This window comes from Xanthomarina gelatinilytica (assembly GCF_000348685.1).
In the GTDB taxonomy this organism is placed as follows: domain Bacteria; phylum Bacteroidota; class Bacteroidia; order Flavobacteriales; family Flavobacteriaceae; genus Xanthomarina; species Xanthomarina gelatinilytica.
This window is the reverse complement of sequence record NZ_ANLA01000008.1, coordinates 1-57,671: the sequence shown is the minus strand read 5'-3', so window position 1 is coordinate 57,671 and position 57,671 is coordinate 1. Positions and strand designations below refer to the sequence as shown.

General features: G+C 35.0%; 48 protein-coding genes (1 of these 48 running past the window's edge). 13 read left to right on the top strand and 35 right to left on the bottom strand.

Features of this window, described 5'->3' with window-relative positions:
• Together D778_RS06245 and D778_RS06240 are read right to left on the bottom strand one after the other, a co-directional pair.
• Window positions 1–542 carry the start of an acyltransferase family protein gene (locus D778_RS06245; RefSeq protein ID WP_007648800.1) on the bottom strand. Its footprint begins 544 nt before the window's first position, so only the first 542 of its 1,086 coding nucleotides appear in the window; it begins with the start codon at window positions 540–542; its stop codon lies off the left edge, out of view.
• 23 nt (window positions 543–565) lie between these two features.
• Complete coding sequence (locus D778_RS06240) at window positions 566–1,150, bottom strand: ankyrin repeat domain-containing protein (protein WP_040491676.1); 585 nt, start codon at window positions 1,148–1,150, stop codon at window positions 566–568.
• A 227-nt stretch (window positions 1,151–1,377) separates the two neighbouring features.
• On the opposite strand from D778_RS06240, the gene D778_RS06235 reads away from it, so the two are divergent.
• Window positions 1,378–3,459: a helix-turn-helix domain-containing protein gene (locus D778_RS06235; protein WP_007648797.1), complete on the top strand. Its 2,082-nt coding sequence runs from the start codon at window positions 1,378–1,380 to the stop codon at window positions 3,457–3,459.
• Window positions 3,460–3,787: 328 nt separating this feature from the next.
• Here D778_RS06235 and D778_RS14360 read toward each other — a convergent pair whose 3' ends face one another.
• From D778_RS14360 to D778_RS06195, 7 genes are all read right to left on the bottom strand, one after another.
• On the bottom strand, window positions 3,788–5,743 hold the full coding sequence (locus tag D778_RS14360) for a serine hydrolase domain-containing protein (RefSeq protein ID WP_007648796.1): 1,956 nt from the start codon (window positions 5,741–5,743) through the stop codon (window positions 3,788–3,790).
• A 255-nt stretch (window positions 5,744–5,998) separates the two neighbouring features.
• Window positions 5,999–7,783: a helix-turn-helix domain-containing protein gene (locus tag D778_RS06220; RefSeq protein ID WP_007648794.1), complete on the bottom strand. Its 1,785-nt coding sequence runs from the start codon at window positions 7,781–7,783 to the stop codon at window positions 5,999–6,001.
• 100 nt (window positions 7,784–7,883) lie between these two features.
• Complete coding sequence (locus D778_RS06215; RefSeq protein WP_007648792.1) at window positions 7,884–9,134, bottom strand: S41 family peptidase; 1,251 nt, start codon at window positions 9,132–9,134, stop codon at window positions 7,884–7,886.
• Window positions 9,135–9,145: 11 nt separating this feature from the next.
• The gene (locus D778_RS06210; RefSeq protein ID WP_040491674.1) at window positions 9,146–10,285 is read right to left on the bottom strand and encodes a serine hydrolase domain-containing protein; all 1,140 of its coding nucleotides are present in this window, start codon (window positions 10,283–10,285) and stop codon (window positions 9,146–9,148) included.
• 4 nt (window positions 10,286–10,289) lie between these two features.
• Window positions 10,290–11,165, bottom strand: coding sequence for an alpha/beta fold hydrolase (locus D778_RS06205; RefSeq protein WP_007648789.1), 876 nt, complete (start codon window positions 11,163–11,165; stop codon window positions 10,290–10,292).
• A gap of 13 nt (window positions 11,166–11,178) precedes the next feature.
• A complete protein-coding gene (locus tag D778_RS06200) occupies window positions 11,179–11,784 on the bottom strand; it encodes a hypothetical protein (RefSeq protein ID WP_007648787.1) in 606 nt (201 codons plus the stop codon).
• A 133-nt stretch (window positions 11,785–11,917) separates the two neighbouring features.
• Window positions 11,918–13,693 carry a helix-turn-helix domain-containing protein gene (locus tag D778_RS06195; protein WP_007648785.1) on the bottom strand — a complete coding sequence of 592 codons (1,776 nt, stop codon included), beginning with the start codon at window positions 13,691–13,693 and terminating at the stop codon, window positions 11,918–11,920.
• A 373-nt stretch (window positions 13,694–14,066) separates the two neighbouring features.
• Between D778_RS06195 and D778_RS06190 the strand changes: the two genes are divergently transcribed.
• Both D778_RS06190 and D778_RS06185 read left to right on the top strand, forming a co-directional pair.
• A complete protein-coding gene (locus D778_RS06190; protein ID WP_007648783.1) occupies window positions 14,067–15,236 on the top strand; it encodes an alpha/beta hydrolase-fold protein in 1,170 nt (389 codons plus the stop codon).
• A gap of 371 nt (window positions 15,237–15,607) precedes the next feature.
• The gene (locus D778_RS06185; RefSeq protein WP_007648776.1) at window positions 15,608–16,753 is read left to right on the top strand and encodes a saccharopine dehydrogenase family protein; all 1,146 of its coding nucleotides are present in this window, start codon (window positions 15,608–15,610) and stop codon (window positions 16,751–16,753) included.
• Window positions 16,754–16,933: 180 nt separating this feature from the next.
• Here the strand turns inward: D778_RS06185 and D778_RS06180 are convergent, their stop codons facing one another.
• From D778_RS06180 to D778_RS14670, 15 genes are all read right to left on the bottom strand, one after another.
• Complete coding sequence (locus tag D778_RS06180; RefSeq protein ID WP_007648775.1) at window positions 16,934–18,406, bottom strand: T9SS type A sorting domain-containing protein; 1,473 nt, start codon at window positions 18,404–18,406, stop codon at window positions 16,934–16,936.
• A gap of 291 nt (window positions 18,407–18,697) precedes the next feature.
• The gene (gene tnpA, locus D778_RS06175; protein ID WP_007648774.1) at window positions 18,698–19,156 is read right to left on the bottom strand and encodes an IS200/IS605 family transposase; all 459 of its coding nucleotides are present in this window, start codon (window positions 19,154–19,156) and stop codon (window positions 18,698–18,700) included.
• Between the two features lie 320 nt (window positions 19,157–19,476).
• On the bottom strand, window positions 19,477–20,196 hold the full coding sequence (locus tag D778_RS06170) for a hypothetical protein (protein ID WP_040491680.1): 720 nt from the start codon (window positions 20,194–20,196) through the stop codon (window positions 19,477–19,479).
• Window positions 20,197–20,317: 121 nt separating this feature from the next.
• Complete coding sequence (locus D778_RS14770) at window positions 20,318–20,611, bottom strand: DUF6804 family protein (protein ID WP_040491671.1); 294 nt, start codon at window positions 20,609–20,611, stop codon at window positions 20,318–20,320.
• A gap of 68 nt (window positions 20,612–20,679) precedes the next feature.
• Window positions 20,680–20,937 carry a hypothetical protein gene (locus D778_RS06160; protein WP_007648771.1) on the bottom strand — a complete coding sequence of 86 codons (258 nt, stop codon included), beginning with the start codon at window positions 20,935–20,937 and terminating at the stop codon, window positions 20,680–20,682.
• A 174-nt stretch (window positions 20,938–21,111) separates the two neighbouring features.
• Entirely contained in the window at window positions 21,112–22,047 is a 936-nt protein-coding gene (locus D778_RS06155) for an endonuclease/exonuclease/phosphatase family protein (RefSeq protein ID WP_007648770.1), read from the bottom strand.
• Window positions 22,048–22,053: 6 nt separating this feature from the next.
• Window positions 22,054–22,800, bottom strand: a complete 747-nt coding sequence (locus D778_RS06150; RefSeq protein ID WP_040491666.1) for a transglutaminase-like domain-containing protein — start codon at window positions 22,798–22,800, stop codon at window positions 22,054–22,056.
• Window positions 22,793–23,446 carry a flagellar motor protein MotB gene (locus D778_RS06145; protein ID WP_007648767.1) on the bottom strand — a complete coding sequence of 218 codons (654 nt, stop codon included), beginning with the start codon at window positions 23,444–23,446 and terminating at the stop codon, window positions 22,793–22,795. Before D778_RS06145 ends, D778_RS06150 begins: the two co-directional genes overlap by 8 nt.
• Window position 23,447: 1 nt before the next feature.
• Window positions 23,448–25,052: a hypothetical protein gene (locus D778_RS06140; protein ID WP_007648765.1), complete on the bottom strand. Its 1,605-nt coding sequence runs from the start codon at window positions 25,050–25,052 to the stop codon at window positions 23,448–23,450.
• A gap of 2 nt (window positions 25,053–25,054) precedes the next feature.
• Window positions 25,055–25,825, bottom strand: a complete 771-nt coding sequence (locus D778_RS06135; RefSeq protein WP_007648760.1) for a hypothetical protein — start codon at window positions 25,823–25,825, stop codon at window positions 25,055–25,057.
• Window positions 25,826–25,839: 14 nt separating this feature from the next.
• Window positions 25,840–29,211 carry a cell division protein FtsA gene (locus tag D778_RS06130; RefSeq protein ID WP_007648758.1) on the bottom strand — a complete coding sequence of 1,124 codons (3,372 nt, stop codon included), beginning with the start codon at window positions 29,209–29,211 and terminating at the stop codon, window positions 25,840–25,842.
• A 6-nt stretch (window positions 29,212–29,217) separates the two neighbouring features.
• The gene (locus tag D778_RS06125; protein WP_007648757.1) at window positions 29,218–30,696 is read right to left on the bottom strand and encodes a hypothetical protein; all 1,479 of its coding nucleotides are present in this window, start codon (window positions 30,694–30,696) and stop codon (window positions 29,218–29,220) included.
• Between the two features lie 3 nt (window positions 30,697–30,699).
• Window positions 30,700–31,128 carry a hypothetical protein gene (locus D778_RS06120; protein WP_040491664.1) on the bottom strand — a complete coding sequence of 143 codons (429 nt, stop codon included), beginning with the start codon at window positions 31,126–31,128 and terminating at the stop codon, window positions 30,700–30,702.
• Window positions 31,129–31,130: 2 nt separating this feature from the next.
• Entirely contained in the window at window positions 31,131–32,597 is a 1,467-nt protein-coding gene (locus D778_RS06115; protein ID WP_007648751.1) for a hypothetical protein, read from the bottom strand.
• A gap of 171 nt (window positions 32,598–32,768) precedes the next feature.
• Window positions 32,769–32,924 carry a hypothetical protein gene (locus tag D778_RS14670; RefSeq protein WP_007648749.1) on the bottom strand — a complete coding sequence of 52 codons (156 nt, stop codon included), beginning with the start codon at window positions 32,922–32,924 and terminating at the stop codon, window positions 32,769–32,771.
• A 318-nt stretch (window positions 32,925–33,242) separates the two neighbouring features.
• Between D778_RS14670 and D778_RS06110 the strand changes: the two genes are divergently transcribed.
• Window positions 33,243–33,953, top strand: coding sequence for a hypothetical protein (locus tag D778_RS06110; protein WP_007648747.1), 711 nt, complete (start codon window positions 33,243–33,245; stop codon window positions 33,951–33,953).
• Between the two features lie 172 nt (window positions 33,954–34,125).
• On the opposite strand, the gene D778_RS06105 is transcribed toward D778_RS06110, so the two are convergent.
• From D778_RS06105 to D778_RS06075, 7 genes are all read right to left on the bottom strand, one after another.
• A complete protein-coding gene (locus tag D778_RS06105) occupies window positions 34,126–34,875 on the bottom strand; it encodes a hypothetical protein (protein WP_040491663.1) in 750 nt (249 codons plus the stop codon).
• A gap of 350 nt (window positions 34,876–35,225) precedes the next feature.
• Window positions 35,226–35,891: a DNA-binding response regulator gene (locus tag D778_RS06100; protein WP_007648743.1), complete on the bottom strand. Its 666-nt coding sequence runs from the start codon at window positions 35,889–35,891 to the stop codon at window positions 35,226–35,228.
• A 1-nt stretch (window position 35,892) separates the two neighbouring features.
• Window positions 35,893–37,551, bottom strand: coding sequence for a tetratricopeptide repeat-containing sensor histidine kinase (locus D778_RS06095; RefSeq protein ID WP_007648741.1), 1,659 nt, complete (start codon window positions 37,549–37,551; stop codon window positions 35,893–35,895).
• 39 nt (window positions 37,552–37,590) lie between these two features.
• Window positions 37,591–37,980 (bottom strand): hypothetical protein, encoded by a 390-nt coding sequence (locus tag D778_RS06090; protein WP_007648730.1) that lies wholly within the window; start codon window positions 37,978–37,980, stop codon window positions 37,591–37,593.
• 266 nt (window positions 37,981–38,246) lie between these two features.
• Complete coding sequence (locus D778_RS06085) at window positions 38,247–38,834, bottom strand: hypothetical protein (protein WP_007648727.1); 588 nt, start codon at window positions 38,832–38,834, stop codon at window positions 38,247–38,249.
• Between the two features lie 84 nt (window positions 38,835–38,918).
• The gene (locus tag D778_RS06080; protein ID WP_155949897.1) at window positions 38,919–39,461 is read right to left on the bottom strand and encodes a DUF6252 domain-containing protein; all 543 of its coding nucleotides are present in this window, start codon (window positions 39,459–39,461) and stop codon (window positions 38,919–38,921) included.
• A 67-nt stretch (window positions 39,462–39,528) separates the two neighbouring features.
• Window positions 39,529–41,292 carry an outer membrane protein assembly factor BamB family protein gene (locus D778_RS06075; protein ID WP_007648723.1) on the bottom strand — a complete coding sequence of 588 codons (1,764 nt, stop codon included), beginning with the start codon at window positions 41,290–41,292 and terminating at the stop codon, window positions 39,529–39,531.
• A 743-nt stretch (window positions 41,293–42,035) separates the two neighbouring features.
• Between D778_RS06075 and D778_RS06070 the strand changes: the two genes are divergently transcribed.
• Together D778_RS06070 and D778_RS06065 are read left to right on the top strand one after the other, a co-directional pair.
• Entirely contained in the window at window positions 42,036–42,581 is a 546-nt protein-coding gene (locus D778_RS06070) for an RNA polymerase sigma factor (RefSeq protein ID WP_007648717.1), read from the top strand.
• Window positions 42,574–43,284: a tetratricopeptide repeat protein gene (locus D778_RS06065; protein ID WP_040491660.1), complete on the top strand. Its 711-nt coding sequence runs from the start codon at window positions 42,574–42,576 to the stop codon at window positions 43,282–43,284. Before D778_RS06070 ends, D778_RS06065 begins: the two co-directional genes overlap by 8 nt.
• Here the strand turns inward: D778_RS06065 and D778_RS06060 are convergent.
• Window positions 43,276–46,257 carry a CHAT domain-containing protein gene (locus D778_RS06060; protein WP_040491658.1) on the bottom strand — a complete coding sequence of 994 codons (2,982 nt, stop codon included), beginning with the start codon at window positions 46,255–46,257 and terminating at the stop codon, window positions 43,276–43,278. The genes D778_RS06065 and D778_RS06060 overlap by 9 nt on opposite strands.
• A 258-nt stretch (window positions 46,258–46,515) precedes the next feature.
• Between D778_RS06060 and D778_RS06055 the strand changes: the two genes are divergently transcribed.
• The 3 genes from D778_RS06055 to D778_RS06045 all read left to right on the top strand — a co-directional run bounded on the left by D778_RS06055 (window position 46,516) and on the right by D778_RS06045 (window position 49,982).
• Complete coding sequence (locus D778_RS06055) at window positions 46,516–47,520, top strand: lipoate--protein ligase (protein ID WP_007648713.1); 1,005 nt, start codon at window positions 46,516–46,518, stop codon at window positions 47,518–47,520.
• A 274-nt stretch (window positions 47,521–47,794) separates the two neighbouring features.
• The gene (nhaA, locus tag D778_RS06050; protein WP_007648712.1) at window positions 47,795–49,114 is read left to right on the top strand and encodes a Na+/H+ antiporter NhaA; all 1,320 of its coding nucleotides are present in this window, start codon (window positions 47,795–47,797) and stop codon (window positions 49,112–49,114) included.
• A gap of 1 nt (window position 49,115) precedes the next feature.
• Window positions 49,116–49,982 carry a DUF5694 domain-containing protein gene (locus D778_RS06045; protein ID WP_007648711.1) on the top strand — a complete coding sequence of 289 codons (867 nt, stop codon included), beginning with the start codon at window positions 49,116–49,118 and terminating at the stop codon, window positions 49,980–49,982.
• Window positions 49,983–50,056: 74 nt separating this feature from the next.
• Here D778_RS06045 and D778_RS06040 read toward each other — a convergent pair whose 3' ends face one another.
• The 3 genes from D778_RS06040 to recQ form a co-directional block, all read right to left on the bottom strand.
• Window positions 50,057–50,758 carry a tetratricopeptide repeat protein gene (locus tag D778_RS06040; protein WP_040491656.1) on the bottom strand — a complete coding sequence of 234 codons (702 nt, stop codon included), beginning with the start codon at window positions 50,756–50,758 and terminating at the stop codon, window positions 50,057–50,059.
• A 97-nt stretch (window positions 50,759–50,855) separates the two neighbouring features.
• Window positions 50,856–51,788, bottom strand: coding sequence for a peptidylprolyl isomerase (locus tag D778_RS06035; RefSeq protein WP_007648709.1), 933 nt, complete (start codon window positions 51,786–51,788; stop codon window positions 50,856–50,858).
• A gap of 229 nt (window positions 51,789–52,017) precedes the next feature.
• Window positions 52,018–54,219, bottom strand: a complete 2,202-nt coding sequence (gene recQ / locus D778_RS06030; protein WP_007648708.1) for a DNA helicase RecQ — start codon at window positions 54,217–54,219, stop codon at window positions 52,018–52,020.
• A 251-nt stretch (window positions 54,220–54,470) separates the two neighbouring features.
• Between recQ and D778_RS06025 the strand changes: the two genes are divergently transcribed.
• The 4 genes from D778_RS06025 to lptB all read left to right on the top strand — a co-directional run bounded on the left by D778_RS06025 (window position 54,471) and on the right by lptB (window position 57,528).
• A complete protein-coding gene (locus D778_RS06025) occupies window positions 54,471–55,388 on the top strand; it encodes a KpsF/GutQ family sugar-phosphate isomerase (protein WP_007648707.1) in 918 nt (305 codons plus the stop codon).
• Window positions 55,388–56,212 carry a twin-arginine translocase subunit TatC gene (gene tatC / locus D778_RS06020; protein WP_040491653.1) on the top strand — a complete coding sequence of 275 codons (825 nt, stop codon included), beginning with the start codon at window positions 55,388–55,390 and terminating at the stop codon, window positions 56,210–56,212. Before D778_RS06025 ends, tatC begins: the two co-directional genes overlap by 1 nt.
• Complete coding sequence (locus D778_RS06015) at window positions 56,205–56,558, top strand: carboxymuconolactone decarboxylase family protein (RefSeq protein ID WP_007648702.1); 354 nt, start codon at window positions 56,205–56,207, stop codon at window positions 56,556–56,558. The genes tatC and D778_RS06015 overlap by 8 nt, the downstream gene beginning before the upstream one ends.
• A gap of 229 nt (window positions 56,559–56,787) precedes the next feature.
• Window positions 56,788–57,528: an LPS export ABC transporter ATP-binding protein gene (lptB, locus tag D778_RS06010; protein ID WP_007648699.1), complete on the top strand. Its 741-nt coding sequence runs from the start codon at window positions 56,788–56,790 to the stop codon at window positions 57,526–57,528.
• Window positions 57,529–57,671: the final 143 nt, after the last annotated feature.

Here is a 57,671-nt window from a genome sequence, read left to right as displayed (position 1 = left end):
CCTATTTCTATCATAAAAAATACTGATATAGATAATGGTCCTAAAGCATAGGACATCACTTTTGAAATGGCTTTCCTAAATTTTCCATTTTCGTTATTCTTCAAGTAGAAAAAAATAGGTGACAACACTACGACATAGACAACAATATTTCCTAAAAACCATAGATGTCCCATGTGCGGAAAATAACTCAATGGCATATTGTAGTAGTTCTGAAAAATTAAAAAATGTAGTGGTGTGATAGCCAAAAATCCGAACACAAAGGGCAACAGAATTCGTTTACCGCGTTCTAAGAACAATTGCTTCCAGTTTCTTTTTCTCATTGCAAAATATAAGCCCATTCCAGAGACAAAGAACAACAGAGGAATACGCCAAACGTTCAGCATTGTCATAGGTATCCATATACTTTCCAATGATTTTTCACTTTTAATAAAACCAATGAACAGGGCCCACGGTTGGAAAACTATAGCTATATGATATATTAGTAATAAACCAATAGCAATTACCCTCAACCAATCAATATCGTATCTTCTTTCTGTTGTCATTTTAAGTTTCGTTTATTTTTAAATTACTGTAGCATCATTGCAACAACAGGACGTGATTTTTGCAATTCATTAAGGTCTAATGTAAAACCCATTGGTTGTAACTGCTGAATTAGCATTTCATAGATTGGTTTCATTTGGTCAAAATCTACCATAACGGTTTCCCTTGCTGTGGCGCCATAATTATTACGAATGGTTTTATCAGCTTTTGCATCAATAAGCAATTGTACAATTTCGATACGCCCAAAGAAGGCTGCCGTATGTAAAGCCGTTCCGCCATCATTGTTTTTTACAGATAAATCTGCATTTGCATTTATTAGTACCTTAGCTATTTCAGGTTTATTGAAAGTGGCTGCAGACATTAAAGGTGTAGATCCAGACATGGCCTCTTTTTGATTGATATCAGTCCCAGCTTCAATATGCTGCTTAACCGCTTCCAAATTCCCAGTTAATACAGCACTATGAATGTCCATACTTGGTTTAGCTATTTCGTTTTTTGAAATGGCTGTTGTTTCCTTGCTTTCACTTTTTTCTAAACAAGAGGTTAGTGAAATTGCCATTACACCTATAATAGCCAAACATCTTACTTGAATTTTCATTACGTTTTTCATAATTTTAGATTTTAAGAATTGTTGTTTTAATTTGATGACACAAAGATGCGATGAACGTTGATGCAACAGTAAACAGCTATGAATCAAGAGTTATGAAGTTTAACGCAGGACTATAAATTATGCGGCAAGGCTATAAATTATGACGTATTTTATCGTATTGTCACAAAATACCTACAGATAAAGGCCGTTGTTAAATTTTACTTATATTCGTTTCAGTTAATAAAAAAATGACTTCAAATTATTCTTCAAATTCATTTTTGTCAGAAGCTAAATCCATAGTTTTAGATCATATTTCTAATGAGCAATTTGGTGTTTCTGAATTGGCCGATGCCATGCATATGAGCCGTTCTAGTTTGCTTAGAAAAATAAAAAAGCAAACCCATTTATCGGCCAGTCAGTTTATACGGGAAATACGTTTACAGAAAGCAGCAGAGTTACTGCTAGAAACGGAACATACCGCTTCGGAAATTGCATTTGAAGTTGGCTTTAGCAATCCGTCTTATTTTACAAAATGCTATCGCGAATATTATGGCTATCCTCCTGGTGAAACAAAATCCAAAAAAGAAGAAGAACGCATTGCAGAACAAAATAATGAACAAGAAACGACCAAAGCAGTCATAAAAAACAAGAAGGTTAATAAATATATTGTAGCGATCACGGCCATCTCAATCGTAGCTATTATTTACTTTTTTAAGGACCAATTCGCGTCTGTTGAATCTAAAACAGATAAAGAAAAGTCCGTTGCATTTTTACCTTTCAAAAACCTAAGTGAAGACAATTCTAATTTATACTTCATTAATGGCGTTATGGAATCGTCACTTAATAATCTTCAAAAAATTAAAGATTTACGGGTAATCAGTAGGACTTCCACAGAAAAATACAGGGACAACCCTAAAACCGTAACAAAAATTGCCGAGGAATTACAAGTCAATTATTTGATTGAAGGAAGTGGACAAAAAATAGGAAATGAAGTCCTTTTAAATATTCAATTGATAGACGTCCATAAGGACAGCCCTATTTGGTCTGAACAGTACAAATACCAACTCGATAATGTGTTTGAGCTTCAAAATACCATTGCAAAGAAGATCGCCTACGCCATAGAAGCGAATGTAACACCAAGGGAATTGGCGCTTATTGAAAAAAAACCTACAGAAAATATCTTGGCATACGATTTTTATCTAAAAGGTTTAGAACATCAAAACGAACAAAATGAAGCCGGATTACATAAGGCCATCTTGAATTTTGAAAAAGCTATAGAACAAGATTCAAAATATGCGTATGCTTATGCCCAAATTGCCATTTGTTACTACTATTTAGATTCAAATAAAATCGAAAAGAAATATCTAGACAGGTTAAATGAGTATGCCGACAATGCCTTGTTGTATGATTCCACTTCTGAATTACCCCTTATTGCCAAAGCCCTATATTATATAAATATTAACGATTTTAAGTTAGCCATACCATACTTGGAAAAAGCGCTGGATTACAATCCAAATGCTTCCTCAGCTGTATTGATTTTATCTGATTTATATGCTCGGGTGGTTCCGAATACAAGTAAATATCTCACATATGCATTAAAAGGCATTAAATTGAATATTGAAGCTAATGATTCTGTGTCCAAAAGCTATATCTATTTGCACTTGAGCAATGCTTTAGTCCAAAACGGTTTTGCTAAAGAAGCTTCAAAATACATTGAAGCATCTTTAAATTACAATCCTACTAATCCTTACGCGCCTTATTTAAAAAACTTTATAGATTATGCCAATAATAAGGATTTAAAAGCCTTAACACATAAAATGTTGGTAGAGTGGAAAAAAGATACCACTCGTGTCGATATAACCCAAGAGTTGGCTAAGATGTATTATTTTCAAGAAGATTATGATACGGCGTTATTATATTACGAAAAATATATGGACATATTGGCTACCAACAAAATAGACCTGTATCCAGCAGAGCATATAAAAATTGCTTATACGTATAAAAAATTGGGTTTTTCTAAGAAAGCTGAACATTACTTAGAAAAATATAAAGACTACTTAAAAAAAGATGAGTCAATATACAAAGAGGCTAGTTTAGCTATGCTTTATCTTTATGAAAATACGCCAGAAAAAGCTATAGAAGCTTATAAAAAATTTGGTTTACAGGATGGTTTCCAATATTGGGTAATTTTATTTATAAAGAAAGATCCGCTAATGAAGCAATTGCTAAACCATCCAGAATACGAGGAAACTATTAAGAAAATAGAAACACAATTTTGGGAAAACCATAAAAAACTTAAAGGAACTTTAGAAAAGGAAAAATTACTCTAGGTTATTAATTTTTTCATCAAATACAATGGTTTAAACTCATTCAATAAAGTTCTAGCTCTTTTTCTTAATACCACACTTCTAAACCACATCATTAACTAATACAAAACATACTAAAATTGGAAATTAGAAGTAATTTTAATCGTCAATCTGCACTTGAATTAATGGACTATTGTCATAGCAAATAAATGTTTTTACATTAACATGAAAACTTCCAGCAGATGATTCTGTGAACTGCTTAATTATGCCGGTTTTTCACTATCATAAAATACATCTTTAAAATTACTTGACTAATACTGTTTGAGTTTTTAATATAAACTTTAAGCTTATATTACAGTTTAATTGCGGTGTCACCGTAAAGTCGGAAAGATTGATAATCGTTTGTGGCTGTAAAAGAAACCTCAACTCCATTATTAGAATTGATAAAACTCAATTCTTCACCTTTAATTGGAATGAGTTCATAAGCATCACCATTTGGAAAGTGCAAGGAAATTTGGTTTGTTTCATCATTAAAACTTATAGAAAGCTCTACCTGATTACTCCATTTGTATGTGCCTGTAAGTTGTTTTAATAATTCTGAATCTAATTGATTGCGTTTAACCGATACACGTTTAAAATGATTCCAATGGTATAATTGTGAAGCTGATAACAGCAATTCATTGCCAAGAGCTCCTCCATTATCTGAATTAATTAAATAGACCAATCCTTTTCCGGTGTTAAGGTCTATGGTCATACCTGTACGATATCCAGCATTACCACCATAGTGTGTAATTGCAAAACCTGTGTCTGATTTATCCACGATTAATCCATAAATATGTCCACCACGTTCATGATTGAGTATCGATTGAATTTCAGACTTTGAAAAAATGGAACTTTGACCTTGATAACCTCTATAGATTTCAATTAAAAAGTAGGCCATATCAACAGCGTTGCTCCAAAGTCCAGCTGCAGCCTGTTCAGGATGATTTCTCCAACCTCCATCGATAATAACTCCTTTTGACGTATATCCTTTTGCAACTTTGCTTGAGTCTAATGGTTGCAATGGTTGTGTGAATTCAGAATTCTTCATACCAATAGGTTGAAGTATCCATTTGCTCATAATATTTGAAAAATCGTCATTAAAAATATCTTGAAGTGCTACCTCAGCTAAGGTGTATCCACCACCAGAATACGCTAACATTTCATTTGGTGCTGTGATGACTTCTATCGCTGGTGAATTTACGCCTTCACTGCCTTTTAAAATAGCAACATCAGTTGGTATTACAAGATCTTTAGCATAGCCTTGATATCCTCCGGAAGTAATACCGGAAGTATGTGCAAAAATATTACGAAAGGTTACTGGATTATCGGCAGTTTGTTTGCCCTGTGGCAATTGGTAACTTTCTAAGTATATATCTATATGCTCATCCAAGTCTATTTCTCCAGCAGTATGCATACGTAAGGCAGCAAAAAAAGTTACGGGTTTAGATAAAGATGCTGCTTGAAAAATACTAGAATAGTTTAAGTTTTGCGCTGAAAAACTTGGATTTTGATAGATATCCGCCCATTCTATTTTACCATCATTGATGACTGCAAGCGATAAGGCAGGTATTTTATAGTCGACCATTTTATTTGCTATAGTGCTAAAGTCCTCAGGCTCTTCCAAAAATTTCACGTTTCCAATAATTTGATTCTCTAATTGGACTTTATTTTTTGATGGCTTATCAGAATACTCTATTAGCTCTTCGTTATAAATATAATTATCTTGATTTTGCGTTAGCTTAATGAAATTTTTAACTTCAGGTGCATACAACCAAACCTCATCTACAACCGCATTATAGCCTCTAGAATTTGTGATGTTACCATTATAGTGAATGGTGTATGCCATAAAAGTTCCAGCTTCAACCGTTTCTTCTTTATAAGATAGCACTTCAGCGTTCATTTGCTGTTTCCCTGTGGTACCATCCTGACTTGTCCAGTTTTCTTCATAAATCCATTTTTTACCTACTTTAAGTGGCCAAGCGTACTTTGGCGTGTTACTTGTTTCGGGTTTTACAATGTTTGAGACAGGAATCGTATCCTTTCCAATAGTTATTCGTAGTTCACCATTAACATCTATTATTTCTCGAGCATCTGTCCCTTCAGATCTTACTTCCCCTTGGGTAGTTACGCCTTTATACTTCCAAACCCATGTTTCTCCTACTTTATAGTCCGATAAGGTTGGTTGTATGGCTACATCAGAATTTATCTGACCTTTACATGCGCTAAACATAAGTAACGCAAAACATAATTGGATACATTTTTTCATGGTTTTAAATTTTTGTAATTACAGTGTTAATTTGATGATACAAAGATGGGTTTAACTTTAAAGTAACAGTAAACAGCTATGAAGCAAGAGATATAAAGTTTAACGCAGTATTATAAATTATGACGCAAATCATTTAATTATGACTCCATTTTAATATGAACAAAGAATATATCAACCAATCTAAAACTATAAAGATTTGATGAAGTAAAATTAAATGTAAATTGCAAAGAAAAAGTTCTAATTATAAAATCAAAACTAACTATTACTTTTCAGGTAAGCATTGGGTGTTATCCCTTCTATTTTTTTGAAGAAGGTGTTAAACACTGTTTTAGAGTTAAAACCGCTATCGTAAGCTACAGCCATTATTGTTAAACCTTTATTTTCTTTTTGAAGAACGCGTTCTTTAAATTCATTCACTCTAAATGTATTCACATATTCAGAGAAGTTTTTTTGAAATCCTAGGTTTAATAATTGAGAGACGTAATTGGCAGGAAGTTCCAAGTAAGACGCCAAATCTTTTAAGGATAGATCTGGATTTAAGTACAGTTTATAGTCTATCATAATTTGTTCTAGTTCTTTACTGTACTTTTTAATTTCATTAGTATCCAATAATGCTTGTTTATACTTTTTCTTCTGCTTGTAATTGACATTATCTGGAATGGCTTTTAGCATAATGCTTTTAAAGCGTTTGTTGTTTTTTATAGGCTTTATTATTGGTTCTGTATTTAACAATAAAATTAAAGGCAGATGGTTTTCAAAAGCTTGTTCCACTAAATCTATAGCTTTATCATAATTACCTAATAATACATTTACTAAAATCAAGAAGTTAAAAGCCTTATCAATGTTTTTAGATTCCAAATAGGTTTCAAGCTCAATGACCTTTTCTTCACATTTTTTATAATCATTCATTTTAGCATAACATAATGCCAAACCACCCAATTGGGTTAGATCAGTAACTGGAATACCTTTTAAATTATTATAATAAGTAACGGCTTCCTCCTGTTTGCCTGTAAACAATAAACATTCTCCAATATATAAAGGTGGAAAAACCAAATCAGTATTTAACTCTAAAGCTTTTTGTAAGTACGGCAATGCGTCGTTGTACTTTTCTTGAAGGTATAGTAAGAACCCTTTATAATGATGATTCATTGCAGAAAAAGGATCCAATTGCAAAGCTTTGTCTAAAAAGTTGTGTGCTGAGTCTAATTTACCTTCAACTGTTAAGTAGTTAGAAATGGTTAGATAAATATCATCTGAGGGTTGAATTTCCAAAGCTTTGTTGGCATGTTCGTAAGCCTTTTCCAAATTCCAGTTATGCCAACACTCAATCCAAGATAAATTTAATTGTACTCTAGATGAATTTGGATTCAATTCAATAGCTTTTTGAAAAAAGGGCTGTGCATTTTGAAAAGCTTCATCAGCTGGCAACAAACCTAAAGTGCCCATATAGGTATAACTCAAGTTTATGTCTAAATATGGTTGAATAAAATTTGGCTCCTTTTTTATAACATCTTTTAGAATATTGATCCCTTTAATAGAGTTTTTAACATCTAACTTCATGATATAATATCTCCCTTTAAGGTACTCTCTATAAATAGCTACAGGCACATTAATAGGTTCAACCAACTTATCCTCTATTTCGAGGTGGCCTATATGTTCACGTAACTTTTCAGCAATAAAAAGACTAACTTCGTCTTGTATCTGAAAAACATTATCAGGATTTCTGTCAAAAGTTTCTGACCAGAAATGAAGGTCATTACCCGTATCTATCATTTGCACTGTAATGCGAATTTTGTTTTTTGATGCTCTCACGCTACCTTCAATAAAAGTAGCAACATTTAATCTCTCTCTTATCTCTTTAGCTGTTACTGTTTTGTTTTTAAAATAAAATGAAGAGGTACGGGAAGTAACTGAAAGGTCTTTTATTTTAGCTAAAGCGTTAATGATTTCTTCTGTTAATCCATCGCAGAAATATTCGTTTTCAATATTATTACTCATATTGACAAAAGGAAGTACTGCTATGGATTTTTTATCGATCAAACTCTTATTTTGTTAATCACAAATGTAAAAAATAAAGTTTGTTATAATCTTTAAGCGGTAAAAACTAATCTTGCATCGGGAGTTTTCATCTGTATCTGATTTAATGTTTTATATCTTTAATGACCCATTGAAGCATGTTATCGTTTCCTTGTGAGAAATTTTTCCAATTATAGTTTAAAAACTCATCTGGTTGAATACCTTGTGTTACTGTTTCAGATAATTCAAACCTTCTTTTGGAATAGGTAATGACCAATTTTGAATTGGGTAACTCAAACTGGTCCATATCTTGATAGCCTGTTGGATTGGAACCAGTTGGCTGTCCCACAATTTTAGCATTCAATAATTGTTTAAAAAGTGCCGAATTACTTGTGGCTGCCGAAAATGTAACTGCATCAGTCATAACATACACACCTTGCTTCCAGTCTATAGTATCAGCCAAATTAAGCGCATAGGCTAAAACTACGCCTACATACAAATCGCCTCCTCCATTATTACGCATATCTATTACCACCTGTTTAATTTCATTTTCAGTAATATAACCTACCAATTCTTCTCCAAAAACCTGCATGTCTTCAAAAGTTGGATAACTATTAAATTGTATATAAACAGCTTTTGTGCTTTTTATTGGCGCATACCATAAATAATCGAACATAGGGCTGTTTGGTTTTGTTATTTCGGGAACACTAATGGATAAAGCAACAAAATTTGCTGTCTTTTCTGCTGCAACTTTATCTAATGCTTCAAGCGTTACTGTAATTTTTTTATTATCTAAGTCTATAAATGTAAATTCAGCTGAGTTTGTATTTTTAGTTATTTGTAAGGCCTGCAATAATTCGCTTATGGTTAAATAACTTCCTGTTCTAACAACTTGCGAATGTTTATTTTCAACAAATTGTGCCACTTCTGAAACTTTTGCTGCTACCTCATCAATAGGAACACCATCAATAGCTACCAACGACGCCTTTAATAAATTTTTATGCTCATGACTTATTTTTACGACTCGCCATTCATTTTCTATAAACTTGACTTCAAATGGAAAAGTATGTGTATCTAAATGACGTAATGATACTGCCGTATGACCATCTCCAATGCGTCTGGTGAGTTTCATCAACTCTAAAACAACCTCGAAATCACTTGCCGAATCTGACAGCACTTTTATGCGTGATAATTCTTTATCAAATGTTTGCTTATTTATGGAATGGTATAAGTCGATGTGTCTGCTTTCTAACTGTGATTTATAAATTTCCAAATCCGTAGTCCAATCTATTTTGTTTCCGTTTTGAGTATAACCAAATGAGGCAACTAATAAAGTAAAAAGTAATGCCACCTTGAATTTTAAAATTGTTTTCATACCTGTTGTTTTTATTGTTTTTCAGAAATAAGTGACATAATGTTGCTTAACAAAAGGATGGTCTGTCTTACTTCATCAGTTTGATTTAATGTTCCCGAGACATATGTATCTAAACTAGGACAGTAAAATAAATAAGAACCTGTACTACCTGAATGTCCAATAACTTCAAGTTCAGGCAAACTTGGATGAAGTTCGTTAAATACTATTTTCCTAAGCCCAAAACCATAGTACATACCTTGAGTTTCTGGAGTCCATTGTTGCATGGTTTGTAACGTGTCATTTTTAACCAACTCGCCATGAAATAAAGCATCTTGAAACCTTATTAAATCTTGTGTGGTAGAAACCAAACCTCCTCCAGCCCAATCAGCTGTTAAGCTATTAAAACTAGAGATGTTGTATACACTTGCATAAATCTCAGCCATTTTTGCCGTTTCCTGAATGGGATTTGATCTTAAGTTCATGTACGTATGATTCATGTTTAGTGGTTGAAAAATATACTGTTTAAAAAACTCATGAAGTTTTAAACCACTCACACGCTCAATAATCAACCCTAATAACACATATTCCGTATCAGTATAATGATAACTAGTGCCTGGAGCAAATAAGGGCTTCATATTCTTTTTATAAAATTGAATCAGTTCCAAGGGTGTCCAAATCTTTGTTGGATCATTAAAGAGTTGTTCCATCATATTTGGAGTGCCATTAACAGTTTTATCTTCAAAATAGTCTGACAATCCTGAGGTATGCTGTAACAACTGAGCTATGGTAATCTCATTGGAATAATCTACGCCTTCTAAAACATGTAGTTCCTTTAAAATGTCTTCAGACAAGTAGTTACTTATGGCATCTTCAAACGCCAATTGTTTGTTATCTTTCAACAAGCCTATGGCTGTTGCTGTAAATGTTTTTCCAATGCTTGCCACATAAAAAGGAGTATCAATAGCTACTGAATCTCCTGTGCTAAATACGCCTTCAGCTAGTTTAACATCAATGGCTTTCGCCTTTGAATATACGTGTAAAAATGCATTATTAACCGTCTCTTTCTCCATTTCAGCTTTTAATAGTTGTTTAAATTCATCATTCATAGTTTGTTGACCAAAGCATGAAAATGAAACAAAAAGTGCCAAACTAAAAGGTATTATCTTTTTCATATGGTTATTTTTTGGATGTTATTAGTGTTTCTAAAATCAATTCTTTTATTCTGTCGTAATCGTCTTTACTGGGAAAATGTTTAGAGTTTTCCAGCAAAATAGTTTTTTTTAATGATGGAAAAAGTTTTTGGGCACGATTCAAAAGCTTTTCACCTGGAAATAAATAATCATCTTTTGCTGCAATAATGTTTAATGGTATGGTTATTATTTGAGCTTCTTGTGTTGTCATTAAGGGTATTGATAACCTTTTTGTTCGATAAGTTAAAAAAAGTTTTGATAAAAACTTTAAAGTAAAAGCATCTTCATTGGTGTATGTGTTTTTCATGAATTGCTTAAGACAGATTGTTTTTTTTTGAATTTTAAACGATGTAAATGGCAAATATGCTTTAACAAAAACTTCAAACCGATTACCGTTTACAATGCCAGCAGGATGAATTAAAAAAGCTTGAAATATTCTATTTTGATTATAGATTAATGATTTTAGACCAATAAAACCACCTAGTGATATTCCCACAAAATAAGCCTTATATATTTGAAGTCGCGATAAAATCTCATACATCCATTTTCCATAATCATCCGTTTTTGGGTTAAGTATGACTTCTTCACTCAAATTGGGCTGTCCTAAGATATCAATAGCGTAAATTCTAAACTTTTCCTCAAGTTCTTTTAACTTTTCAATTGCAATTGGTGCACAGCTATTCTCGCCATGCACCAAGACTAATGGTGGATTGTTAGCATTTCCAGTTATTATAATATTTGCGTCACCAAAACTTGTTTCAACAGTTAAGAATTCGAAGTCTAGATTTAAACTCTGAAGCTTTTTATAGTATAAATCTATAATTGCTTTTTTAGATTCTTGATTGATAAAAAAAGATTGCATGAGTACCTGTTTATTACAACCAACTAAATCCTAATCCTACGTTAAATAAAGCGGCATCTCTATGCGCATCACCTTCCAGAAACGCTCTCCCTAGAACTATTTTTGATTGTATATTTAATGCAAAGTTCTTCTTCTTGTAAAATTCATAACCTGAGCTTGCCATAACTGCACACCCAAAATTCCAATCATCATTTTCATCATTAATATCGTATAAAGCAGGACCATCTATGGCTAAACCAATACCTCCATGAATCCACCAACGGTCTTTAACCCAATACTGTACAGATGGAATAAAACTACCAAAGTGCCTGTCGTTGTCTTGAAATTCATAGATGTTTCCTGGCATGGAAGCTGTTATAGCCAACTTATCATTCAGCATAAAACCAAATTTCAATTCAGGAAAGCTAAAAGCTCCTTGTGATGTATCAAAGGTTTGAATGCCTTCACTATCTTCTATACTTATAACGCCTCCTCCAAGACCAATCTCAAAGATAAAACCGTTGCGTTGAAATGTGGTTTCGTTAGTGGAATCGTTCTGTGCAAATGACATTGCAGACATTAATAAAAAAGCAACACCAGCTGCCATTTTTAACTTCATTTGTTTTTTGATTGTTTTCATAATTGTTCGTTTTTTGATTATGTTTTATTTGATGTGACAAAATTGAGATATATCTTGAAGCGAATCGTTCTGAATTATAAATTAGAACGTTCGGAATTTATTGGAAATAAAAATGAGGTTTGTTTAAAGAGCTTTAAATAGAATGTAGCTGAACCCATTTACTTGGAGTAACACCTTCACTTTTTTTAAAAAAGGTATTAAAAACACTTTTGGAATTAAAACCACTATCATATGCCAAACCTAAAATGGTGATGTGCTTAAGCTCAGGTTTTAACGCAATGGATTTAAAGTGCTTAAGTCGGTATTGGTTTATAAACTCATTAAAGTTCACTCCCATAACTTCGTTTATTAAATAGGATAATTTATTGGGATGAATTTCTAAAGCATCTGCTACAAACTTTAAATTTAATTGGGAATCTAAATAAGGGGTTTCGTCTTCAATATAATCTACCAACTTCTTTTTAAGTGCAATCTGTTCTGTGGGATCAATAATTAATTTATTGTTAGCCTTCTCTACATTAAGCTCAGATACATCATCAATTGAGAAGTTGGATGTATGCAAGTTTACAAAATCTTCAAATTGCTTTAATGGTTCTAGTAGAGGATCTTGTCTATAATTAATAATTTGTCCACGACGTTGTTCTATGTACTTTTTTAACAAGTTAAAGGCTTCTGCTTTATGAGCTGTATTCGCAAGAATAAATAATTCATAAGGGGCTAATTGAGACCTTTCCTTATCTACGTCTTTCCAAGATTCTATTAAAGTTTCTGATAAGGATTGATTATTTTCATTAATAACTTGAAACAAAATAGTCTGTAATTGATATAACGGATTGTTTTTGGTTGCATTTTCAAATTCTTCTTTTTTATTCAACCATAAAAGACACAAAGCCTGTAAATGTTTTGCAAGTTCCAAATCTGGCCGTATTCTCAAAGCTCTATTAACATGTGTTAAAGCCGTTTTAAAATCTTTTTGATAATAGTGAATATGAGCTAAAGTATAATGGTTATTAGCTGATAAAGGATCCACATCCAGCAGTTTTCGCGCATAGTTTTCTGCCTGATCAAATAATCCATGAGCTATAAATAATTCTGCCATGGCTTCCAAACCATCAATATGATTAGGGTTTATAGCTAATACCTGTTCTATATAACCGTAAGCAGATTTAAAATCCCATTCACCCCAAAAGGTTTTGCCTACAAAAGAAAGTGGGTATTCTGGCAATTGAGTATCTAACTCTTTAGCTATTAGAAAGTTTCTCTCTGCATTTTCTATTCCTTCTTGATATGGCATATAGCCCCAAGCTGCCAACAAACCAAAGCATTGTAAATTGGCATAGTAGGCTTTGGCATAGTTTTTATCTTTTTCAATGGCTTTATTATAATAATTTATGGCTTCTCGGAGCGCATCAGGAGTCCATTGCAATTGATAATAACGTCCTTTTAAAAACAATTCGTAGGCTTCAATACTGCTTGTTACTTCTGTTACTAAATGGTCCTGAATATCAAAATGCCCAAAGTTATTCCGGACTTCATTAGCAATTAGAAGGCTTATTTCGTCTTGAAGTTTGAAAATATCGTCTAATTCTCTATCAAAATTTTTAGACCAATAGTGGGTACCATCACTGGCATCTATTAATTGAGCTGTAATACGCACTCTATTCATTGCTTTTCTAACACTGCCTTCTAGAATTGTTGCAACGTTTAACTGCTTCCCTACTTTCCTAATATCAACCTGTTTTCCTTTAAATGCAAATGAAGATGTTCTTGCAATGACCTTTAATTCTTTAATATTGGTTAATGCATTAATAATTTCTTCAGTAATACCATCACTAAAATATTCATTATTAACATCGTTACTCATATTAACAAATGGAAGTACTGCTATGGATTTTGATGATTTTTGCACTTAGACAACTAAAAGGCTTTAAAAATGGATGTTGAAACAAGGACAGTAAAATTATAAAAAATGAAATTAATAATTTTCAGAAAGTTCTAGAACTTGATTTTTTATTAACGCTTAAACCATAGGCAACCTGATAATATGTTATAAATTCTGAATTTTATGTTTAAACACCATACTTCCCTTCTTGAATTAAAATGAGCATGACCAGCTAGCTGTTTTTATATAAATCCATTATATTAGTCGGGTATATGTAATAAGAAAACCAAAACAAACACCAACTTGGTAAAACATTCAAAAAATATACCTAAATAATAAGTTATAAATAACCTAAAATAGCCTTAGTTCAGGGCAAGACATATTGAGCAAAAACAACAGAATGAACAAAAATATCATTGCAGTACTACTTATTTTATTAGGGATCAACCTAATAAAATCACAAGATGTTGAACAAATACTAATCGGCACCAAACATTCGCTTTGGTCTAATATCTTAAATGAAAATAGGGAGTATTGGGTAAGCCTTCCTGATTCTTACAAGGATCAAAAATCATCCTACAAAACATACCCAATACTGATAGTGCTTGACGGAGATTCACATTTTAAGTCCATAGCTGGAATGGTAAACTACATGAGTTCCGATGCATATAGAAGCTGGAAAATTCCAGAGCTGATTGTAGTTGCCATTCAAAATGTAGATAGAAGAAGGGACTACACTCCAGACAAAATCATCACAGTTAGAGAAAACAATTCAGGTGGTGGAGATCGTTTTCTTGGCTTTTTGGAAAATGAACTTTTACCCGAATTGGACCAAACCTATAGAACTGCTCCCTATCGAATCCTGTTTGGGCATTCTTTGGGAGGCTTACTGGCCACTCATGCTTATATGAAAGAAAAAACAGGTTTCAATTCCTATATCGCGGTCGATCCAAGTTTTGGAACATGGGATTCAGAAACCATGGACAAAAAGTTAGATTCCCTTACAGATCAGTCATTCAAAAGATTCCTGTACCTAGCCACTGCCAATTGGGGTAAAAGGAACATCAGAAATCGGGACCGCCATGTAAGATTGTACGAATCATTGAACAGCAAATGCAAAGGCGAATTACCGGCAAAACTGGAATACTTTCCTAATGAAAGCCATAGCTCAGTGCCAATCATTGCTTTTCATAACGGAATCTCCACAATTTTTGAAGGCTATGGAATTTCCTATCGTGATGTGGAAGATAAAGAGCAACTAACCCAACATTTCCAAACACTTTCCAAAAGACTCTCCTGGCATGTCCCTCCTCCAGAACATCTTGTAAACCAATTAGGCTATAGAACGCTACAAAGTGAAAATGATAAAGACAAATCCAAGGCATTGGAATTCTTCATCATGAATGTGGAAAATTATCCCAAGTCACCAAACTCCTATGATAGTTTGGGGGAAGCTTATGAAACAGTGGGAAATACCGATAAAGCAATTGACAACTATATAAAATCCTTGGAACTGGATCCAAACAATGAGCGCGCCAAAATAAAAATAAAAGAATTAAGTAAGAGCTAATAAAACACATTGGTAACAGACTGATATATTGCAAATCCAAGTGTTTCTATAACAGCTAACATACCATGCAAACCACTTATATTTGGAAAAAGAAAAGCCCTTAAATCATTCAAAACTTACTTAAAACCTGGTCACAATCAGTAAAAACTTGTTTTGCTGTAGCCAATCTTAAATTGTATAAAACACCCACCTCCACCATAAATAAAATTCTTGTTTGCCCAAGGTTTTCACGTTTTATGGTACTGGTCCAAAGCAATGTTTTTTTATAAAATCCTTAAATCCATTCCACAAACAGCATGCTTTCCTATAGCCCTGTTTTCTTCACCTAAATTTCCTAACTTGGTAACTCTTTTAATGTGTAAAAAGTTACTATGAAAAATCACTATCACTTAATTATTGCCGGTGCAGGTGGCATAGCTGAAGCTGCTGGTCTTATTTTGGCCGAGTGGAGCGCCGTAACACCTACCATTTACATTGGCGACAGGGACTTGGAAAAAGCCCAAAACGTTGCGCAATGGATCATGAACGGGACTACCAAGGCTTGTAAGGTACACGCCTTTTATTTGGATGCCAATTCCATCAGTGATGACATGGGCCGCATTTTTGAAAAAGGCGATGCCCTACTCGATTGCCTGCCTGGCAGTTTGGCCCCAAATATGGCTCGCATGGCCAAAACCTACAAGCTCTGTTATGCCAACCTAACCGAATATGTGGCTGAAACCAACCAAATTATCCTACTGGCCAAAGACGCCCAAACCGGATTCGTACTACAAACGGGATTGGCTCCTGGCTATATAGATGTACTGGCCCATCACATGTTTCAAAACTTCTGCAAAAAACATAAAGTCGAACAAGTGGATACCTTGGAATTAAAAGTGGGCGCCCTTACCAATCATGCCATAGCCCCTCATTATTATGGCTTTACCTGGAGCCCTGTTGGTGTGGCTACGGAATACCTTAAAGACTGTATCGTCATACGGAATTATAACAAAACCTCCTTACCGGCACTCTCCGAGAGAGCCTATATCATCATTAATGGCATTGGTTACGAAGAAGACCTGACTTCGGGTGGCGCAGCAGATTTACCCGATGCCCTCAGTGGAAAGGTAAAACACCTGGATTATAAAACCCTAAGACACCCTGGACATTATACTTGGGTCGGGAAACAATTAAAAACTTTGAAAAACAGCAAAGACCCCATTTCGGGATTGCAAGAAATCATGCAAACAGAAATCCCACATATCGAAGACGATCAAATTGTTCTCTATGCGGCAGTTGCAGGTAAAGACGCAACAGGAAAATTTTATCGACAGGAAATAGCCAAACACATCAAACCCCAAAAAATAGGAAAACATACCCTAAGGGCCATTCAAACCAGTACAGCAACACCCTTGATACAAGCCATTGCATGGCTATTGGATACCAAAACCAAAGGTGTGGTCCTTCAAAGCCAATTGGATGCGACTGCTTTTTTAAAGGGTGACTTTGTAAAACGTGTTTATGGGGAGATCAAATAATTCCTTTAACTTCACATATCTTAATTCATACGGTGGTTTTCGCTCTTGCTCATATCACGAAGTAGCGGTTTTAAAAGTATCCTTCATACTGCCATGCCTAACGTCAGACAGATAATGAAGGAGCGCCATTCCAGAAGGTTAATCCTAAAAAATGGTCATTAAGGTACATGTCTCTATAAATTATTGTATCATCAGCTTTTTTATGGTTTTTGATTGGTTGCCTTGCAATTCCAAAATGTACATCCCAGGAGTTAAATCCATATGTAGTTCATTGGTCCCTGGATGCAATGTCTGTACCATGATTAATTTACCATCAATTCCATAGACATTCATGTATTGATATTGTGTGTTGTTTGCTAAGAAAAATATATCCTTTGTGGGATTTGGATAGATACTTACATCTTGTAATTGAGATGTTTCTACACCTAAAAAACCACAATTCACAGGATCAAAAAACACCAACCCTAAAGTATTGATATCGTTTTGGTGCACAATCACATTTTCAGCATCTGCTAGCGTGTTGGGCAAGTTGGTTTCATCCCAACAATTGTTTAATGCCATGATATCGTTTGGGGTATTGTTATAAAGCGCATAGCTTGTACCTCCGTTTCCGTTGTTGGCAAACACATTCTGTCCCACGTTTCCAGTTCCATCCCCTAAATTTATAGAAGCTTGGCCAATAACGGTGATTCCCCAAAGATTTCCCCGTATTTGATTGCCACTGGCAATAACATCCATTCCTGCGGAAGAGGTATTTAATGAAATACCACTACCTCCCAAATTTGGATTGTTTTGCGTGTCGTTGTTTTCAATTTGATTGTTCCTAATATAAGCAAAAGAGTTATTGCCCAAAATAGTCAATCCATAACGGTTATCGATGATGATATTGTTATCAATTACTGCATTGATCTGTCCTCCAACAAAATTGGAGACAGCAATGCCACCTACCATATCCAAATCACGATCCCCAATTATGGTGTTTTGCACTATTTGCAAAGGGTCAGTCGCTAAAGTGGTCCCTATGTTTATTTGAGGCCGGTTGGAATTGGCCTGGTTATTTCCTTCTATATAATTGTTAAAGATATAAGGTGAGACGGCACTATTGGCACCTGAGCTAATGGCTGGCGTGTCATTAAAGCTAATGGTGTTATTTGTTATTTGGGCCATACCTCTAGAAAGTGCTATAACCCCTCCAGTGGCAGCTCCAGAAACATTGTTTGTCAATAAACAGTTGTTTATGCTAAAGTTTTCCGTAAGCACACGCAAACCTCCTCCATATTGTATGGTGGCATTTTCAATCTGAATGTTTGAAAACTCTTCAAAACGAAACCCTTCATAAGGCAGAGCCGGATCTATAGCTGTAAAGGTTGCCTGGTTGGCACTAACTTGAAATGTACCAAAAACGGTAATGAGAATGTCTGCTCCAATCTCCAAAGTCGCATCGGTGTCTATTAAAAAGGTATCCGTAGCAGAAATGGTCAAATCGTCTGTTAAAGTATAGGTAGAACCACTAACAGAAATAGTTGTCGGACTTGCAGCCACCAGATCGTTCAAGGTAAAGGTACTTCCTGTGTCTGGGGTGGTATAACCTTGTGCTGAAACCATCGCAAAAACACAGATGGTCGCTATAAAATTGAGTAATAATTGTTTCATAAATAATAAAATTTTTAATGTATTGGTAAAATTACATAAAAAAATAGGATAGTTAATCCAGAACACAAATGAATCACAAAACTGGGCTTAAACCGAATGTTTCTCTATGGCTTACTTTCCCATGGCATCAGAGGTGCCTAATATCAATAGCCTCATCATGATACAAAAACAAAAGCTCCAGAGGTCCGTAATGTTATTATTTATCTAAATTGTTCTTTCCCATGGCACCAGAGGTGCCTAATATCAATAGCCTCATCATGGTGCAAAAGCAAAAGCTCCAGAGGTGCGACATCATTCATCTGTAAATAAATATTCATTTTTGAATTCAATTTTATATGCGTTCAAAAATTCTATATATTCTTCTTTAAATGTTTTTTTCTTGTGATGTTCTTCTTGGTTTTTAATATACTTAATTACATTATTTATTCCTGATTGGCTGACCGTAAATGCTCCAAAACCTGTTTGCCATTCAAATGTTCCTTTTATAAATTTTTGCTCATTTATCCATTTAGAAGAATTGGCTTTTATGTCTCTAACCAAATCCGACAAATTACAATTTGGTTTTGTGCCGATTAATATATGAAGATGATTGGGCATTCCATTGATAATCATTAATTTTTGGTTTTTATTTAATACTATACCTGTTATGTATTTATACAATTCGTCTTTCCATTGTTTTGAAATATGGTTTCGTCTGCCTTTTACGGCAAACACAATGTGAAAATATAATTGGGTGTATGTATTTGCCATTTCTAATAATATAGCGCTCCGCTGGAGCTATAATTCGATATTTTATAATTGTCTATTAATATTTTGCACACTGTGACTTTTTATTTTCCATTTTTGTAGCTCCAGAGGAGCATTATGTTAATAACACCGATAGATGCGTTTGTTAAGAGCTCTGTAAGAGCGACATATTTATTTTCCTCCACCTTTATCCGCTCCAACAACACACTAGCAGGTACATAATCCTTATATGTCTTTCATACTACTATTGGCAATTATTAAATTATTTCAAATTTAAATATTATAAACGCCTAAAAAAGTTTGTTGCAAATAAGTTACAGCCTCTATTCCTCAAAAAAGAAATTGTGAATATCAATAATATCGCCACGACCTATTTGCACCAAATCCCTGGTTTCTTTTAAAAAAATACCCAAAGAACGTTCGTTATAAAGCAGTTTCAATCTCTCGGAATAATCAGTTACCACATACATATCCCCTGTAAGTTTAAAAAATGGAATAGCCAATTTACTTCCTGTCTTTACACCCCGATTTACAATTTTACCATCTTTTAAGATTTCTTTTAAATGAGTTTCATTTTTTTCCTCAGATGCAACTTTAACATAGGCAATCATCATACGCATCCATTCAACATCGTCTATCAAAAACCAGCTTACTTTATTAAAGTCAATCCCATAATCGCTTATCCATCCAGGACTGGTAAAACCAAATAACACCTGCTTTTTTCCATTTATTTTAGGTTCCATTTCTGGAACAAATTCTTGGATTTTATAAATTATAACTGTGGTGGCCGACATGTCTTTGGCTTTTTTTCCATCAAAGGACATGGTTTTCAATGCAAAATTTGTCAACTCAGGATGGTTATGTAAAATCCATTCGGTGGCAGTTAATTCTGCTTGTTCTTCCATTTGATCTATGGAAGCAATTATAGCTCCAATTGCCATAGCACCACCTATAGCAGCAATTGCTGCGCCATCGTTTTGACTGGTTACTTGCTTTGGGAAAAGCATGCTTAATAATAGTAGAAGTAGGAAATAATTTTTCATGATGTAATTGGTTTTTGCATCAAACTTAATACATTTTAACAATATCTTCCTTACGGAAATCCATAAACAAAAAACACCCTATTTAAGCGTGCCTGTATTTCCTTTTTAACAAAACCTAATCTTAAAACCACTTGTCATTTATTTTTTTTACAGGCTCGAAAAAAACACTCAAAACCAATCCAATCCCCACCACTACATCCACAAGATTCCATAAAGTCCTGCCTAAGGCAATTTTAATAAAAGGTTGAAATAACAATGCCAAAGCCAAATATATAAAAGCTTCGGTTTTATTGTCCTTTTGATGGGCCTGATAGGCAAAAAAAACGAAAGCAACAAATGAAACAAAACGTACAAATTGATAATACCCATAGGGCATGTCTAATAGGCAGAGAAATAAAAGTATGGCCAGAATGATTTTTAATGCTTACATTTACTTGCTTTAGGTTAATCTCATTCAAACAAAACTACTGGATTTATATTAAATTAACTTACGGTTTCCCTCAACCTATAACTACTTGATATAGTATAGCTATTAGTGTTGATAACACCTTCCGTTGGTATTTGTTGTTTTCCGTTTACACCTATTGCCTGCTTTAGTTCTACCAGTACACTGCGTAGCTGAAGAACTTGAGCTTTTAGAAACACTTGAGGAACTTTGATTGCTAGAAAAATGTAAAGCTTGTCTGTTGCCAGAGGCTGTTCTTGTTGGGGGTTTACATACAGAACAGGGATCGTATCCATATTGAATAGCATCTTTTAAGTCCACCCGATATTTCGATTTGCTTAGATACCTACAAGACTCTTGATGATATTTTTCACCTGTTTTGGTGGTAAACACGTCTTGTGAGAAACTTAAAGAAGTAAGCCCAAAAGCTAAGAGGAATAGTACTATTTTAAAAGGCTTCATAGCATAATCTAATTCATGTTAAACTCCAAAAAAACAGGTAAATGATCGGATATTTTTCTTGCTGCTGCTAAATTTTCACAGGTAGCAATATAATCCAAAACTCCTGAATTGACAAAAGCTATATTTTTAGAATAATAGATATTATCAATGGCATGGTTTAGGTAGTTGTTCTTTAAACATTTCCATTTTAAAGTTGTTTTAGAATCTTTCAAAGCTGGATTAAAACCTTGCTGATAAAGATCACTCCAAACTGAATGACGTTCGTTCAGATTGAAATCCCCTGCTATAATGATATTATTAGAATGGAATCGTTTTGAATAATCTTTAAAGAATTTTATTTCTAACTCTGGATTATCATCATGTTTTCGGGAATGAAAGTTAACGATATAAAAAAACTGATTTGTTTTTTTTAATTTAAACTGGGCTATATAAGGTTCTCTATGAATATGGGTTTCTAATTCTTTATCTAAATAAGCTCTGCCAATAAGGTCTATTTTATGTGTTTTCCACAAAAAGGCATAGCGCTCACTCATGTATACGGAAGGACTCTTGGTAGGATCACTGATTCTGTAGTCCCATTTTGCTCCTTTCCTATTTAACTCATCGACCAATTGAGCTACTTTTTGAGCCCCAGCAGGATGTTTGGCTACTACCTCTTGAATAGCTACGATGTCAAAATCTCTTAAAACATCAGCCATAAAGGCTATTTCTTCATTGTTTTTAGTTTGACCTAAGTCTTGGATGTTCCAGGAGACTAATTTTATTGATTTAGAATCAGAAATTAATGATTTATCACTTTCCTGATTACTTAAAATATAATTTTCTTTAACAATTGAAATATTAGCATCTATTTTTTTAATTGATGCTCGTTTACTATTTGAAGTACATGATATTAATCCAACAAAAATGAAAAGGAAAAAAATATTTGGAAAACTATCTCTCATTATAGATTATATTTCATCAAATATGCGAATATCATGCGTAAACCTATTATGCTCTGAACCTTTAAACCAATCTAAACTTATCCATATACCACTATAATCTTTTCTATAGTCTAAACGGTTAAGTTGTGAAGGTGCCAATGTTCCATCTGGAAGCAAGAATTCAGCAAATGCATGTCCTTCCCCCTTATCAAAACCACCTACCATACGTGACTTTAAACCAATTTGCCTAGCCATAGATGCTAATAAAATTGCAAAATCGTCACAATCACCAGAATATTGACCTTGATATTTTAGAGAAAGAGTTGCCTCTGCTGATCGCCATGTATCACTTCCTGTATCTGGATCAAAAATATAATGCCAATTTGAGTATATATAATTTTGCATTGCCAAAATTTGCTCAACTTGAGATTGGGAAGTGTTTAGTTTAATGTTTAATTCCATAACCTCTTTAAGAACCAAACCTTCTACTTGAATTAAATTTCCTTTTGCAGGTGGTATTTTATTTTTTATTAGCTCCTTCTTTATTGATTTTTCTTCTTTAGGCGTAACAATATCCTCAATTTCAACAATTTCAGGAAGAACATCTTTAACCATTGTATTAGGTTCTGGAACCGTTTGATTTTTTGAGGCTTCGGCTTTTGCTTTAGCAATAATTTTAGCGCGCCCAGAATTAGAACAACCTACACAAGATTGAAGCATCAGTAAAAATATTAAACTTACATAAGTACAGATTACTTTTAATATCTTATTCATTTTCTTCAAGGTTATAATCAATCTTGGCAATTTTTGGAATAATTTGAATAGAAAAGCGCTTATTATTTTCTTCAACATCATCTCTACATAGACCATTGAATCCGCTACCACAAATTAAAACCTCAACATTTTTATCTCTAAAATTAATACCTATATCATTCCATAATGCGTAAACAGTTAAAGCTCTTTCATAACTTTTTTTATAGCCATAATTAGAATCCTCACTAAAACGTTTATCCCATGAATTAGCCATATTTCCCTCAATAACCAGTAAATAACTAAATTTAGAATTATCTTTACTTATGTTCTCTAAAAAGGAATTTACCTTATGCCCAACATTAACTATTGAAGCCTTGTATTCTGGTTTTATTTCAGTTTCATTTGATTCAAATATTTCTATGCCTATTAAATCTTTTGCAACATATTTTTCGCAATTTTCCAAATAATAAAAATCATTGTCATTTTGAAGTGGTTTAAATTGTTCTTCTATTTGAAGTATTTTTTTTAACTGTTCATTTTGAGCTTTTATTTTACCCTGTTCCACTTGTAATATTACAAACGTAATAACATAAAGAACCAACATAACAAAAAAGAGACTTGTCATTAAATCGGCATAACTTACCCAAAAGAATCCTGTTTTTTTCATTTTATCGATACTTATAGATAAAATAAATACCACCTGAAATAACAACAATGTATGCCATAATTTTTAAGCCTAAAATTAATTTTGACAATATAGATGTCTTGAGATTTTCAGGAAGATTCTCTTCAATTTCACCTTTGGAAGAAGTAGTAAATTTAATTGAATGTAATGCCGTGACAATACTTTTGTTACCACTACTTATTACATCGCTTAATTTACTCTCAAGATTAACCAACCTCTTTTCAATATCATCGAGTTTATCCAGTTTATTTAGTTTTTCAAATTTAGGCCTAGCCGTGTTAAATGCTTCTTCTGTTCTTTTTACTTGATGATCCATTGATTGTGTGAAATTCTCAATAGATTTATTAAAGGCTAAAGTCAATTTAGAATCATAGCCTGCAACTGCTTCATTAAACGATTCAAATTGTTTATTAGCTAACTCTACAAGTTCATGAATGGCTTTAGACATTTTAGAGTCTGTATTGGCCACAGCTTCGTTTACAGCATCACCATAACGAGAAAATGATTCAATATGTGAATTGAAAAAATCAGTTGCTTTATCACTTCTAGATATATTACTTTTAATATCCTCAAGGACTATATTAATATTATGGGTGTTGGTGACAAAAGACTCAAGGTTTCGAAGTAATTCTGTAGTATTTAATAGTGATTTATCTAGTTTATTATAATATTTAGCAAAATCCTGAAAAGAGCCCATCATGCCTTCCAGTTGATTAAATACATCAATATTAACAGAAGCTACCTTTTTTACATCTAAACTTTTGATTTCTGAAATTAATTTTTGTTCTCTAAAAACCGCATCTGAAGAATTTTTAACAATACCATCTAATTTAGAGATCACGCTAGATGTGTTTCGAGAGAATGCATCTAATTTAGTTGAAAGCGTATGTACTTCAGGTAATTTAGATTTATTCATTTTAGGCAAAAGCTCCGATTGCAAAAGAGATAGAAACTCATTCTTTCCTTCTTCAACTTTTGATTTAGCACTTTTAAATATCCATACAGAAAAAACAGTAGTAATTGCCAAACCTACCACAGAAGCAGTCATTGCTATTTTAACCCCATCAATAAGAGGTTTTATTGCTTTAAGTGCTAAAGTAGTATCCTCACTTTTTAAATCAAAATTAATAGCAAAAAGACCTAATATAATTCCTAGCATAGTAGCTGCAAGCCCAATATACAATGGAGCAGGAATCCGGTTATTAATCTCATCTTCAACAATCTCAATATACCTGTCTGTAATATCTTTAAGAATATGAAAGTCTATTGAGGCTCCTTTATTTTTAATGAGGTACGTATTTATTGTAGTCGAAATACTTGATACTGTTTTGTTGGAAGACGTACTTTTCAGATATGCAATTTCCGTTTTTAATTCATCATCATCGATATCTTCTTCTGATAATATTTCCGATACATTACCCTCATTATAAACGTCTACAGTAACGCTTTTTTGAGCTATAAAAGGCATTTTTGAAAAAATAGATTTATATGACATAATTTTGACATATAACCTAAATGCCAGATACAACTGAACTGCGATTAAACCAGATATTACTACAGTTTCTATAAACTTAACATCGTCGTACATACTTAAATAAACTTAATTTTGATTTTTTGTATAATCAACCAATCTTGATTCTCTAATTTCACCCTTCCAGGTTCGACAATATTTATCCCATTTGCATTGGGACTAAAAGCATTTTCATAAATACAAGCTTTTTCTAAATAATGATCAGGAGAATTTAAAGCCCTAGTGAAGTCAGCATTTTCAATTATTAATAGTTTTCCAGTGGTATTTGAAGCATCTAATATTATTTGATATAAAGAGGTTGGCATTTGTTCGTTACTAACATCTTCTATAGAAAATCTATTATTTTCAAAAGGAGAAGGTAGATAGATTGTTTGTGGTTTAGTAATTTCTAGATCAAAAGTTTTTGGTTTTTCATCTTCATATTGTTGTTCAATAGTAGGACTTGATAGGGAAGATTGCATTTTACCTTCAACTTGAGAATCCTTTTTTTCTTCATAGTTAGAAACTCTCTTATTTTCTAATGAGAATATTTTGTTTTTTAGATTTCTAATCTCATTGTTTAATTGACTGTTCTTGTTTTTTTCTTTGTTATACCAATCCTCATAATTAACTTCTGGTTTATCATACTTGTTTCCTTTTCTTCTATTCTTTTTTGACAGTAAAACAACTATATTAAAAAGCAAAGAAAGTCCTACAATTATGTAAATAATAAGATTCGTATAATTAAAAGGTTCAGAAACCTCATGAACACCCATATCTTGAACTAACAAATAAAAACTATTTGCATTTAGAATCTTAAAACTTGAAATGATTAAATAAAATACGTTCATATTAAAGCCAAGTATTAAGATTCATTAATTGCTGAAGCTAAATCATACATTAATCCTATTAATGGAAAAAAGAATAAGCTTTGTGCGACAGGCTCATCAGGTGTTGAGTCTTCCTTTAAAGATTTCACTCCTTGCATCAAATAATCTAATTGATCATAAGATTTAATTTTATTAAATATTTCAATGGACTTATTAGATACACCAAATTCACCTTTAAAGTCTAATTCTAATACTAACTCATTAAACATCTCATAAAACCTGTTGACATTTTTAGCCACATCATTTAAATAAGCGTTGTCTACATCCTTATAACAAATTGTATTTTCTATTCCTGCCGCTTTAGACTGTACTTTTGGATTTTCATAATTACCTAAATTGATTTCAATTAAATCTGTATGTTTAATCCCATTTAATTCATCATCAATATTAAATCCTCCTTTGCAAGTTACTTCTTTAGGATTCTCTTTAGTTTTGAGCGTTAATTTAGAATCGCTAGCAACATGTACTTTATTAAAAATCCTCTCAAAAAGCGTTGTAAGAGAATCTAATTTTTTACTGGAATCTACAATCTTCAATGTTTTAGATCCAGTTCCACTGAATACAATATTTCTAGGATGCGCAATACCTTTTAGTTCCATTAACTCTGCTATATGATATACGATTGAGGTATAAAACAAGAGGAATATAATTTTGAAATCATCATCATCGGATAGTTTTTTACCAAAGTCGATGTCTAAATGCTTCTCTTTAATGTTTTTGTTATCTTCTAAAGAGAATAGGAAATTTATCAAATCAGTAGATGATTGATAATCGGAATAAATTTTATCTAAAATCTTAATTTCCTCAACTAATTTATTTTGAGACAAAGTATGTTCAATCTGCGTTTTGTATTTTTGAACAAATCCGTTGGCATTAATATTACCATTAAATCCATCACCAAAAATTGAGTTGCCTGCAAATTTAAAAGAGGTTATTAATTGTGGTTTTTCATCAAAATATATCATAACATCCGTTGTACCTCCACCTATATCAATAGAAACTGAAGGTTTTGCTGCTGTACGTATATTTCCATCACTTTTGTAGTGATAAAAAGGTGCAATACTCTCTGGGAAATCAGATAAATTGTCTTCAGAAATATTAAAAATCTCATCAAAGGATTCCTGCCAAATTCTTCTAAATCTTTTTAAATGATTTGTCGTCATACTAACTGGATAAAACCAAATGACTTTAGTTTGACTTAAATCGCCATTGTTCTTTAAAACTTTATTTTTACAAAGCATTAATAACTCTTCGATATAATGCTTGACTTGCTTTTCATTATTGGCCTCATTTGACCATTTTAAATTTGTAAACGTTTTTAGGTATGGTCTAATACCTTTTTTCTCGTATTCAAATCCAATATTTGCATCTGCAAATGTAAAAGTTGCCAACTCGTAATTAACATTACTATTCTGAATTAAACAAGATCTAAATGGAGATTTAACCATTTCATTTTCACCAATGTTTTTCGGTATTATTTCTTGCATTAAATACGATTCCCCATCTTCTATATCTCTTATAGCTTCTGTTCTACGAGGTGCATTCGCTGGCATTAAAAACGCAATCTGTTCATCTATTTCTGAAATATTAAAAGCTTTAGCACTTCCTTGTCCTTCAATAGCATATTCTATGTGCGTATTGGTTGTGCCAAAATCAATTGCAAACTTATAGGCATCGCCCCCTGAAACTGTATATTCCTCCCAAAGAGGTATTAGATAATTAACACTATTACCTAAAGTAACAGCCATAGTATCAAAACCTTCATTAATTATTGTTTGGGAAGTTACATAAGGCTTATTAGACCTTTCTTTAACTTTTCTAGGTGTAATAACATTAACATCGGAATCCTTGAATAACTGAACAGAAAGTTTGCTAGAACTATCGGGATAGATATCAGCTAAACCAACTGTATAATTAATTTTAGTTTGCTCACTTTTATTAAAGGGATAAAGTGCCATAGCAAATGATTTCTCAATAATTCGTCCTTTATCTTGCCTATTTTCACCGGAGATATTCGATTTTAAGTTATAGATTTTTGTGTATGAAATAAAACCTTTTTTAATAGGAATGTTTAACTCTACTTGTACACTACTTCCTGCAAGCTCCTTTATTTTAATTAGATTTCCATTTAATAAGTCTTTTGTAGAAAAATAATTAAAAAAGAGTGGTTGTAGTGGAATTAAATATTGCTCATCACCAATGGTTAAGAATTTATCACTATCTATTTTGTAAGGTAACTTAATGATTGATTCTGTCAAAAAATCATTCATTGTTAAATAAGGATATTTATCACCTTGGTCTGGTAATTGCCGTTGATTTAGTGGAATATTAACTTCGCAAGGTACTTTTGTTTTACTATCCCATTTATCTTCAGTATAAATGTATGGCAGATTTAAAATTTCTACTGGCAAAACTAATGGTTTATTACCTTCAATAACTTTAGAAGCCTTAATAACAAAATCACTCTTACTTTCGATTATTGATGAATCCTTTTCAAATTGCTTTAAGAAAAGACCATTTATCACTTCAATTGGTTGGCCTGCATTGTTATTATACAAAACACCATTAAGCGATTTTAAATAAACCTCTGGATCAAAAGTCATAAGTTCCTGATGCAGATTCAAGTCTGTCTCATAAATCTTATCAATAGTTTTTATAATGTAGCTATTAAATTCAGGGAATAACTGATTGAAATTATTTGATTTAGATAATGCAACAAGATATTTAATGTAATGAGCATCTCTTTTGTATAATGGCAATAGCATGTCGTCTAACATCGTATCCTGTCCAAATTTTATGTCTGTTTCTTGAGCATTAGGCGCAGCAAAAAATAAAGTTCTTGGAGAGGTGCCACCTATAATCTTATGCTTGTATAATAAAATATAAATGTTCTCGAATTCACTAAAATTATATTGTTTCCTGTCTTGTTGTAAAAAGAGTTTCAACGTATTTCCCAAATGTTTTTGACTTGGGTTGCCATTCAATAAATTATTAAGGCTACGTTCCTTATTCCATTCGATCAGCTGTAAATCATTCTGATGCTTGTCAAAATTAAAAAGCAGTTGACCAATATCTAATGCATCCGAAACTAATTTATGATTATCTGTTGCTACTGCTCTACCGTTTCTTGTAATTCCATCTAAATTACCAGAAGATCCAATTGCAGCAAAAGCAGTTCTTACTAAATCAATTCTAGCGAAAGGACTGGGTATGGAAGTGGGTAATTTTTTGCCATCACCACCATCAGTAACTATATTGTCTATTAATGTTGCATTTATTTGATCGGAAGCAAACCAATCTGGATTTTGTGCTCCATCGTTATGTATACGAAAAACCTTTTTAGCCATTCTAAATTAATTTAAAATATTAGTTACATGTTCAGTTAAAACATCATCAAAAACTTTTAAAAACCTTGAAGCTTCTGTTTCATCATCATAAGTTTGTTCTCTGATGATTTTATCAGCACTGGTTATTATTTTATTAGCTGTAGATTTATTTTTAATTCCAAAAGGCCCCCCTCTCGACACTTCTTTTCCTTTAATAAAATCTAAAAGCGTATCATGCTCTTGATTATCATGATAAGGTGCAAATGACACATCGTTATTGTCCATTTCGTTCATCCACTCATTGAAATATTCCATGAATTTTTTGAAGTAAACCGTATAAAAATCTTGATTGTAGAATTGTTTACTAACACCATTTTCCCCTTTGTTGAACCCTCCTCTGCTCTTAAATAATACATCTTGAGATTTTTCGAAGAACTTATACAACAATACCATTTTAGATAATGGTAAGCTTATTTGATTTTTAGACCATTGCCCTAGATGTTCTAGTTTCAACTTATTACCTTCATGTGCCTCAATCCCGAACTCTTTGATAGTGGTATTTTGCCCATTACCGAAACTTTGAAAATCTTTTGTGAAATCTATTATAGATAATGCCCCTGCTAATTCTAAAAAGTGTGCGTTATTTTTTTGCTCACTTTTCCCTTCAGCATATGGCATATTATTATTTGAATAATCACCTAAATAATAAAACGCATCTAAAGATTCTTCCTTGTCAAAAATAGCATGCTGATAATAACTTAAAGCTGCTTTAGATTTACTGTAAAAGGTAGAAGAATCTATTGCCTGACCTTCCTTATCTGTAGTTGAAACTTTGAAATAAGGCAAATAGGTTATTGCTCCAATTGTAGAAGTACTAATTTCGCTAGAATTGACTATAGCAGGATTATTTACCCTTAAATTTTTCAACAACAATGGAAAACCAGAAGCTCCTGTTCCTCCAAAAATTGAGCTTATAATAAAGATAGCGTCTCCTGGGTTAAAAGAATTGGTAAACTCTTTATACTCGGCAGATTCTGCAAAACGATTTAAAACTACACTCCCTATATTCGGGTTTCCTTTAAAGCCAACAGTCATGTCGGCTTCCAAATTTTCAGGGCTAAATAAAAGATCTACGAGGGCTTTATTTTCTTTATCTAACCCATTATAATCAATATAGTCACCAAATTTTTGCCCCGTATTTGTCATACCAAATTTAAAATGATCTGATACATTAGGTAAGTTTTCATCTACCAACTGTTTTAAAGTTAAAATCTTGGTTCCAAACATCTGATTATTTTCTCCAACCGCATTATAAATGTTTTGATATTTTGTTAAAATATCTGCGGTTCTATTTAAATCGCCATTAGCGGCATCGGGATCTATTATTAATGGCACTACGGTATCAAAGCCATTTTGGAGTTTAACCCCAGAAGCTAACAACATGGTTAGCGATTTTAAAACTCTGGAACCAGTTCCTCCAATTCCAAATACATATAATTTTGCCATAATTTAAAAAGGATTATGTTTGTTACCTACACTTATATATTTAATTGGAATTGATAACAACCCTGCTAAAGCAACTCCATATACAAAGGAAATTATAGCCATTTGTAATATAAAATATTGAGGATTCGGTTCTCCTCCATATCCTGTATAATTGCCCAGATATTGTAATAGTTCAATATTATTAAATAATAAAGCATAACAAATAGCGAACATGAATATACCCACAAATAGAAGTGTTATTATCCATTTAAAACGTGGTTTTTTTACTGGGTCCCAAAGTTTATAAAATACAAGAAGGAGGATTATCGAAACAATAATTAGGCTCCAGCCCAATTTTTGAAAATCGAAAGCATTAAACACACCATCTTGTAAATCTTTATATAACTCGTAATTAAACCAGGGGTCATACAAACTAGCAATAAAATCATTCATAGTTAAGGCTTTATTTTTAAATTGATATCGAGGTATTGACTATTATTATTAACTTTTTGATAGGCTTTAGAAATGCCAATCATTAATTGGTCGAAGGCGAAGGTGTGTGAAACATCATCAATAATATCACAATCATCATTTACACCAGTATTTTCAATCCATGCAGGTAGATTATTTTGTAATTGTATATTTAAATTACCATATAAGTTTTTATCTGCCTTAACGGTTATGACATGGGTGAAATTGGTTTTATTTTTATCATTAATATGCTGAACTTCTTTGAAAGTTTTTGAGGACTTGTCCATGTCAGCAACATTTGATACTGAAGTAACGGTATACCCCAATTGGTCATCAACCCAATAGTTTTCTATATCTTCTTTATATGTATTTGGTAAGTTTATTGAAGAATAATCGATTGCAACACCGAATTGTAAATAATTTTCATTTTTAGGTGTTCCACCGAAGCCGGATTTTTCAAACTTTTCAACATCTTCGATTTCCTCAATTATATCAGACCCTCTTTTTGATGCTTTGAATGTTCCATGCTTTTCGTCGCCTGTTGTTAAAATGGTGTAATTAGCTTTCAAGTTTTTTGTTAAGAAGAATCTAGCTTGTTCTTCAAATCCAGGCAATTCATCGATGACTGTAATCTCATTGAGTGCTTTATCAATACTTTGAGAGTTCCCAAAAAGCATCACATAATATGGTCTATCCTGTTGATTAATTGTTATACCTCCTTTTTTCTTATTTGGGCAACTAGCTTCCTGATAATATTGTCCATTAAACTCTGATGATAACTTTAAAACTACTGTTTCAATTCCATTTTTGGTTAATGCATTTTTAAAAGCAGTTTCGATATCTATTGAAACAATATCAACATCACCATCTTTAACCGAATAAATACCATCGGTAACAACAATACTCAAGTTATTTTCTTTTGCATTTTCAATAGCATTTGAAAAAATAAACAGATGATCGGAATTACCGACATCACCTTCTTTTATATTACTATTGTCAATTTTATTAAGAACATCGTCTTGAGGGTATTCTTTGGTATTAACAAAAAAAGGATTTACTGTGTAAGCACCTAAATTACCATAAATACGATGCATTACTTTTTTGAAGTTTTTACCGCTTAAATACCCATTCATACTTAACGAATTCTCAAAATAGAAATTTACATTCATTTCTGGATTAGCGTTTGGCTCTTTTAAACTATGGAATTTCTCAAGTAAAAGTGCAATCGCATTTTCATCATTGGAAGACAATCTAAAATTATTTTTTCTTTTAATAAACATATTAAGAGAGTCTTCTTTGTTCTCCCAATTAATTTTAGATTCAGATGCTTTTTGAAATTCTAACTCTTCAATGAATACTGCAAAATCTTCTATATAATTAATTTTAGAATTATCATTTGAGCAACTGTAAAGTGTTAAAACAAATAGCACAAAGAGGTATGGTTTTCTCATGTTCTTAAAGATAATTATAGATTTTACTTATTTAATTAAGTAAATAATAAACCAAACTTAACCTCATTAATTTTCAATTCTTTACGGGATTCCGTAAAACACAAAAAAAAGAGGAATATGTAATACCATATGTCCTCTTTTCCAATCAAAGATCAGTGCACCTTCCCCTATCTAGCCTCCTGGTGGTGGAGGCGGTGGTGGTGGCAAATCCCCTTCATTGCCACAGCAGGTGGCAGATTGTGTGCTATCTGCTACTTCTTCCGGTGTACAGGACACCATGCTTATATAAAAACAGCTTACCAAAAGGATCAGTATTATTTTTTTCATCACATTGCTTTTTAAAAATTAGACATTCGTGTGGCTGTCCAATACAAATTGGATCCAGTTATAGCTAGTGCTACTCACACATGTTAATTGGAGACGTCTCTCTATTTCGGGAAGTGAGAACTAAAAGAAGGGTTATAGTGGCTCTTCCCTAGCAACCACTAGAAACCCATCTTTTCAATTCTTTAAAGCAAATGAATCAGATCTTTTCATCTAATACAGGAAATCATCCGGAAATGCCTTGGAAAATGGTTGGAAAACTTTTTCCAACTGCATACACAAATATTTATGTAACTTTAATGGCTAACAAATCCCTTCCAAATGCATAAAACTTTAATTGTAAAAGCATTCGAAAAAGCTAAAAACGAGTTAATCTTAAAAGGAGAATTAAATCCGTCAACGGTCAAAATAGCTGAGGAAATATCCGATGCCATTGATAAGCTCATAGGCTTCTCACTAGGCGAAAGAAGATACAGGGATTACCATAAGCTAGCTCTGGAACTTGAAAAAGACCAAGAAAGGGATATCAACATTACCCAAGTGAAAATCGTTTCCGGGCTATGCAACTATTTAGGATATAGCACCTATTCCGACTTTAAAAAAAAGATCGATAACAAAGACAAAAACAGCAATAGTTCACTTATAAAAAGAACCATAAGTACTTATAAATATTACTTGCTTATACTGGCAATAATAAGTTTAGCATTTTATGGTTATCACGCCGTAAACCAACAAAAATGGATGGTATGGCAAAAGGATAGGTATGTGGAAACCGACTTTAATTCAAATTCTTTAAATCAAGGGTTATTGAAATTATATAATGCAGACCGTATAGAGCATTTCAAAAAAATAGACCCCAACTGTGATACTGTTTTTTTTAAGAATGATGGCACAGAAATGCTTTGGTATGGAAAAAACAAATCAGGAGAATTAGAGTTTTTTACCTCAGTGGGCCTACACCCAGAAACGGGCAAAACATTAAAAAAAATTACAAAATATATCATTAAAAAATACATTTGCGAAAGTTACTAATGCCTTCTCAGTACTTTTTCATTTGATTATTGGCTCTTAAACCCAAACATACCAGATTGCCCCCCTAAAAAAAAACCTCCCCCTTGAGCGGGTTAAGGGGGTATTTCATTTGAAATATCCAAAAAAAAATTCCCCCTTTGAGGGGGGTTAGGGGGGTGTTAAGGGGTGTTCACTAAACCAAAACATCCAAAACCCTAATCCCTAAAGGCTGCTTAAAGGCATACACCTCTGTTTCAATAATCTCGTAATAACGCAAACCTAAAACCACAAATCCCACATGTTCTGGAACAGCTACCTGGTCTGGAGTTAAACTAAAGGAAGTAACCCCTCCACCTAGTTCCAAAAAGTGAACAGGCGAAACACTTAAAGAGCTTTCTAAACTTTCAAAATCAAAATCCAACACGCCCAAAGTCACACCTATATGCGTGGCTGTTTTTGGTACCTTATATAGATCTGGATTAAAATCACTAACATCCAACTGCTGCGTCGACCAATAAAAAGTAGCCTGGTCACAAAAACCAACCACCAGATCTTGTTCCGGAACAAAGGGATACCGTTTTATGAGCTGCCTTCCTTTAGCTGTTTGTATCCCATAACGCATATGTCTCTTACCTCGCTCAGATACCTGGTCTAAAGCTTTAATATGCATAAACAAACTCATTAGATCCGAATTGAAGGCCCTACTCTTAATCCCATGGAAAAAGGGCATCAAAGCCAAACGAAACTGTTTCTTCACCCGACTGCAATTACCAAATTCACTCGCGTTTTCCCGTACGCGTACCATTTTTGGACTCGTACGGATTGTGTAGCCATCAAAACCACCACCAGCAGTTCTAACCAAAGCACCCACCTCTTTGTCTTCGTAAAAATTAGCGTCTCCAAGGGTGCCAATAATCTTAATAATACCTTTTTGTCGTGCCATAATAAACAATAATTAATATGAATAAATAATACCTAAAAAAGTCTCCCTAAAGTAATGAATATTAGCCAAATAAACAATAGCTATAGCGTATATATAGCGTATGTATAGCGTATATACCTTATCCCTAATCCGTATCAACCCAATAACAACCCAATGGAAACCACAGCCTAAGCACCATTCCAATAAAGGGGACCTCAAAACGCTTGAAAGCATAAACAAAAAAAGCGCACCCAAACTGGATACGCTTTTTCATTTTCCCACACTAATTAATATGAATTAATAGCTTACAACAAAACTAAAGAGCATAAATCTAATATCCTTACGGCTTTCCGTAAAAATGAAAAAAAAGTTTATATCAAGCCCAAATCTTTAACAATGGCCACCAAATGTATGGCATTATTGGCCTTAAACTGAATGCGCAGTTTGTTGAGACGCTTTTCTATGGTACTTAAACTGTTTGGACTAACACCATCGTTTTTCAATTGCTGACTGATCTGGTCTTGCGACAAACCCAACGACAAATGCTTCAACACAAGGATGTCGAAATCATCTATTTCCAAATCGGTTTTCTTGCTTAAAGCAGGAGCTACCTGTGGCGATACATAAAGTTCCTGTTCGTACACAGCCTGTATGGCTTCCTTAAGCTCTATAAGCCCTCTCCGACCTTTACACACATAGGCATTCACCCCATTTTGGGTAAGCAGCTTGCGCACGCGTTGAATACGGTCTTCTATGGAATAAACAATAATGGGCAATTCTGGATACTCGGCATGTAAAGCCTCAATAAGTGACTCACCCGAAGGGTAATTTTGATCGCGATGATCCTTCTTAAAAGACAAATCGGTAATCAACAAATCAAAAGGGTCCTGGTCCTGGAAGGCACGTTTTATTCGTAAAAACGCATCATCACAATATTGTACAGTTTCTACCTGCCCTATCTTTAATGTATCTAAAACAGTAAGCATGCCCAGATTGATGCTCACCAAATCGTCTGCTAGTATAACCTTTTTAAACATATTAGATAATGATAACAGCTTGAAAGCCTTGGTTTATTTCTGAGCTAAAAGTAATGGAACCTTTTATGCTTTTTATACGGTTTTCCGTATTTTGAAGTCCATTCTGCTTTTTTAGGCTACAACCTTGACCATTATCCTTGTAGCTAACCGTTAATGTTTTGGATTGTTGAGCAAAACTGATGACCACTACCGAGGCCTGACTGTGCTTTTTCATATTGATCAACAACTCCTGTATCACCCGGTACAAAGCTATCTTTTTTTGACTGCTAAGCAAAGACCAATCTATCTTGGAAAGATCCTTGGTAAGGATGTTTACCCTATCGCTTTTATAATTGCTTATCAAATCCAACAAGGTCTCTTTAAAATGTTCATGGACTTGAATGTCCTGATGCTCCCTAGAAATATCTCGGGTTTTATGGTACACCCGCTCCAAATCGTCTAAAATACCTTCATGCACCTCAGGGGTTTGTTGGATTTTGGTCATCACATGGTACACCCCATTGGCCACCTCATCATGGACTTTTTTCGAAATACGCAATTCGGTATGATAAACTTCCAATTGCTTTTGCTTTTTAAAACGTTGCCGTTGAAACACTGCAACCGTCACTCCCAAACTAAGCACAAACAAAGACAAAAACCCATAAAGGTACTTATAGCTCTTTTCCTGCTCCAGCTCCAGCAAGCGTTTGTTGGCCAAAGCTTCTTGCGCTGCCAAAGCATATTTCTTGGAAGCGTACTTGCCCTCTACCAACATAGTCGCAGTTCGCATACTGTCCATAAGCTGTTTGTAAAACCGAACTTCTGGGTCTTCTTTTAATTGTATCAACACCCCCAAGGCAGTCACTAAATGACTGGGATTATTGGAAGCCCTGGCCAATTGATAGGCTTTTTGGGCTTGTAACTTGGCCCGTTCAATCTTGCCTTGAGAGATATAATACTCCGAAAGATCCAAATAACTGCCCAAAATATCTGTTGGGTTCCCCAAAGCCTCACGTAACTTGAATGCCTGTTCCAAATCCAACAGGGCTGTACTGTCTTGCAACTTTCCTTTTACCAACCCCAAATTGTTTAGGGTTCTGGCAATGATAACGCTATCCTGATAGACCAAACTTTCCTGATATAAGGAGCTAAACGCCTCTAAGGCCACATCAAGACTGTCTGCCTGTAATTGGGCAAAGGCTATGTTGTTGCGCAAAACCATATCCTGTAACTTACTGTCTGCCAAAGCCAAAGCCTTTTTATAATAGGCTATGGCATTGGCATGATCTTGCATCTCACTATAAACCCGTCCCAAATGATTGTAGATACCTGCTTTGGACTCCCTACGCTCACTACTGGCTGGTAGCTGTTCCAAAAGACCTAAGGCTTCAATGGCTGAGCTCTCACTGTCATAAAGGATACCCAACTTTTTTTGAATAATGGCCAATTGCCTCAAACTATAAACGGCCTCTAAAGTATCTGCCCGTTTCAAGCTCCTGTCTTTTTGGTTTCGGTAAAACACAAAGGCTTGCAGCAAATCCGATTTTGAATTGGGCTTTATTACCTTGTTGTAATAATAATGGGTACTGTCAATGGGTTCTTGCTGAAGCTTGCCTGCCTGGACCAACAAACTGACCATAAAAAAAAGAATGAAACTTAAAACCGGTTTTAAAATATCCATACCTAAACTGAATACAATAACTGAGAATACAACTAAAGCTTAAAATGGCATCAAACCAAAAGAACTACTGGACTGTTCCGAACATCGGAAGACATCCACAATGGCATCATTTAAAAACTCGACATACACCCCATAGGTCAACCCGGAATGGTTGCCCGTAAAAACAAATACAGGTTTGCCACATAAGCAGCCTGTGCAGATATTGGTGGAAAGCTTTAAATGGGTGTCCCCTTTGCTTTGCATAAATTTAAAAATGCGTTGCTGCCTGTAAATAAAGGCGGTTTTTGGCATTTCCTCGTAATATCTGTCGTCCAAGACCGTGTTGAGTTTATGGTAATCCATCTGTTGAAAGGCATCCAGAATGTGACTGAGTTGGGATTGTAGCGTTTCCGTTTTTGCAACGGTTTGTATAAGGTCTGCAGGTTCCATGATATTTTAATTTTTATAAAAATAAAAAATATAAACATGTACCTCTTTTGAAACACTTAAAATTATCCACAAATTTTAATTTTAAAATGCGCATGGGTTTTATGACCCATAAAAAAAGGCCTTGACACACATGGCAAGACCTTTTAAAGTGAACCAAAAATAAAAAATGCTATTAATTAAGTTTGGTTGCATCAAAAAATGATTTGACTTCGGATAATGAAAAAGTTGGCACTAAAGCAAATCCTAAATTTGAAATTGAAATTACATTATGGTACAATACCCAAAAAGGAACGCACCTCGCTATAGTCCTTGATATTGATATCGCTCCACTGTTCCTTGTTTAATGCCTGACGGGCTTCTATTACACTGGCTGGAATCAACACATATCTAAATGTTAAATTTGGTATATTTTCAAACTGTGACACATCAGGGCCGTTAATCTGGATGGTTAATCCTAACACTGATTGTAAATTGGAAAACCCACTTAAAAAAGTTAAATTTCCAAATGTAGTTGGAGTTGGCAAAATAATATACTCTGTTTCATCAGCACCTTCATACAACTTAACATATACTAAGGCAACACCTCCGGTTTCAACAAAATCTTCTAAATCTACTTCAGGGATGTCTTCATTGGTTAATATCATCGCTCCCCAAGTTGGTGGATTGGCACCACTCATATCGTCATATTGTATTTGGAACCAATCTGAAGTTATCACATTGGCATTCCCATCTTGACCATCTTCTCCATCCGTACCGTCTACCCCATCTTCAACAGAGCAAGCAGATATTAAGAAAAGCAATGTGAACGCCATAAATCTGTTTAAAAAGAAATTCAGTTTTGTTTCCAATGTCATAATAAATGTTTTTAATGTTTATGTATCTATTTTTGTACTAAGCCTTGTGTATCAAAATCTTGTTAGCTACGGGTTAAAGACCATTTAGTCTATGGCTGCTGAAAATTTACCATTGGTCACCTGGATGCTTTCTCCAGTTTGATTGTTGGTAGCAGTAAATTCAAACGTTCCTTTCAGTTCATTATTGGTATTGCTTATGATGGTTAAACTACCAGACACAGCATCGGTTCCTGAACCAAATTCAGTATCGTTCTGGGTATCGGTATATACTACCCAAAACCCATCAATACCCGAAACATCTACCACTGTACCTATAGGATAGGTTCCCGGTGCAGGATTCCCCACTGGATCTTCCTCAAAATCTTTATAAAGTGTAATCCCAAAGGTTTGGTCGGCAGCTGAGGTGCCATCGTTACTGGAAACCATATATGAACTTTCGCCCACTATAAGTACATAACAGTACCCTGATTTGGACCCTTCAACTGCCCCTGATATATCAAAAGACATTTCATTTAAAGGGATGGGAATATCCTCCATACCTGTATTGTCATTGGAATCATCATCATTGGAGCACGCCATAAATGATAAGAAAAGTGTTAATAAAGTAATACGCATTACATGTTTCATAAGTTTTTTGATTTTTAATGATTAATAGTTATTATTAAATGTTTCTTGTTTAAAAGTGTTCAAAAATTTAACCTTGCTGTTTAATGGATAACTGCTTGTTGGAAGTACTAAAATTGGCAATTGTATTTCCTGAAGGACTTAAAAAAACATGCTCGGTTTTAGGCAATATGTTGGTTTCCAAAACATCACCATTTTTGGAATGCATTCGAGTAAATGTTTTGTTTTCCAGAACCCAAACCTCTTCTTTAGTCGCGATAACATCCAATAGGCTCTTTGTAGCCACACTGGCTAAATGGTTGCCCTCAAAATCTATAATGGCAAGCCCTTTCGTTCCAAAAAGCAAAATCCCATTGGCATAAAATTCACTGTACTTTACCCTTCCAATACCCAAGTCCTTGGTTCGTGTATAAGACAGTTCTTTCCCGGTTTTGGCGTCATGGATAAAAATTCCCTGAGACACGATATCCACAATACGACCATTGCTTACCATAAAGGGATTAAACAATTTAGTGATATCGGCACTGTTTGAGGCTTTTTTGGTTTCAAAAACCACGTCCCCCGTTTTAGCATCCAGAGCAGTAATCATGGTGCGGTTTAAATTACCAGAAGCTTTAACATAAAAAAGCCCATCTACCATTTCATCCTGCACCACGGTCCATTGATTCCCAAGAATTCCATACTCCTCCTTTTCTACCTTGTCTTTGTGGATGTCAATGATTAAATATCCCTTTTTCATACCTGTCCCCAATTGACCCTCTTCATTAAATGTCGTAAAGTAACATAACTTACCATCACTATTGAAGTGAAGTTTGCGAGGTATGAGCCTGTTGTATTTGTTTGAACCTTGCGCTTCTTCGCTCCCGTGAACAGCCCGATCTATTGCCATAATATTGCCTAAAACCTTGGTAGTTGTTTTAGCAGCCTGCGTACGTGTTTTTATATCTCCCTGAATTTCCTCTCCTGTTTCAACATCAATAAAGGTCAGTTCTAAATAAGGAAGCACCAAGGTATTCCCAATCACTGACGCAAATCCTGGTTGAAAGGTTCCTGAATATTCTACACGCCACAACAATTTACCAGTGCCTGCATCCAGTGCCAACACTTCTTGTTTTGATGCAAGTTGATCAATGGCGCCTTCTGAATTGGGAACCTGTATCGCCAGCATACGTTTGGTTTTGGTATCATACAAAAGCTCTCCAATGCCTCCTGAAACAGCTTTTTGTATCCAATGTAACTTCCCCGTTTTAACATCTACCAATTGAAGTCCATTCTTCCCGTTAATGGTTATGGCTTGACGTTCCGGGAGATAGTTAATTAGCCTATCAATAAATTTATCCTTTGTATAAAATTTATTGGAGTTGGATTTTACGTTTAATCCAGGTTCAAAAAGGTTCCCTTCTTGAACTCCATGAGCCGTTAATATAGTTTCGGTAACGGAAATGGCCATATGCAATTGATCCGTTTCCCAAAGCGACTTACCATCTATTAGACTATAGGCCTTGACCAAAGTGCTATTGTGCTGGTAATCAAAAGTCATAAATACCTGCTCATTCTCAAACATAATATAACCACTTCCAGTAGACACAGCCAAGTCTTTTATATAGCGTCCCAATGTAAAGGCATGCTCCCCTTCCAATATCTTGGTTGCAGATTTAACATCCCAAACTTGATATTGCCTATCATGCTCTAAAACCATATAATGGTCGTTTGGTGAAAAGTCAATATAATCTGGTGTAAAATCGAGAGGGATCTGCCCCAACTCTTTTAACCCTTGTGCTTTTAACTGAAAGCCAAGCGCTAGAATTAATAACAATGTAGTGATTCGTTTCATGTGGTTGTTTATACTTTATATTTTTAAAATTATTCTATCTTTTTTGAGCAATCTAATAAAATTCAATTCTCCATAACAGGACTGTATTACAGTATTACTGTGTTCTTAGCATCTTGATACTCATGGACGTTTATGGTCTCTACCAAATAAAAAAGCACAGCAAGCAATATCGAAACCTAACCACCCCTGGACTTGTCACAAACTGTAGCTTACTTCAATAAACTGTTAACAAGTAAAAAGTTTCATTTGATTTGTGGAACAGTCATGCTAACTTCCTAATGCTGGAACATGTTAGATAGGTCTTCATGTGGACTATAAGCCTTTAAAAATAATGGGCTTTTATAATCCAGATATTTCCATAGAAAAAATTGGTCTAAGACCTGTCATGACAAAATTTCCCGGTATAGACAATTTGGTAAGTGCTCAGGCCCAAAATTAGTCCTTTGTAAATCCATAGGGAAATAACCTATTCCTTGGGGAGCGAAATTGAACATGGGTGGCCAAAAAAAAAAAAAAATGAAAGGTAAGTTTCATAAGCAGTCTGTATGTATTCATTGGTATTGTTTATTTATTTTAAACGTTTGTCTATTTATACCTTTCAAATTTAAAAGTAAACATCACTTTTTAAATTTGTTTTAAAATGCTTGTTTCTTAAAGATTTAAAACAAGGAATAGAATAGGAAAAGACTATTAAAAAAAAGATTAACTTTGTTGGAGTTTACTTTACCCCAAAAAATGTATTAATGGTTAAAGACCAGGATTTAATTGAGAGCCTTAAAGATAATGACCTAAAGGTGTTGGATGAGGTTTATCTAAAGTATAAAGATGATTTTATTTTATTTGCGCGAACTTTTTCAATACCAAAAAACGATATTGAAGACATCTATCAGGAAACCATCATCAGTTTGTATGAAAATATTCAAAACAACAAATTGAGCAAATTAACAAGTTCTTTAAAAACCTATTTATTTGCCATAGGAAAATTTAAAATATTGAAACAGTTAAACAAACCTAGGTTCCCTTATTCTCAAGACAACGTCATCCTTGTCTCAGAAGAGATGCAAGTGTTTGAAGCAGAGGTTAATGAAGAACGACAAAAGACCTTAAAAAAATCATGGGCTCAATTAGGTGACAAATGCCAGCAGATATTGGAACTGTATTATTATAAAGGCAAGACTTTGGATGAGATACAAAAGGATTTGAACTACAGTTCCAAAGATGTGTTGAAAAGCCAAAAGTCCAGATGTTTAAAACAATTAAAAGAACTTGCGAAGAAAACTCATGAATAAGGAAGCATTAATAGAGAAATATTTTAGCCATCAACTTTCAGATGCTGAGTTTAATCAATTGAAAAAGTGGATTGAAGAAGATGAACTGTTTAAAAACGAATTTTACCAGCAATTGGAAATTCAAAAAACCATCTCAGAAGCTAATCATTCCCAAATTAAAGAAAGATTAAAAAAGCTGAGCAATAAACCAAAAAATAAAAATAAATGGTATTTGTACGCTGCTTCCGTCACCATTTTAATGATCCTGGGACTCCTTTTCTACAAGCCTCAGCAGGAGTTACAGGAAATCTATGCCGAAAATTTTGAAGCTTACCCCAATGTTATAAACATAACGACCCGTAGTGGATCAGACAATGAAAACAAAGCTGCCCAAGCCTTTCAGTATTATGAAAAGGAACTTTATCATGAAGCTGTATTGGCATTCGATCAAGCCTATAAAAACCAACCCGAAGATTATTTGCTTTTTTACAAAGGGGTAAGCCTGTTGGCTCAGCATAAAACCAATGAAGGTATTAAAGTGTTACATAGTTACGATTGGGAAAAAAACCAAAGTGAATTTACAGCAGTTGCTAATTGGTATTTAGGTCTGGCATATATAAAACAAGAACAACTGTCCTTAGCCAAGTTATACCTACAAAAAGTCATGGCTTCGGAAAACCATTTACAGATCCAAGCCCAAAACCTGTTAAAGGAATTAGATTGATACTTTCCTTCCTTTAAAATATTTAAAAAAGTAGACGGCCCCTACAACAATTAACAATAGCAATAAAACATAGGCCATTGATTTGCTTGCTTGTAAAACAGGCTCCGAATCACCGTTTATTACAAAACCTGCCCAATAATAGGGATGCGCTTTTAAGGGATTGTTTTTAATAAAATCCCTCTTGGCATTTGCTAATGCCTCGGTTTTATTGGCTCCTGTTTCTAGATATCTATAAAAGGAAACCATAATTTCAGAAGTCTCTTTATCTGGAACTTCCCATAAACTATATACACTGGCCCGAACCCCTGAATATGTTAATGCATTCGAGAGGTTCAATAGGCCCTCTCCTTCTGTTAATTGCCCAACACCCGTATTACATGCACTCAAAACTACCAAGTCTGCAGGAAAATACAAACCATAAAAAGACGAAACATCAAACAAAACATTCCCATTAAATACAAGACCTGATTTGGTATGATCGTTAGTGTTCAAAACACCATGCATGGCCAAATGGTAAATGTTATAGGCCGCTGTTTGATTCATAAAGTTCTTTATGGTCGCTGCTTCGTTTAAATACATGTCTCCCTTAATGATACTTGCTATTTTCATAGCCTCCTTGCGGGCCCCTTCCAAATCTTCAAACCGATTGCCTCTTAATGTATCGTTGTTTTCTCCCTTTAAGCCATATTGTGGGGCAAATGCAGCAAGCAACTTTTTAGCTTCTTTAGATGAATGCGGAGTGCTCTTTAGAAAATACCATAAAGACAAAGAATTGGCGTACTGAATATTGTGCCTGTCTATTAATAAGCCACTTCTGGTTTGAAGGGCCTCAAATGGCAAAAAATGCAATATATCATGAGGCAAGATGGTTAAGGTCCTGTAAGGTTTCAATTTGTGCTGAAACGGCTCTATCAATTGTGTATAAAGCTCTCGGGATTGGGGTAAAGAGTTTGTTTTAGGGTCAGACAGCGTAGCATAAAATGAATGTAGATTTTCTTTAAGCACCTCTGTGTCAACCAAATCAAATAACTCTATGCCTTGTTGCGATAAAGTTATGACATAAACCCGTTTGTTACCTACAAAATACTTCACAAGCAATTCTTCTCTCCCAAGATAATGTTGAATTTTCTGAAGGCTAATATCCTCTTTATAGAAAGATTCATACATAGGAGCTTTTTCTGCAATCACGGCATCTAATTTTGTGATGGCCTCTTGGAGTTCCTTTTGTACATTAGTAAGGCTGTCGTTGCCTTCTTTACTGTTTTTAAGTTCAAATTTCAACATATTTCTTTGGGCCAATAAAGACTTATCCATGGCAAGAAATTGAACATGTTTTCTTTCAAATTCATTTCGTAAAACTTGAGAGTTGTTTTGTTCTATTCGGGTCAATACCTGTTCCGATAATGGCCTTTGTAATATGGTGTACATTTGGTAAATTCCCTCATTAATGGATGTATTTAAGCTATTTAAGTTGGCGTTGTACTCCCCATTTTGATAGTACAGACCAAAAATTTCTGCTGCCATTTCATATAAATACTTGGCATAGTGCGCATGGTTTTCTTCCTGGGTTAAGTGATACATGTCCAAATAGAAATTTGCAGCATCCTTCATGGCTATTATAAAAAAGGAACTGTGTTGTTGTTCAAAGGTCTCGACCGTAATGTCTCTAGGTGTATTTACTTTTTTTTCTGCAAGCACAGAAAGTGCCTCCTTCATGGTTCTATTTGCCTCGGTAACCTCATTTTGCTTCAATTGCAAGCTTGCTTTTTGTATCAAAATATTAACAACATTTATCAAACCAATGGGACTTTGTTCGTTTAATTCCAAAGAGGCATCCAAATAGCCTATTGCTGTTGGGTAATCTTTAGCGTAAGTAGCCAATTTAGTATATTGGGTAAAGGTCAACATACAATAATATGGTTGCTTAAAATCTTGACACATGCTTAAAGCTTTAGAGAATGTTAAGGACGCTTTTTGTTCTTGACCTTCCAAAATATAACAATCAGCCAAATCTATTAATGCGGCAAGGTAATGATGGCTGTATGATTCCTTTTGGGGCAATTTTAAAAAGTACTCAGTAAATGTTTCTAAATCTTCCTCTGCTTTTGAAAGGTTTTTGGAAAAGGTATGGTATAATACTTGCAACCTCAGTATATTTACTTTATCTCTTGGTTCAACTGCGGAATTGGCTATAGCATGTATGGCTTGAAACAAATCTTTGGCTTTACCTGCATCACCATATTCCATATATAGCTTCAACATATTTCCATAAAGCGTAATCAAATAACTTGGTTTGATGCTAGGGGCTTTTTCCCAATATATTCTTGCCAGCTCAAAGCTTTTTAATCGTTCCGTAAAAAAACCTATTTGTTTGTAAACGGTTGCTAAATTGTTGTAGGCCAATCCAAGGTCAAAATACTTGTTTTCCTTTAGGGCTTCATACAGAGAAATGGCTTGTTGATACAATTTAATTGCTTCGCTGTAGTTCTTTAATCTATCATTGATGTAACCTAAATCATAAATATAATCGGCTTGGGTTTGTGTATCCACTGAAGCATCTATGAATCTCAAGCCTTCTGTTCCCGTTTCCAGAGCCTTATCCCAATGACCCGAGTAAGCCAAGGAATGGTACATGCCACTGTAAACTTCAATTCTAAAAACCCTAGTCTCAGAAACATCATGCTTATTAAGCATGTCTAGGATACTTGAATACTTTTGAATAGCCTCTGTATAGTTGCCCTCTTCCTGTAATAATTTGGCCTCACAGTATTGCAACTTACTGCTATAAATAAAATAATTGGAATTATGTTTTGGGGTTTGACTTACAATCTCTACCCAATGACTTTTTGAAAGTTCATAGGATTTTTGTTTCAACAAACTGTCGGCCTGTTGTATCATTTGTGACATGTCCTCCTGAAATGCCAACGCATTACCCATGAACAACCATAATAGAATTAGTAGTTTTATTTTCATTAATAACAAAAAGTAGGTTTTAATTGCTAAGATAGTGTTTTTAATTGTTTGAAATATCTTTTAACCTTTAACAAAATCACAGAAACAGGATGGATACTAGATTATAAACTCATGCCTCTATACATAAACAGCTAAAGCCTAATCAGTGTCTTTAAAAACTCTAGATTAACTCAAAATATTTTGAAATAATATACCAACACATCTTAAAAATAGCAGCGATACTTTTTTATCTTTGCAAAACACATCTAAAGCTTAAGCATGATATTTATAGATAACGAAGGACAGACCAACCCAAAACTAAACTTGGCGCTGGAAGAATATGCGCTACGAAATTTTGATACATCCACAGACTATTTATTGTTTTATATCAACGAACCTTCCATCATTATAGGTAGAAACCAAAACACCTTGGAAGAGATCCATCTGGAATATGTGGAAGACAAACACATTCATGTGGTGCGTCGTGTTTCCGGAGGTGGTGCCGTCTATCACGATTTGGGGAACCTAAACTTCAGTTTTATTACCAACCACGACGGTAAAAGCATTAGCAATTTTAAGAAATTTACAGCTCCTGTGATTCGTGTTCTAAACCAAATGGGGGTTCAAGCCGAATTAAAAGGACGCAATGATATCTTGGTAAACGAACGGAAAATTTCGGGTACAGCCCAATTTTCCACAGGCAAACGCATGATTAGCCATGGCACTTTACTATTCAATACCGATATGGCTGAAGTGGTCAAGGCCCTTCAGGTAAAAATGAGCAAAATAGAATCCAAAGGCCATAAATCGGTTCGCAGTCGGGTGGCCAACATTACTGAGTTTTTAAAAAACCCCATGACCATGGAAGAGTTTAAAAGTCAATTGTTACAAGGACTCTATGAAGCCAGTGAGCCTTTTGAGACCTACAGGCTAACAGAAAAAGAATGGGAAGCGGTTCATAAACTGAAGGCTGAAAAATACGACCTCTGGGATTGGAATTTTGGTCGCTCCCCGAAAAGCAACATCCAACGCACCAAACGCTTCGATATTGGGGAAATTGATATGCGCATCCATATAGACAAAGGTCACATCTCTGACCTTACCATTTATGGCGACTTTTTTGGTGAAAAACCCGTCTCGGAATTGGAACAGGTCTTGGTGGGCCTAGCTTATAACAGGGAGGACCTTTCCAAAGCCTTGGCAAAGGTCAACATACAAAACTATTTTGGGAAGCTGGACAAAGCAGAGTTCTTAAGCCTTTTGTATGGCAGTGACCTGGATTGAAAACCTAATTACCTCGTTATATAAATGCCTTGTGGTTTAAAAAAACACCATCAAATCATCGCTATGTGTTAGCTATCAATGGTGGTTTGCGCCTCCAAGGATTAGCAAAAATGATACAACTTGACACAGTTTAAATAGCTCTCGCCATGTCAGGCAGTAAAACTATTTAAAAAAAACATCAAGTCTTACACCTCATTCCATTACTTTTAACAATATTCTCGTAGCTTTTGCATATTTTTGAAGTATTAAAAAAACACGAACAAAATAAAAATATATGATTAAAAAAGTCCTATTAACTCCTTTTCAGAAATTTATAAAACTGGAAAGCCTCTCTGGTATTTTGCTGTTTGGTGCAACCATTTTAGCCCTTATATGGGCCAACTCACCTTATGGAGCAGAATACGAACAGCTTTGGCAATACGAATTTGGTGTCAGTTTTAATGATTTTAGCCTTATAAAACCCTTGATCCTTTGGATAAACGATGGTTTAATGGCCATCTTTTTCTTCCTGATTGGATTGGAGCTTAAACGGGAACTTTTAGTTGGGGAAATAGACAGCATAAAAAAAGCCTCATTTCCTCTAATCGCTGCCCTTGGTGGGGTCCTGGCTCCAGTAGGCTTGTTTTTGTTTTTAAATCAAGACCCTGAAACCGCCAAAGGTTGGGGCATACCTATGGCCACGGATATCGCTTTTGCCTTGGCCATCTTGGGCACTTTAAAAAGTAGGGTCCCCCTAAGCTTGAAAATATTCTTAACGGCCTTTGCCATTATAGACGATATTGCTGCCGTACTCATTATAGCCATCTTCTACAGTGCCAACATCAACTGGTTTTTTATTCTTGTGGGATTACTCCTCATTGCGCTTTTGGCCCTTGTTTACCATAAAAGAAAGTTTTCCCTAGAAATAGGTTTGGTAATTGGCACCATTGTTTGGTTCCTGTTCTTAAAATCGGGCATCCATCCTACCATTGCAGGGGTGTTATTGGCTTTTACCGTTCCTATTAAAAGAACCTTGAACATTTATGAGTTCTCCAGCAACCTCAATAACATTTCCAGTAAAATTGTAAGCATTACAGACGATACCTATAAACATATTTTAACCAAGGATGAAATGGAATGTATAGACAACCTGGATCATTTAACCTCCGAAGTTCGTTCGCCATTGCAACATCTGGAATACCAACTCCACAACTTAACAGCCTATTTCATACTGCCTGTTTTTGCCTTCGCAAATGCTGGTGTGGTATTGAATACCAATTCCGAAATAAACACCTCTCTCATGCTCTACATTGCCATTAGTTTGTTTGCAGGAAAACTAATTGGGGTCAGCCTGTTCTCCTATCTTGGAGTAAAACTGAAGCTCACCGAGTTGCCTTCAGGAATCAATTTCAAACACATTATAGGCATTGCCAGTATTGCTGGGGTTGGATTTACCATGTCCATTTTTATTGCCAACCTGGCTTTTGGTAACGATGCCATAAATATCAATTCCTCGAAAGTAGGTATCATTATCGGTTCATTGATCTCTGGACTTGTAGGTGTTATCATCTTGAGGTTAACCAGTAAAAAAGAAGGTGAAACCAACGGCTCTTAAAATGTTTAACGCATACAAAAAGGCCTTTTTGCTTATGGCGTTTATAAGCATCATGGCTTGTAAAGATAACAACAACACACAAAGTCAGGAGCTTCCCAAGACCGCTATAAAGGAATCCCAAAAAATCAAGGTCCTAAATGTGGGAACCTTTCATTTCGGGTACACCTCTGATGCCAATAAAGTGGATTTTAACGAAGAGGACAAAAAAACCCATAAAGCCGTTAGGGAGCTAGCTGCCTTATTGGCCCAATTCAAACCTACCATAGTATGTATTGAAAATTTGCCGGAATACAACAAGGAAATCAACCAAGCCTATCAGGACTATTTAGCCAACCCGAGTGTGTTGAACACCAATTATGGGGAAAGAAGCATGTTGGCTTTTGAAGTGGCCAGACTAAGTAACCTGAAGTATCTACATGGCATAGACCACGCCATGGAATACAATTACCGTATTGCAGAAGAACTTGTCAATTCCATAGATTCTGTGACCTATAATAAGTATATGAATGACCCTTTTAAGGAGCTCCCAGAACTAAAACACCAAATTGACAATTTTTACGGCCTGCCCTTATTGGAACAATTGCAGCTGTATAACCAACCGGAATATCTCGATTTTAACATCAATGTCAATGCAGACATGTTGCTGTATGCTGGTACCGAAAATGGGTTTGAAGGTGCAGACGAAGCTGCTAAATTTTACCATAGGAATTTAAGGATCTTTTCAAACCTCAACAGGATACCCATGAAAGAAACCGATAGGGTTTTTATTCTAATGGGAGCAGCACATACAGCGTTTTTAAGGGAAAACCTAAAAAGAAGCCCCAAATTTGAATTGGTGAATACCTTGGACTATCTCAAAAAAGATTGAAAAACCAAGTCGCTTTAGTGACTTCAAGTACTCCACAAACCCTTAGTATCAGCTCATGGATGTTATAGGACATATTAATCTTGCTGGTTTTCATAACTGTCCATAAAAGTCTTTGCCCTCCTATTCCCAGAATTGAGTTCTAAGGCCTTTTCGTAATTTTGATAGGCTTGCAAACTATCTCCACTCCTAGCATAAGCATCGGCCAGGCTGTCATAAACATTATCACTTTCTGGATAAAGGGCCACATTTATTTTAAACACCTGTATGGCATCGGCATAGGCTTTTTCCCTAAGGTACTGGTATCCCAAACTATTAAAATCCTGTTCTATTATAAACATGCTTTCTGGATCTTCGGCCTGTATGTTTAAATAACCTTCCAGTGCCAAACCATACGCTTTGTCCCTTAAATACATGCTGGGTGTTTTAAAAGTGTCCGAAACTTTTATATAGTTGTAAGTAGGACTGCTTGCGGAAGCCTCTGTGATAACCGACAAATAACGCTGTTTGGTTTCGGGATGCTGCACAAATTGTAGTTTTTGATAGAGGTCTGGCACAAAAAAGGTGTGTTGGTCCAAAACTACAGGTTTTATTTCAGCTCCTTTCCATTTAATGTACAGTTGATCGTTTTTATAAAAGACCTCCATAAGTTCGTCTGGACTATACAAATAACGTCCAGAACTTGCTTCTTTAAATGCTGAAGGGTAATCTATGGATTTTGAACAGCTAACAGAAACCAGTAACATGAAAAATAAAGAGAAATAAATTGAAGTTTTCATTTTAAATAGTTGATTGATAAAAAAAGATAAAAAAAATACGTCTCATTATAAAATGAGACGTATTTAAATATGTTTTGTTACGGTTTTAAGGTAAAATCTAGGATACACCCATCAATTCCACATCAAAAATCAAAGTAGCATCTGGAGGAATCACCCCACCAGCTCCACGACTTCCATAACCCAAATCACTTGGGATAACCAATCGGGCTTTATCACCCACTTGCAACAATTGAATGCCTTCGTCCCACCCTGGAATCACCTGTCCTACACCTACAGGAAACTCTAAGGGCTGCTTGCGTTTGTAAGAGGAATCAAAAACAGTTCCATCGGTCAATTGCCCTTTATAATGTACGGAAACGGTCTTACCCTTTTCAGCTTGTTTCCCAGTTCCTTTTTGTAAAATTTGATAACGCAACCCACTTTCGGTTTCTTCAAAACCTTGAGCCAGTTTATCCAACTCGGCTCTTTTGGCTTCACGTTCGGCAGCCACACGTTTTTCGCGAGCGCCTTCAAAAGTCCTAAAAGCCTCTATGGCATTAAAAGCTTCAGCCTCAGCTCCTACCCTAATAATTTCCAGGGTCTCTATGGTATCACCTTGAGCTATGGCATCTACAACCTCTTGCCCAGTAACAACCTGTCCAAAAACCGTATGGTTATTATCCAACCAAGGGGTTTCTACATGTGTGATAAAAAATTGGGAGCCATTGGTTCCTGGTCCTGCATTGGCCATAGATAAAACGCCTGGTCCGGAATGCTTTAACTCTGGATGAAATTCATCGTCAAATTTATATCCTGGGTTCCCGGTTCCAGTCCCTTGCGGACAACCTCCTTGTATCATAAAATCTGGTATCACCCTATGAAACTTTAAACCATCGTAATAAGGCCTGCCTTGAGGTTTTGCTGAATTTTCCATCTGACCTTCTGCCAAAGCCACAAAATTACCTACGGTTCCAGGTGTTTTTTTGTATTCTAAAGCCACTAATATCTCACCTTTGTTGGTGTTGAATTTTGCGTATAATCCGTCTTGCATGTCTATTTTTTTTAATGAAATGCAAAGATAATCAATGAAAATAAAAATGACACATTAAATTACAGGTTTCAAGATTCAAGATTCAAAGTTCTAGATTCAAGATTTAAGATTCAAGGTTCTTTATTCTTTGTTCTTTGTTCTTTGTTCTTTGTTCTTTGTTCTTTGTACTTTGTACTTTATACTTTGTACTTTATACTTTATTCTTGGAATTTACAATCATCAACCAAACCTAATTCGCCACTTCACTGATAAATTTGATACGGTACAAGCGCAATTCTTCATCGTCGTAATCGCCTTCAAATTCGTTAATGGCTTCATCAATTTTATCGGTTTGGGCCTCCATAAAATAATCATGGATTTCCTCTTGTTGGTCTTCATCCAATATATCATTTATCCAATAATCAATATTCAATCTGGTTCCAGAGAATACAATGGCCTCCATCTCTTTGATAAAATCTTTCATCTCCATGCCTTTAGCCGAAGCAATGTCATCCAAAGGTAGCTTTCGGTCTATATTTTGAATGATGTAAAGTTTAAGGGAGGAATTGGTTCCGGTAGATTTCACAATCATATCATCGGGACGTACTATATCATTCTCATTCACATAATTGGCAATTAAGGCTAAGAAATCCTTGCCATATTTTTTGGCTTTGCCCTCTCCAACACCATGGACGTTAATCAACTCTTCCATGGTCAAAGGATATTTCAAGGCCATATCCTCTAACGAAGGGTCTTGGAATATAACAAAGGGTGGCACACCCAATTTTTTGGCATTTTTTTTACGTAAATCCTTAAGCATGTTCATCAACACTTCATCTGCCACAGCCCCTCCTCCTTTAGTGGAGGTGATGATGTTTTCGTCTCCTGTGCTGTCAAACACATGGTCCTCGGTCATCATAAAGGATTCTGGGTGCTTTATAAAGTTTTTCCCTGCCTTTGTTATTTTTATCACACCGTAGGTTTCAATATCCTTTCTTAAATAGCCTGCCACTAGCACCTGTCGCACCAATGCCATCCAGTAACTTTTTTCTTTATCCTTGCCTTTCCCAAAAACCGATAACTCATCCGTTTTATGCGATTTTATCAAGGCATTGGCTTTCCCTACTATTACATTCACCAAATCCTTGGCCTTGTATTTTTCGTGGGTAGCCTCTACGGTTTCCAATACCAATTTAACATCGTCCTGGGCCTCGTGTTTCTTTTTTGGGAAACGCACATTGTCATCCATATCACCACCTTCTCCAGTCTCATTGTCAAACTCTTCCCCAAAATAATGCAAAATAAACTTTCTTCTGGAAATGGACGTTTCGGCATAGGCAACAACTTCCTGTAACAAAGCTTGCCCTATTTCCTGTTCGGCCACAGGTTTTCCAGACATAAACTTTTCAAGTTTCTCAATGTCTTTATAGGCATAAAAGGCCAAACAGTGCCCTTCACCTCCATCCCGTCCTGCCCTACCGGTTTCTTGATAGTAACTCTCAATGCTTTTAGGGATATCGTGATGAATCACAAAACGCACATCGGGTTTGTCTATGCCCATCCCAAAAGCTATGGTAGCCACCACTACGTCTATGTCTTCCATTAAAAACATGTCTTGGTGCTTCGATCGGGTCTTGGCATCTAAGCCTGCATGGTAAGGCACTGCTTTTATGCCATTTACCTGTAAGGTTTGCGCCAATTCTTCCACACGTTTCCTACTTAAACAATACACAATACCCGATTTCCCACTGTTTTGCTTGATGAAACGGATGATATCGGCATCTACCTGTTTGGTTTTCGGACGTACTTCGTAATAAAGGTTCGGCCTGTTAAAAGAAGCCTTAAAGGTCTTGGCATTAGGAATGGCCAAGTTTTTCAATATGTCCTCCTGGACCTTTGGTGTGGCTGTGGCTGTTAAACCTATAATGGGAATATCATCCCCTATGCGCTGGATGATGTGTTTTAAATTACGGTATTCCGGTCGGAAATCATGACCCCATTCACTAATACAATGGGCTTCATCCACGGCCATAAAGGATATTTTTACCGACCGTAAAAATTCCACATTCTCTTCTTTGGTAAGTGATTCCGGTGCCACATAAAGTAGTTTGGTAACACCATCAACTATGTCTTGCTTGACACGTTTAATTTCGGTTTTGTTTAAAGAGGAATTTAATACGTGTGCAATCCCATCTTCTTTGGAGACACCCCGTATGGCATCTACCTGATTTTTCATTAAAGCTATTAAAGGGGAAACAATAATGGCTGTGCCTTCTTGCATAAGTGCAGGTAGTTGGTAACATAAGGATTTACCTCCCCCTGTGGGCATGATTACAAAGGTGTGATTTCCAGATAAAATGCTTTTAATGACTTCTTCTTGCAATCCCTTAAACTTACTAAAGCCAAAATATGTTTTTAAGGCTTTATGCAAGTCTTTTTCAATTATCGACATGAATCTTTTTAATTTTAATTTACACTATTATAAAAATACATTAAAATTAAATGCTATTAATTATCCTAATGTATTAAGAGAACTCACAATTTTTTTTTCGTTAGCTTTGTACCCTATTTAAACGAATAAAAAGGTATATGAGTTTGAATAACTTTAAAGATAATAAATTCTTTAAAAGCATCAACCCAAAAAAATAATAAATTTTGAACAAGCAGCATTCTATTATACATACTGCAAAACAAACGATTGAGATGGAAAGCAAAGCCATTTTCAATCTTTCAAGTTATATTAACGAAGAATTTGCAGCTGCCGTAGAGTTAATTTACAACTCCAAGGGACGCGTCATTATTACTGGAATTGGTAAAAGTGCCATTATTGCCACTAAAATTGTGGCTACTTTAAATTCCACGGGAACACCTGCTGTTTTTATGCATGCTGCCGATGCCATTCATGGCGATCTAGGCCTGATCCTTGAAAACGATGTGGTTATTTGCATCTCTAAAAGTGGCAATACCCCAGAAATTAAAGTCTTGGTGCCCCTTATTAAAAACGCCAAAAATAAAATGGTCGCCATTACGGGCAACAAAGACTCATTTTTGGGCAAACAAGCAGATTATGTTTTAAATGCGTATGTGGAAAAAGAAGCCTGTCCAAACAACCTAGCCCCTACCACCAGCACCACGGCTCAATTGGTGATTGGGGATGCCTTGGCCATTTGTTTGTTGGAATTAAAAGGCTTTTCAAGTAAAGATTTTGCTAAATACCATCCGGGGGGTGCCCTGGGCAAAAAACTCTACCTGCGTGTCAGCGACATGTCTGAAGTCAATCAAAAACCCAGTGTAAGCCTGCAAACAGGCATTAAAGACATCATTATTGAAATTACCGAAAAGATGTTGGGGGTTACAGCTGTGGTTGAAGCTGGTAAAATATTAGGGATTATAACCGATGGGGATTTAAGACGTATGTTGAGCAAAACAGACGATTTTACCAACCTGACTGCCAAGGATATCATGAGCGAAAACCCTAAGCGTATAGATGCCAACGCCATGGCTGTGGATGCCATGGAACTGATGGAAAAACATGGAATTTCCCAATTATTGGTTGAGAAAAAAGGACAGTATGCTGGCGTGGTTCACGTACACGATTTAATTAAAGAAGGCATTTTATAATGGCAAAGAAGAATGTGAACGACATGTCCTTCCTCGATCATTTAGAGGATTTACGCTGGCATTTAATTCGTGCTACCATGGCAGTTTTAATCTGTGGTGCTGGTGCTTTTATTTTTTCAGACTTTATTTTCGACACCATTATTTTTGGTCCTAAAAAAATGAGCTTCCCTACCTATAGGTGGCTCTGCAGCATGTCGCAATACATAGGGATAGATACCACCTTTTGTTTGGACGAATTTCCGTTTAGAATCCAGAACCGTACCATGGCCGGACAGTTTTCTGCCCATATTTGGACCTCCATTTATGCAGGTCTGGTTATAGCATTTCCATATATCATATATCAATTCTGGAAATTTTTAAGTCCAGGACTGCACGAAAACGAACGCAAACATTCCAGGGGCTTTATTATTATTTCCTCCTTTCTGTTCTTTTTAGGGGTGTTGTTTGGCTATTATATCGTGACCCCCTTATCCATTAACTTTTTGGGCACTTATAGTGTGAGCAGTGAAATCTCAAACGAAATAGATATCAGTTCCTATATTTCCTTGGTAAGGTCTTCTGCCTTGGCTTCAGGACTTATTTTTGAACTGCCCATCATTATCTATTTTTTAACCAAAATAGGTTTGGTAACACCACATATATTGAAAAAGTACCGAAAATTCGCCCTGGTCATTGTTTTGGTGGTGTCTGCCATCATCACGCCTCCAGACGTGGCCAGTCAAATCATTGTGGCCATCCCAATTTTGGTATTGTACCAGGTGAGTATTTACATCTCTAAAATAGTGGTAAAAAATCAACTTAAAAAAGAAAAAAAACATGTCTGATATTGTTAACGAATTCAATGAGTACCGTTCAAAAATGAACGAAAAAATACTGGCAGATAACAACAAGGTAATCAAGCGTATTTTCAATTTAGATACCAACGCCTATCAAGAAGGTGCTTTGGATGTTAAAACCAAAGAATTGCTGGGCTTGGTCGCTTCAACCGTGTTGCGCTGCGACGACTGTATCAAATACCACCTGGAAACAAGCCATAAAGTAGGTTTGAAAAAAGAAGAAGTGGTTGAGGCCCTAAGCATCGCTACCTTGGTTGGAGGCACCATCGTAATTCCTCATTTACGCCGTGCCTACGAGTTTTGGGATGCCCTGGAAGAAACAGATAGCTTATAAATAAAAGCAGCCTAACATTTTTTCTTGCAATTACCTGTTTTCTCAAAGTGTGGATAAAGGCTCATAACCACAAACTGTTTTGTTTTTGGCGCTCCCAATTTGAAAAAGGACCGGATAACATATGGCGTACATAGATTAACATGGTAGGCGTTAAACTTTTAATAAATAAAAAGTAGAACCCTTAGAGTATCTTTCAATTTTACTATTTTAGCACCAATTACCCAGTTTTATGAAGTTAAAAGCCGATAATTTAATGAAGTCCTACAACGGACGGAAAGTAGTGAAAGATGTTTCCTTAGAAGTCAACCAAGGGGAAATTGTAGGTCTGTTGGGACCCAATGGCGCAGGTAAAACCACTTCGTTTTACATGATAGTTGGCTTGATCAAACCCAATGGTGGCAGCATTCATTTAGACCAAACCAACATCACCAAATATCCCATGTATAAACGTGCCCAAAACGGCATAGGGTACTTGGCACAAGAAGCATCGGTATTTAGAAAACTGAGTATCGAAGACAATATTTTAAGTGTGTTGCAGCTTACCAAGTTGAGCAAAAAGGAACAACACGATAAAATGGAAGAACTGATAGAGGAATTTGGTTTGGGACATATTCGGAAAAGTCGTGGCGATTTATTATCTGGTGGTGAACGAAGACGTACCGAAATAGCTAGGGCCTTGGCCACCGACCCAAGCTTTATTCTATTGGACGAGCCTTTTGCTGGTGTCGATCCCGTAGCTGTGGAAGACATCCAACGTATTGTGGCGCAACTGACCAAAAAAAACATTGGCATCCTTATTACGGACCATAACGTTCAAGAAACCTTGGCCATTACCGATAGAACCTATTTAATGTTTGAAGGAAGCATCTTAAAAGCCGGGGAACCTGAAGAATTGGCTAGCGATGAAATGGTAAGAAAAGTGTACCTAGGTCAGAACTTTGAACTCCGTAAGAAAAAGATCAGGGAGTAAATCTACAAATTCCAAAAAAAAGCTTCTGTCATTCCTGCGAAATCGAAGATTCACGAATTCAATATAAGATAATAAGAATTTATGAGTAAAGCAGAAACTTGTCATTCCTGCGAAGGCAGGAATCCACTTAACCTTAACTTATT

What these genes read in the sequence shown, in the direction of transcription:
- D778_RS06240 (WP_040491676.1), bottom strand. Translation starts at nt 1,150, where the DNA reads ATGAAAAACGTAATGAAAATTCAAGTAAGATGTTTGGCTATTATAGGT.
- D778_RS06235 (WP_007648797.1), top strand. Translation starts at nt 1,378, where the DNA reads ATGACTTCAAATTATTCTTCAAATTCATTTTTGTCAGAAGCTAAATCC.
- D778_RS14360 (WP_007648796.1), bottom strand. Translation starts at nt 5,743, where the DNA reads ATGAAAAAATGTATCCAATTATGTTTTGCGTTACTTATGTTTAGCGCA.
- D778_RS06215 (WP_007648792.1), bottom strand. Translation starts at nt 9,134, where the DNA reads ATGAAAACAATTTTAAAATTCAAGGTGGCATTACTTTTTACTTTATTA.
- D778_RS06210 (WP_040491674.1), bottom strand. Translation starts at nt 10,285, where the DNA reads ATGAAAAAGATAATACCTTTTAGTTTGGCACTTTTTGTTTCATTTTCA.
- D778_RS06205 (WP_007648789.1), bottom strand. Translation starts at nt 11,165, where the DNA reads ATGCAATCTTTTTTTATCAATCAAGAATCTAAAAAAGCAATTATAGAT.
- D778_RS06200 (WP_007648787.1), bottom strand. Translation starts at nt 11,784, where the DNA reads ATGAAAACAATCAAAAAACAAATGAAGTTAAAAATGGCAGCTGGTGTT.
- D778_RS06190 (WP_007648783.1), top strand. Translation starts at nt 14,067, where the DNA reads ATGAACAAAAATATCATTGCAGTACTACTTATTTTATTAGGGATCAAC.
- D778_RS06185 (WP_007648776.1), top strand. Translation starts at nt 15,608, where the DNA reads ATGAAAAATCACTATCACTTAATTATTGCCGGTGCAGGTGGCATAGCT.
- D778_RS06180 (WP_007648775.1), bottom strand. Translation starts at nt 18,406, where the DNA reads ATGAAACAATTATTACTCAATTTTATAGCGACCATCTGTGTTTTTGCG.
- tnpA (WP_007648774.1), bottom strand. Translation starts at nt 19,156, where the DNA reads ATGGCAAATACATACACCCAATTATATTTTCACATTGTGTTTGCCGTA.
- D778_RS06170 (WP_040491680.1), bottom strand. Translation starts at nt 20,196, where the DNA reads ATGAAAAATTATTTCCTACTTCTACTATTATTAAGCATGCTTTTCCCA.
- D778_RS06160 (WP_007648771.1), bottom strand. Translation starts at nt 20,937, where the DNA reads ATGGATACGATCCCTGTTCTGTATGTAAACCCCCAACAAGAACAGCCT.
- D778_RS06155 (WP_007648770.1), bottom strand. Translation starts at nt 22,047, where the DNA reads ATGAGAGATAGTTTTCCAAATATTTTTTTCCTTTTCATTTTTGTTGGA.
- D778_RS06150 (WP_040491666.1), bottom strand. Translation starts at nt 22,800, where the DNA reads ATGAATAAGATATTAAAAGTAATCTGTACTTATGTAAGTTTAATATTT.
- D778_RS06145 (WP_007648767.1), bottom strand. Translation starts at nt 23,446, where the DNA reads ATGAAAAAAACAGGATTCTTTTGGGTAAGTTATGCCGATTTAATGACA.
- D778_RS06140 (WP_007648765.1), bottom strand. Translation starts at nt 25,052, where the DNA reads ATGTACGACGATGTTAAGTTTATAGAAACTGTAGTAATATCTGGTTTA.
- D778_RS06135 (WP_007648760.1), bottom strand. Translation starts at nt 25,825, where the DNA reads ATGAACGTATTTTATTTAATCATTTCAAGTTTTAAGATTCTAAATGCA.
- D778_RS06130 (WP_007648758.1), bottom strand. Translation starts at nt 29,211, where the DNA reads ATGGCTAAAAAGGTTTTTCGTATACATAACGATGGAGCACAAAATCCA.
- D778_RS06125 (WP_007648757.1), bottom strand. Translation starts at nt 30,696, where the DNA reads ATGGCAAAATTATATGTATTTGGAATTGGAGGAACTGGTTCCAGAGTT.
- D778_RS06120 (WP_040491664.1), bottom strand. Translation starts at nt 31,128, where the DNA reads ATGAATGATTTTATTGCTAGTTTGTATGACCCCTGGTTTAATTACGAG.
- D778_RS06115 (WP_007648751.1), bottom strand. Translation starts at nt 32,597, where the DNA reads ATGAGAAAACCATACCTCTTTGTGCTATTTGTTTTAACACTTTACAGT.
- D778_RS14670 (WP_007648749.1), bottom strand. Translation starts at nt 32,924, where the DNA reads ATGAAAAAAATAATACTGATCCTTTTGGTAAGCTGTTTTTATATAAGC.
- D778_RS06110 (WP_007648747.1), top strand. Translation starts at nt 33,243, where the DNA reads ATGCATAAAACTTTAATTGTAAAAGCATTCGAAAAAGCTAAAAACGAG.
- D778_RS06105 (WP_040491663.1), bottom strand. Translation starts at nt 34,875, where the DNA reads ATGGCACGACAAAAAGGTATTATTAAGATTATTGGCACCCTTGGAGAC.
- D778_RS06100 (WP_007648743.1), bottom strand. Translation starts at nt 35,891, where the DNA reads ATGTTTAAAAAGGTTATACTAGCAGACGATTTGGTGAGCATCAATCTG.
- D778_RS06095 (WP_007648741.1), bottom strand. Translation starts at nt 37,551, where the DNA reads ATGGATATTTTAAAACCGGTTTTAAGTTTCATTCTTTTTTTTATGGTC.
- D778_RS06090 (WP_007648730.1), bottom strand. Translation starts at nt 37,980, where the DNA reads ATGGAACCTGCAGACCTTATACAAACCGTTGCAAAAACGGAAACGCTA.
- D778_RS06085 (WP_007648727.1), bottom strand. Translation starts at nt 38,834, where the DNA reads ATGACATTGGAAACAAAACTGAATTTCTTTTTAAACAGATTTATGGCG.
- D778_RS06080 (WP_155949897.1), bottom strand. Translation starts at nt 39,461, where the DNA reads ATGAAACATGTAATGCGTATTACTTTATTAACACTTTTCTTATCATTT.
- D778_RS06075 (WP_007648723.1), bottom strand. Translation starts at nt 41,292, where the DNA reads ATGAAACGAATCACTACATTGTTATTAATTCTAGCGCTTGGCTTTCAG.
- D778_RS06070 (WP_007648717.1), top strand. Translation starts at nt 42,036, where the DNA reads ATGGTTAAAGACCAGGATTTAATTGAGAGCCTTAAAGATAATGACCTA.
- D778_RS06065 (WP_040491660.1), top strand. Translation starts at nt 42,574, where the DNA reads ATGAATAAGGAAGCATTAATAGAGAAATATTTTAGCCATCAACTTTCA.
- D778_RS06060 (WP_040491658.1), bottom strand. Translation starts at nt 46,257, where the DNA reads ATGAAAATAAAACTACTAATTCTATTATGGTTGTTCATGGGTAATGCG.
- D778_RS06055 (WP_007648713.1), top strand. Translation starts at nt 46,516, where the DNA reads ATGATATTTATAGATAACGAAGGACAGACCAACCCAAAACTAAACTTG.
- nhaA (WP_007648712.1), top strand. Translation starts at nt 47,795, where the DNA reads ATGATTAAAAAAGTCCTATTAACTCCTTTTCAGAAATTTATAAAACTG.
- D778_RS06045 (WP_007648711.1), top strand. Translation starts at nt 49,116, where the DNA reads ATGTTTAACGCATACAAAAAGGCCTTTTTGCTTATGGCGTTTATAAGC.
- D778_RS06040 (WP_040491656.1), bottom strand. Translation starts at nt 50,758, where the DNA reads ATGAAAACTTCAATTTATTTCTCTTTATTTTTCATGTTACTGGTTTCT.
- D778_RS06035 (WP_007648709.1), bottom strand. Translation starts at nt 51,788, where the DNA reads ATGCAAGACGGATTATACGCAAAATTCAACACCAACAAAGGTGAGATA.
- recQ (WP_007648708.1), bottom strand. Translation starts at nt 54,219, where the DNA reads ATGTCGATAATTGAAAAAGACTTGCATAAAGCCTTAAAAACATATTTT.
- D778_RS06025 (WP_007648707.1), top strand. Translation starts at nt 54,471, where the DNA reads ATGGAAAGCAAAGCCATTTTCAATCTTTCAAGTTATATTAACGAAGAA.
- tatC (WP_040491653.1), top strand. Translation starts at nt 55,388, where the DNA reads ATGGCAAAGAAGAATGTGAACGACATGTCCTTCCTCGATCATTTAGAG.
- D778_RS06015 (WP_007648702.1), top strand. Translation starts at nt 56,205, where the DNA reads ATGTCTGATATTGTTAACGAATTCAATGAGTACCGTTCAAAAATGAAC.
- lptB (WP_007648699.1), top strand. Translation starts at nt 56,788, where the DNA reads ATGAAGTTAAAAGCCGATAATTTAATGAAGTCCTACAACGGACGGAAA.